The following is a 56,650-nucleotide window of genomic DNA, read 5'->3' as shown; positions in this document are numbered from 1 at the left end:
GCCCAGCGCACTGCTGGTGATTGCACTGATGTTTTTAGGACGGGTAGGAATCCTGTCCTTCTCCATTGCCTTCTTGACCCGGGGACGGGGGGAGAACAAGATCCTCTATCCTTCTACAGAGGTTATGATAGGCTGAGTATTAGGAGGAATATATGAAAAGCTTTCTGATTGTGGGACTGGGACGGTTTGGTGCCTCGCTGGCCCAGGAGTTGTGTGAGCAGGGCCATGAAGTACTGGCCCTTGATGTCCTTCCTGAGCGGGTACAGGCAGTGGCCGACCATGTGACCCATGCGGTGGTGGGTGATGCCCGGGACCCGGAGGTGCTCTCCGGCGTGGGAGCGCGGAACTTTGACTGTGCCGTGGTAGCTGCCGGCAGCGATGTGGGCACCAGCGCTCTGATTACTCTGAATCTGAAGGAGCTGAATGGGCCCCGGGTGGTTGGAAAGGCCAACAGCTCGGTTCACCGCAAGGTGCTGGAGAAGATCGGGGCGGATCTGGTGGTCTTCCCGGAGCAGGAGATGGCACTGAGTCTGGCCCGCCGTCTCATCAACGGCGACATCGTTAACTTTATTGAGCTGTCCAACGAATACTCCATTGTGGAGCGTACTCTGCCTGAGAGCTGGGTGGGCAAATCCATCGTGGATCTGAACATCCGGGCAAAATGGAAGCTCACCGTCATTGCGGTGCGCCGCGGGGATGCAATGACCATCGCCCCGGGCGGAGATTTTGTCTTCCAGAGTCCGGAGGATTGCCTGGTGGTGCTGGGACGCAACAGCGATATTGAGCGATTGGAGCGGGCATGATGGAGATCATTACCAGCCGAAAGAATCCCCTGCTGCAAAAGATCCGGCAGCTCTCCTCAGGAGGACGAAGCGTGCGGGAGAAGGCGGGGGAGTACCTGGGCGACGGCATAAAGCTGCTGGAGGAGGCCCTGAAATGGGACGTGCCTCTGACCACGGTGGTGGTGACCCCGGAAGTGACGCCGCCGGCCCTGCCCGCCGGCGTCCGGCTCGTCCAGGTGCCCCGGGACGTGATGGAGACCATCTCCCCCATGAAGACGCCCCAGGGTGCACTGTTTTTGGCTCAGCTGCCCGCCACGACCCCGCCCCAGCGGCTGGAAGGGAAACATTACTTGGTGCTGGACGGAGTCCAGGATCCGGGTAATGTGGGGACCATCTGGCGCTCCGCCGATGCCTTGGGAGCGGACGGACTGTTTCTGGTCCATGGCTGTGCCGACCCGTACAGCGCCAAGGTAGTGCGGGCCACCATGGGGGCCTGCTTCCGCCTGCCGGTGTGGGAGACCTCGGTGGAGGGACTGGAGAAGCTGCTGAAGGCCTCTCAGATCCCTTTGTATGCCACGGCCCTGCGGGAGGACACGGTGGATGTGCGCCAGGCGGACCTTGGTCGGGCCGCCGTGGTCATCGGCAGCGAGGGCCGCGGGGTGTCCCAGGCTCTGTTAGACCGGGCTGAACAGACCGTAAAGATCCCGATGCGGGAGCGGTGTGAATCTCTCAACGCTGCCAGTGCGGCGGTGGTAGTTTTGTGGGAGATGGGGAAATAAAAAAGCGGGCCGGAATCCAGCCCGCAGATCAAGAACGATTATTGAGGACGCTTCCCCAGGTCCAGACGGCGATATACCCCCTGAACCAGTACAGCAGCGATCAAGAGCATCAGGGCAAAGAGCAGATAGGCGGGCACATAGCTGCCCAGCCGGTCAGCCGACAGCCCGGGCAGAGGTCCGGTGACCAGAGAGCCCAGCATATAGGCGCTGGTAAACCACTTTACCGTGCACTGATAGGTATCTGCGCCGCTGAGATCTCCCGCCCAAACGGACAGAGTCACAGAAGAGATGGGCATGCCCAGGGCGGTAAGGGTGATGGCGGCAAAGGCCAGGGGAACGCTGCCAAGAGGGGCCAGGGCGCACAGCAGGAAGCCTGCCAACATAACGGCAAAGACCAAAAAGTTGGCGGTACGGCTGCCCAGCTTGTCGCTGATTTGGCCATAGAGTACCTTGGCTGCCATGAGCACCACGCCCAAGTAGGACATAAGAAAGGCCACCAGCAGGGAGTCATAGCCGCAGCTGGTATACAGCACCGTCAGATGCGAGAAACCCGGACCGGAGGGTGCGCCGATGAGAAAGGCGGCCACCGCTGCTGCCCACCAGTGGATGGGGCGCAGTCCGGCAGGGGGGAGGCGGACTGCCTGCGGCTGAGCGGCTGGCGCGGCTTTTGTTCCGGCGTAGGGGGCAAGCCCTACCTGGGAAGGGTGGCTGCGTACCAGAAGAAAGACGCCCAGGGTGAGCAGAACACCCAGCACGGCCTCTCCGTACAGGGCGGTTTTCGGCCCCCAGAGTTTGATGACTTGGGTGACCAGAGGGGGAAACAAAATGGTGGGCAGGCCGCTGCCTGCGGCCGCCAGACCCAAGGCCAGACCCCGCCGGGAATCAAACCAGTTGGAGATGACCAGGGTAAGGGGGATCATTCCGCCGTAGCCATAGGCCAGTCCGGAGAGGGCGGCGGCGGCACAGTAGACCGGAAAGGTGCTGGCGGCTCCAAACAGGGCGTAGGAGGCGGCAAAGCAGGCCATCCCCACGGTCATGGTGTACCGCAGTCCCAGTCGGCGGCACAGGGTATCCACCGAGAGCATGGCCAGCAGGGCAAACAGACTGCGCACGGTGGTGATCCAGGAGCCCTGGGCATTGGAAAACTGGTGGACCTGGATGATCCAGGGCTGATAGATGGTAAAGACGTTGACTCCCAGGCCCATCACCGTGAACAGGGCCAGGGAGCAGCCCAGGCAGACGGCCCAGGCCCGGTGAGGCCGGGTACGAAGCTGAGTCATGACCATTCCCCGTTTCCAAGATTATTACCGCGGGCCTGAGCCCGCTGGTTTGTAAAAATACTGTAACACAGCCCGGATGGGCTTGTAAAGAAAATCCCCTGGGGAGAAAGGAGAAGGCCCATGGCGGCGCTGAACTACTGGCTCTGGCTGACCACCCGGAAAGGGGTGGGGCAGCGAGGCGTGCTGCGGGTGCTGGAGTACTTCGGCACGCCGGAGCGGGTATACTTTGCGCAGCAGGAGGATCTGGAGATGATTCCAGGTCTTGCTCCCCAGGCGATCCGAGGCCTTCTGGACAAAAATATGGAGGAGAGCGAGGCCATCCTGGGGCGGTGTGACCGGCTGGGCGTGCAGATCATGACCATCCAGGATGCCGACTACCCCGAGCGTCTGCGCCAGCTCAGCGATCCACCGGCAGTTCTGTATATCCTGGGCCGCCGCATCCGCTTTGACGAAGAGGCGGCCATTGGCGTGGTGGGCAGCCGCAAGCCCTCCGCTTACGGCCAGCAGGTGGCTCCCAGGCTGGGGCTGGAGCTGGCCCGATGTGGAGCGCTGCTGGTGTCCGGGATTGCCCAGGGAATTGACAGTCTGGCCCTGCGGGGCGCCCTGAAGGGCGGCGGCAGCGTGGTATCTGTGCTGGCAGGCGGGGTGGATGTGCCCTATCCCAAAGAAAACCGCTTCCTCTATCAGGATGTGGCGGCGGTGGGAGCCCTGATCAGCGAGTATCCGCCGGGGACACCCCACCGGGCTGAGCAGTTTCCCATCCGAAACCGCCTGATCAGCGGACTGTCTCTGGGAGTAGTCGCAGTGGAGTGCGCCCGGTTCAGCGGGACCATGCGCACCATTGACCACGCACTGGATCAGAACCGGGACGTGTTTGCCGTACCGGGAAACATTGACGCGCCTATGAGCCAGGGGCCTAACTGGCTCATCCAGCAGGGAGCCCGTCCGGTGACCTGCGGAGAGGATATTTTAGCCGACTACTGGGACCAGTTTCCCCAGAAACTGGCCCATGCCAAAGCCCTGGAGCCCGAGCATCTGCGGCAGCGGCTGGAACCGCCTGCCAAGGCGCAAAAGGAAGAGCCAAAGCCGGAGCCTCAGCAGGAGGAGCCCAAGGAGAAGCCTGGCCGTCCTAAGATCTCCCTGTCACAGCAGCGGGAGCGCTTCACTGATGATCAGTTGGTGGTACTTCATGCTATGCTGGAGGGGGCAGACACCGCCGACGTGCTGGTGGACCGCACGCAGATTCCGGCCCGGCGGGTGCTGTCGGCGCTGACCATGCTCCAGGTGGACGGCGCAGCCGAGCAGCGCCCGGGAGGCCGCTACACGCCCCTGGTGGAACTAGAACAGGAATAATTCAGGCACCCTTCGTGCCTGTTACCATATCAAGCGAATTGGAGGTTGTCACATGGCAACAAAGACAGATCTGGTCATTGTAGAGTCCCCGTCCAAGGCCAAGACCATCGGCAAGTACCTTGGACCGGGTTATGAGGTGGTGGCGTCCATGGGCCACGTCCGGGACCTGCCCAAGAGCAAACTGGGCGTGGACGTGGAACACGGATTCCAGCCCGACTACCAGCCCATCAAGGGAAAGGAGGAGACCATCACCGCCCTGAAAAAAGCGGCCAAGAAGAGCGGAAAGGTGTATCTGGCTACCGACCCGGACCGTGAGGGCGAGGCCATCTCCTGGCACTTGAAGGAGCTTCTGAACATCCCCGATGAAAAGACCTACCGGGTCACCTTCAACGAGATCACCAAAAAGGTGGTCAACGAGTCCATTGCCGCCCCCCGGGCCATCGACCAGAACCTGGTGGATGCTCAGCAGGCCCGGCGTATTCTGGACCGCATCGTGGGCTATGAGCTGTCTCCTCTGCTGTGGAAGAAGATCCGCCGGGGACTGTCGGCCGGCCGTGTGCAGTCGGTGGCAACCCGCCTGGTGGTGGAGCGGGAGGAGGAGATCCGTGCCTTCCAGCCCCAGGAGTACTGGTCCATCCAGGTGGACCTGGAGCGGGTACGCCCTAATCTGGGCGGCTTCCAGGCCATGTTCTACGGCCGGGAGAAGAAAATGGAGCTGCACAGCCAGGAGGAGGCCGAGGCTATCGTGGCCGAAGTGTCCGCCGCTCCCTTCTCCGTGTCCAAGGTGAAACGCCAGGAGAAGCTTCGCAATCCCGCGCCTCCCTTCACCACCTCCACCCTCCAGCAGGAGGCCAGCCGCAAGCTGAACATGACCCCCGCCCGCACTATGTCTATCGCCCAGCAGCTCTATGAGGGCGTAGACATCACCGGCGAGGGCACCGTGGGTCTTATCACCTATATGCGTACCGACTCCCTGCGCCTCTCCGAAGAGGCCATTGCCGCTGCCAAGGGTTTTATTGAGACCCGCTACGGCAAGCAGTACTATCCACCCCAGGCCAGGCACTACAAGACCAAGGGAAGCGCTCAGGACGCCCACGAGGCCATTCGTCCCTCCGACGTGAACCTGGTGCCCGACGAGATCAAGAAGGATCTGACCAGCGAGCAGTATAAGCTCTACAAGCTCATTTGGAGCCGTTTCCTGGCCTGCCAGATGGCTTCTGCCGTCTACGACAGCGTATCCATTGAGGCCCAGTCGGCGGGCTATACCTTCCGGGCCAGCCACTCGGAGCTGAAATTCTCCGGCTTTACCGCTGTCTACGAGGAGGGTAAGGACGATGAGGATGAGGCTCCCCAGTCCCCTCTGCCCGATTTGAAGGAGGGGGAGGACCTGGACCTCAAGAAGGCGGACAAGCAGCAGCACTTCACCCAGCCTCCTGCCCGCTATTCCGAGGCCACCCTCATCCGGGCGCTGGAAGAGAAGGGCATTGGCCGCCCCTCCACCTACGCCCCCACCATCTCCACCATCCTCAACCGGGAGTATGTGGTGAAGGAGGGCCGTGCCCTCCGTCCTACCCCCCTGGGCGAGGTGGTCACCGGCCTGATGAAGGACAAGTTCCAGGACATCGTGGACCCCACCTTCACCGCCCAGATGGAGGAAGAGCTGGACAAGGTGGAAGAGGGCAGCGTGGACTGGAAGAAGGTGCTCTCTGCATTCTATGATGACTTTGAGGCGGAGCTTCACAAAGCTGAGCAGGAGTTGGACGGCGAGCGCATCAAGGTGCCTGACGAGGTTTCCGAGGAGATCTGCCCCCAGTGCGGCCGGAACCTGGTCATCAAGTCTGGACGGTTTGGGCGCTTCCTGGCCTGCCCCGGCTGGCCGGAGTGCGATTTCACCATGCCTCTGGTGGTGGAGATGCCCGGCAAGTGTCCCAAGTGCGGCGGCCGCCTGCTCAAGCGTACCGGCAAGAGCAAGAAGACAGGCAAGCAGTATACCTACTACTGCTGTGAGCATTTGAACAGCAAGGACGAGAGCCGCCGCTGCGATTTTATGACCTGGGATGTGCCCGTAAAGGACAATTGTCCTGTCTGCGGCTGGACCATGTTCAAGAAGTCGGGCCGTGGCTTCAAGAAGCCATTCTGTATCAATGAACAGTGTTCTAACTTTACACCTGAGGAAAAGCGCGGCGGCTGGAAAAAGAAGACTGAGGAGGCCGACGCTCCCGCTCAGGAAGGGGAGGAGAGCACCAAGAAGCCGGCAGCCAAGAAGAGCACTGTTGCCAAGAAAACGACCAAAAAGGCGGATTCTGCGAAGAAATCCGCAAAAACTACCACAAAGAAGACGACCACCAAGAAAACCACTAAGACCGCGGCCAAGAAGGCCAAGTCGGAGGAAACAGAGGTGTAAGGCAAAAACGCCTTACAGAATAAGACGGACACACGAGACTCTCAGGAGGTACTATGGAACCTGTTATTGTCATTGGAGCCGGCCTCGCAGGAAGCGAGGCGGCCTGGCAGCTGGCCAACCGGGGCATCCCGGTGCGCCTGCATGAGATGAAACCCAACAAAATGACTCCTGCCCACCACAGCACCGATTTTGGAGAGCTGGTGTGCTCCAACTCCCTGCGCTCCGACCAGCTGGAGAACGCGGTGGGACTTTTGAAGGAGGAACTGCGCCGCTGCAACTCCCTCATCATGGCCTGCGCCGATGAGCACCGGGTGGAGGCGGGCGGCGCCCTGGCGGTGGACCGCCACACCTTCTCCGCCGCTATTACCGAGAAGATCAAGACCCACCCCAACATCACTGTGGTGGAGGAGGAGGTACTGGACATCCCCGAGGAGGGACAGGTCATTGTGGCTTCCGGTCCCTTGACGGCTGAGCCGCTGGCCGAGGCCATTGGCCGCCGCTACCCCCAGAACGGCTACCTCCACTTCTTTGACGCTGCCGCCCCTCTGGTGACCTTTGAGAGCGTGGACATGGAAAGCGCCTGGTTTGCCTCCCGGTATGACCGGGGTACCCCCGACTATATCAACTGTCCCATGACCGAGGAGGAGTACGACGCCTTCTGGAAGGAGCTCACCACCGCCCAGGAGGCGGAGGTCCACGGCTTTGAGGACTCAGGGGTGTTTGAGGGCTGTATGCCGGTGGAGGTCATGGCCCGCCGTGGCCGGGATACCCTGTGCTATGGTCCCCTCAAGCCGGTGGGGCTCCGGGACCCCAAGACGGGCAAGGAGCCCTTTGCTGTGGTGCAGCTGCGCAAGGACAACGCCCAGGGCAGCATTTATAACATCGTAGGCTTCCAGACCCACCTGAAATGGCCGGAGCAGAAGCGAGTGTTCTCTATGATCCCCGCCCTGAAAAATGCGGAGTTTGTCCGCTACGGCGTGATGCACCGCAACACCTTCCTGGACTCGCCCCGGCTGCTGGACCGCTACTACCGGGTGCGCACCGAGCCCCGGGTCCGCTTTGCCGGACAGATCACTGGCGTGGAGGGGTATGTGGAGTCCACCGCCTCGGGCTGTCTGGCCGCCATGGAACTGGCCCGGGAGCTGGAGGGCAAGGAGCCCATCAACTTCCCACGGGAGACCGCCATGGGCGCGCTGGCTCTTTACATCAGCGACGAATCTGTGGTACACTTTCAACCGATGAATATCAACTTCGGCCTCATTCCTGCCCTGGGCTACCGGGTGAAGGGAAAGCGGAACAAAAATGCGGAGCTGTCCAAACGAGCGCTGGAAGCACTGGACGGGCTGGATCTCACTTAACTGCATCCTCAGCAACTGTGACCGCTGCTGAGACAGACGAGCCTGAGACTCTCTGAGGAAGAAAGAAGGATGTTTTATGAAGATCATCGTTGACGCCATGGGAGGGGACAATGCCCCTCAGGCTCCTGTAATGGGAGCTATCCAAGCCAACAAGGAGTACGGTGTGGACATCGTGCTGGTAGGCCGGGGGGAGGAGATCCTCAAGGTGCTGGAGAGCAACGGCATCCAGGAGCTGCCCGCCGGGGTGGAGATCGCCCACGCCTCTGAGGTGGTGGAGATCTGCGACAATCCTGCCAATGCCTTCCGGGAGAAGAAGGACTCCTCTCTGACGGTGGGACTGAACCTGCTCAAATCCGGAGCCGGGGACGCCTTTGTCTCCGCTGGTTCTACCGGAGCTCTGCTCTCTGCGGCCACCCTGCTGGTCAAGCGCATCAAGGGCATCCGCCGGGCCGCTCTGGCTCCTGTGGTGCCTACGGGCAACGGGGGCGCGGTGCTCATCGACTGCGGCGCCAACGCCGAGTGTCCCCCGGAGTATCTGCTGCAGTTTGCCTACATGGGCTCCTACTACGCCGAGCACGTGCTGGGCCGTCCCGAGCCTAAGGTGGGTCTGCTGAACATCGGCGCGGAGCCCTCCAAGGGTACCACCCTCCAGACTACCGTCTACCCCATGCTCCAGGAGGCCGCCAAGGCCGGCCGCATCAACTTTGTGGGCAATGTGGAGGCCCGGGAAGCGGTTGAGGGCTCGGTGGACGTGATCGTCAGTGACGGCTACTCGGGCAACATCTTCCTGAAAACCATGGAGGGCACCGGACTGTTCCTGGCCCGGGAGATCAAGAAGATGTTTATGAAGAGCCTGCTGACCAAGCTGGCTGCTGTGATGGTCTCCGGCGGACTCAAGCAGTTCAAGAAAATGATGGACTCCAGCGAGGTGGGCGGCACCGCGCTGCTGGGTATCTCCAAGCCGGTGATCAAGGCCCACGGCTCCTCCGATGCCTACGCCATCAAGAACGCCGTGCGGCAGGCCAAACAGTTTGCCTCCTCCGGCATTATCGAGAGCATTACCGACAATGTGGACGTGATGCGTCTGGAGGTCACTCAGCTGTAAGGGAGACATGCTCGCTTGGGCACTTTTGCCCACCTGCATAAAAATTTCCAATTCCCTATTGACAGGCAGAGGGAATGTGCATATAGTAAGGAAAGAAAAACGTGCCTGGGGCACAGCAAAAGGAGCAGGCTACTATGATTTTTGAAAAGGTATGCGCACTGATCGCGGAGCAGTTCAATGTGGATGCGGATTCCATCACCATGGAAACCTCCTTTGAAGATGATCTGAACGCGGACTCTGTGGATATTGTGGACTTGTCTATGGCGCTGGAAGAGGAATTTGATATCGACGAGATGTCCGAGGAAGAAGCTTCTGCTATCAAGACCGTGGGCGATCTGGTCCGCTTCCTGCAGAATAAGATCGACTAATTTCCCAGACATTATAAGCAGAAACTCCGCCTTGGGGCGGAGTTTTGCTTATCTTACCTTGAAAAAAGTGAGGAACGACCAATGACCACCTTAGAAGAAAAGCTGGGCTACCAGTTTCAAAACCGGGAGCTGCTGGAAAACGCTCTGACCCACAGCTCCTGCGCCAATGAGAGCCGGGGCAAGCTGCAGAGCAATGAGCGGCTGGAATTTTTGGGAGACTCCATCCTGGGCATGGTAGTGGCCGACCACCTGTACCGGGGCCATCCCGATCTGCCCGAGGGAGAGCTGACCCGGGTGCGGGCCGCCCTGGTGTGTGAGGAGAGCCTGGTAGAGGTGGCGCAGGCCCTGGATCTGGGTTCCTACCTGCTGCTGGGCAAGGGGGAGGAGGCCGGCGGCGGCCGTACCCGTCCCTCCATTCAGGCGGATGCAGTGGAGGCCGTGCTGGCAGCGGTCTATCTGGACGGGGGTATTGGCTCGGCCCGGAAGATCATCCAGAAGTATATCCTCTGCCGGGAGATCGAGGGCATCACCAGTCCCCGGGACTACAAGACTGCCCTCCAGGAGCTGGTCCAGCGGGAGAGCGGACAGGTGCTCAAGTACCGGCTGGTGGGCTCTCAGGGGCCCGACCACGCCAAGCGCTTCTTCGTGGACGTGGATCTGAACGGGGAGCCTGTGGGCTCCGGCGAGGGACACAGTAAAAAAGAGGCCGAGCAGATGGCCGCCAAGGCGGCCATGGCGAAGCTGTCGAAGCCGAAGGCGTGACAGCAGGGCCTCTTGCGAACGAAAGTGAGCCGCGCCTTGGGCGCGTCCAAGCAAAATTCCCGGCCAGAGGCCGGGAATTTTCTTGCCGGAGGGCGGATTGATTCCGCCCGAGGATTTAAAATGATGGGGTTCCCGGAAAAGCACAGCTTTTCTGGGAGTGGCCGAGCAGATGGCCGCCAAGGCGGCGCTGAACCGGCTGGGCAAAAAATAAGCGATTATTGGGGCCCGCTCCTGGTGGAGACGGGCCCTTTTTATATGCCTGTTTGGCCAGATTAAAAAAGTGTTGACAAAATGGTTAGCATATGCTAATCTATGGGTGGTTAGAGATGAGAGAACAAAAGCCTCCCCTCCTCACACCTCCCTGCTTTCTTCCCCACACTCAGGCTTTTCAGATCTCTCTGGCCACCAGAATACCCAAAGGGACAGGCATCACCCTTGGGGAACCCCCAGCCGTGGGCATACACGCGGCTGGGGATTTTTTTGCCTGGGGAGAAACGGAAGGGTATGTTGACGGCAAAGGGCGGGCATGGTATAGTGGTATCGCGTTTTGCATGTGCCTGGGTATTATCCCGGGGAAAGGGGTTTTCTATGCCAATTAAATGGATGCGCAGCGTGATGCTGATTATTACCTATGCGGTATTTCTAGTGCTGGCGGTGATCAAATTTGATGTGATCCTGGATCTGGCAGGACAGGTCCTGACCAGCTGCCGACCGCTGTTTCTGGGCTTTGCCATCGCCTTTGTGCTCAACCGGCCCTGTGCCTTCTTCTGCCGCCACTATGAACGCAATCTGGGGGAGCGGTTCAAGAAACTGGGCCGTCCGTTGGCGGTGCTTACCTCCTATGTGGCCATGATTGCGATCATTGTGGCTCTGTTTTCCTTTGTACTGCCTCAGGTGGTGGACAGTATTCAGCTGTTTGCTGCCAGTGTCAGCGGCTATATGGTCAATCTGCAGGCCATTATCAATAAGATCGCTGAGTATCTGGATCTGTCTTCTCTGGACCTGAGTTCCCTGAGCAGCTATCTGCGCAGCTTCTTGGAGGGGGTGCTCTCCAGTGTCACCACGGCTGCCTCCCAGGTGATGGTGGTCACCAGCAGTATTTTGTCCATGTTCGTTACCCTGGTACTGGCCATCGTGTTCTCTATCTACATGCTGGCCGGACGGGAAAAGCTGCTGGACCAGGGCCGCAGACTGCTGCGGGCCTATCTGCCCGACCGGCATGTGACCTGGGTCAGCGATGTGATCCGCCTTACTGCCGAGACCTTTACCAACTTTGTCTCCGGTCAGGCCATTGAGGCCTGTATTCTGGGCGGACTGTGTGCGTTGGGTACCTTCTTTATCCAACCTGACTACGCCGCTCTCATTGGCGTTATTGTAGGTGTGTCCGCTCTGATTCCAGTGGCTGGTGCTTATATCGGGGCAATCCTTTCTGCCTTCCTGCTGGTGATGGTGTCCCCGGTGCGGGCCATCATCTTCCTGATCTTTTTGTCCATTCTCCAGCAGATCGAGGGCAATGTGATCTATCCCCGTGTAGTGGGTACCTCCATCGGCCTGCCGGGCATCTGGGTGCTGACGGCGGTGACGGTGGGCGGCGGCCTGTTCGGCCTGCTGGGTGTGCTGCTCAGCGTGCCGGTGGCCTCGGTGCTGTATGCCCTGCTGAAGCAGGATGTGGTGCGGCGGCTGCGAAAGAAAGAGCCAGCAAAACCGGAATCCAAAGAAGAATAACAAATAAAACGGCGCGCCGAAGAAAACTTCGGCGCGCCGTTTTTCTATGTTTACAATCAGAAGAGACCGGTGATTTTGCCGTTCTCGTCCACATCGATTTTCTCGGCGGCGGGAACCTTGGGCAGACCAGGCATGGTCATGATGTCGCCCGTCAGGGCCACCAGGAAGCCGGCGCCGGCGGACACCTTGATGTTGCGTACGGTGACGGTGAAGCCATCGGGAGCGCCCAGCAGCTTCTGGTCGTCGGAGAAGGAGTACTGGGTCTTGGCCATGCAGATGGGGAGGTTGCCGTAGCCCAGGTCGGTGAGCTGGGCCATCTGCTTGCGGGCGTTGGGGGTGAGGACCACGCCGTCGCCGTGGTACACCTTGGTGACAATGGCGTTGAGCTTTTCCTCAATGGAGGCCTCAGCGTTGTAGGCAAAGTGGAAGTCGTTGGGCTGCTCACACAGACGCACCACTTCCTCGGCCAGAGCAAGGCCGCCCTCGCCGCCCTTGCCCCAGACCTCGCTGAGGGCCACGTTGACACCCAAAGCCCGGCACTTGTCCTCCACCAGCTTCAGCTCGGCCTCCGTGTCAGTGGGGAAGCGGTTGATGGCCACCACACAGGGCAGACCGTAGACCTTGGTGATGTTCTCCACGTGGCGCAGCAGGTTGGGCAGGCCGCGCTCCAGAGCCTCCAGATTCTCGGCATTCAGGTCGGCCTTGGCCACACCGCCGTGGTGCTTCAGGGCGCGGACCGTGGCTACCACAACCACCGCATCGGGGGTGAGGCCCGCCATGCGGCACTTGATGTCCAGGAACTTCTCCGCACCCAGGTCAGCGCCGAAGCCGGCCTCGGTGATGGCGTAGTCGCCCAGCTTCAGAGCCATACGAGTGGCCATAATGGAGTTGCAGCCGTGGGCGATGTTGGCGAAAGGACCGCCGTGGATAAAGGCGGGAGTGCCCTCCAGGGTCTGGACCAGGTTGGGCTTGAGGGCGTCCTTCAGAAGAGCGGCCATGGCACCGGCGGCCTTCAGATCGCCGGCGGTGACGGGCTTCTCGTCGTAGGTATAGCCAACAATAATGCGGCTCAGACGCTCCTTCAGATCGGTGATGGAGGTGGCCAGGCAGAGAACTGCCATGACCTCGCTGGCTACGGTGATGTCAAAGCCGTCCTCCCGGGGAACGCCCTGCATCCGTCCGCCCAGACCGTCCACCACGTTGCGCAGCTGGCGGTCGTTCATGTCCACGCACCGCTTCCAGGTGATGCGCTTGACGTCGATCCCCAGGGCGTTGCCCTGCTGGATGTGGTTGTCCAGCATAGCGGCCAGCAGGTTGTTGGCCGCACCGATGGCGTGGAAGTCGCCGGTAAAGTGGAGATTGATATCCTCCATAGGTACCACCTGAGCGTATCCGCCGCCGGCAGCGCCGCCCTTGACGCCGAAGACCGGGCCCAGAGAGGGCTCACGCAGAGCCACCAGAGCGTTCTTGCCCATACGGCGCAGAGCATCGGCCAGACCCACCGTGGTGGTGGTCTTACCCTCGCCGGCGGGGGTGGGGTTGATGGCGGTGACCAGGATCAGCTTGCCGTTGGGAGCCTGCGTCTCATTGAGCAGGCGGTAGTCGATCTTAGCCTTGTAGCGGCCGTAGTACTCCAGGTACTCCTCGGCCACGCCGGCAGTCTTGGCGATGTCGCCAATGGGCTTCATAGGGGTGCTCTGCGCAATTTCAATATCGGTCAACATAACACAATTTCTCCTTTGTCCGCGCCCTTTTCACAAAAAAAGGGCGCACCGGTTTTTTACTCCGTGCGCCCAGACGGTCGGCATTAAGACGCTGAACGCGTCCGCTATACTTCATGTGGTACTCCACTTCCGTCAGTTGTATAGCTTATGTAGTGAGTGTATCACACCTCTTTCGGCACGTCAAGTGTCCGAAAGAGCAGAGCCCCGGTCAAACTGCCGGTAAAAGTCCTTGATGAGGGCGATAAAGGCCCGGGTGGCGGGGGAGAGGAAGCTGTTTTTCTTATAAACCACTGCCATCGGACAGGTGAGAGGGGGATCACCCACGGTGAAGAAGGACAGACGGTCCATATAGGGGGTGCGGTGGATGCCGCTCTCCGGCAGGAAAGTGAAGCCCATGTTCTCCGCCACCAGATTGATGGCGGTGGTGTTGTTGGTGGTGGTGAGGATATTCACCGGCTCCACGTTCTGAACGTTGAAGGTGTTATAGAGCAGGCGGGACAGACGCCAGTCCTCGGGCAGCATCATCAGGCGCTCGTGCTCCAGCTGCCGCAGGTCCCCGAAGGGGAGGGGAGCAGAGCAGGGGCTGTCCAGACCCTTGACCAGGGGATGGTCCTTGTGGGAGATGAGGAGGATGCGCTCGTGCATCACCAGTTCATAGCTCAGGTCGGTGAGGTTGCCCGGTGTGTGCATCAGACAGAAGTCTGTGACGCTGCTGGCGGCCAGATTGCCCAGCTGAGGCACCGGCGCCTCGTGGAGGACCACCTGTACGTCGGGGTACTTGGCGGCAAAGCGGGGCAGGATATCGGGCAGCAGGGTGGAGCCTCGCCAGGTGGACACGCCGATGTGCAGCTGCTGGCGCTTCTTCTCCTGCAGCTGCTGCAGGTCGCTCTCCAGCTGCCGGTCCAGATAGCCCTGGCGTTCCAGATAGGCGTGGAAAAGCTCTCCAGCGGCGGTCAGACGCAGAGGGGTGTGGGAGCGGTCCAGCAGGGTGACACCCAGATTGGCCTCCAGCTTAGCGAGATACTGGCTGAGGTAGGGCTGGGAGAGATAGAGACGGTCCGCCGCCTTGGAGATGCTGCGCTCCTTGACGATGGCCAAAAAGTATTCCGGATTTTTGACAAACATAACGGGCCTCCTGTTGGGCTGCGAAAGGGAACGGGCCGCTTAGCGCCGCCTTTTTAAGGATATCATATCATAAAATGGGGAAAAAGGGAATGTCTTGGGACAAAAGAAGGGGCATATGGCGGATTTTGGGAAAAAAGAAAATGCCCTGCGCCAAGCGACGCAGGACATTTTATCTTGCCATATACCAATTACACAGCGCGGGTGACCTTACCGGAACGGAGGCATCTGGTGCAGACGTACACGTGAGTGGGAGTCCCATTCACAATCGCCTTCACGCGCTTCACGTTGGGCTTCCAGGTGCGGTTGGAGCGGCGGTGGGAGTGGGAGACCTTGATACCGAAGGTGACGCCCTTGTCGCAGAATTCACATTTGGCCATGTTGCTTACCTCCTCGCTATGAGAGTACGCTTTCGATGAAGCATCGACTGGTATTTTACCAGATAATTTTCGGGAATGCAAGAGGTTTTTAAAAAAACTTGAATTTTTTTCTGAGAGGGTTCTAAATGGAAAAAAGTGTGAAACGGAAGGAAGAAATTAAACCCTGTGCTTGCGCCGGAAAGACAAATAAGCTATACTAAAACCAAATCGGCATGACAGCCTGGAACGCAAGGAGGAGACGCTATGGCAGAGCGTGGAAAAAGCGTAAAACTGGGAGAGATCATCCGGGAGTTCCAACTGGAGATTTTAAATAAAGGTCCCAATTACGAGGATATGCCTCTGACCACTTTGGACGTGAACCGGCCCGGCCTGCCCCTGAGCGGTTTTTTTGAGCATTTTGATGCCCGCCGCCTGCTGGTCATCGGCCTGACCGAGCACACCTATCTCTCCGGCATGGAGCCTCAGGCCCGCCGGGAGAGTTTTGACCGGCTACTGGCCCATCCGGTGCCCGCGCTGATCATCACCCGGGAGCTGGAGCCCTTCCCCGAGTGTATGGAGATGGCCATTAAGCATGAGCGCACTGTGCTGCGCACACAAGAACATACTTCTGCCTTTATGAGCCGCCTCATCGGCAGCCTCTTTAATCACCTGGCGCCTCAGATTACCCGCTCCGGCGTGATGATGGAGATCTACGGCGAGGGCGTGCTCATTCAGGGTGAGTCTGGCGTGGGCAAGAGTGAGGTTGCCATTGAGCTCATTCAGCGGGGACACCGCATCATTGCCGATGACGCGGTGGAGATCAAGGAGACCAACCACGGTACCCTTATGGCCACAGCCCCGGAACTCATCCGCCACTATATGGAGCTTCGCGGCATCGGCGTGGTGGACGTGCGGCGGCTGTTTGGTATGAGCGCCATCAAGACGGAGCAGGAGATCGATATGGTCATCAAGCTGGAGCCCTGGGACGACAGCGCGGTCTATGACCGCCTGGGCCTGGAGGGAGCGGTGACTCAGATCCTGGGCGTCTCGGTGCCCTGTCTGACCATCCCGGTCAAGCCCGGACGGAATCTGGCCAGCATCGTGGAGGTGGCGGCCATCAACAACCGTAACCGGAAGATGGGCCATAACGCGGCTCTGGAGCTGACCCGGAAAATGGATGAACACTTTAAAAAACTCATGGAAGAGGGAGAGCGGTAAACCATGTATATCGGAATTGACGTAGGCGGCACCAACCTGGTGGCCGGACTGGTAGATGAGAACGGTAAGATCCTGCACAAGGCGTCCTGCCCGGTGGATAAGAGCATGACGGCGGAGGAGCTGACCCGCCAGCTGGCCAAGCTGTCTCTCCAGGCGGCCAAAGAGGCCGACTGTCCGCTCTCTGAGATCCAGGCGGCGGGCGTGGGCCTGCCCGGTCTGGTGAGCAATAAGACAGGCATGGTGATCAAGACCACCAATATGCCCTTCTACAACACCCCCTTCCGGGAAATTTTCCAGGAGGACCTGAAGATCCCCGTCTACCTGGGCAACGACGCCGACTGTGCCGCGGTGGGCGAGTACTGGGCGGGCTCTGCCAAGGGCTTTGACCCTGCTCTGGTCATCACTTTGGGTACCGGTATCGGCAGCGGCATGGTCCGGGGCGGAAAGCTCTACATCGGCCACGGCGGCGCCGGTATGGAGGCTGGCCACATGATCATCCATCCCAACGGGGTGCGCTGCGGCTGCGGCAACCTGGGCTGCTGGGAGCAGTACGGCTCCGCCACCGCTCTGGTTCGTCTGACCCGGGAGGAGATGGAGTACAACCGGGACAGCATGCTGTGGCAGCTGTGCGACGGGGATACCCGCAAGCTGGAGGGCCGTACCACCTTCCAGGCGGTGCGTGAGGGCGACGCCACGGCCCGCAAGGCGCTGGACCGTTACCTGGAGGGCCTGTCCATGGGCCTTATTAACCTGGTGAACGTGCTGTTCCCCGAGATCGTCTGTCTGGGCGGCGGTATCAGCAATGCCGACGACGACCTGCTGCTCAACCCCCTGCGTGAGCTGGTCCACCGGGGCAGCTTCGACAAGGACCACCTGCCCCGCATTGAGCGGGCCAGCCTGGGCAACGACGCAGGTGTGGTGGGTGCCGCCATGCTGTGCAATATGTTCTGATTTTTCCGCGTGAACCAAATGGGATTCCCCCGGCCAGAGGAAGCGCTCCGGCCGGGGGAATTTATATTGGGTAAAGTTGCGGGTGTACTATTTTATTTGACGGTGAAATTTGCTATAATATAATGTCTACTGAATAAACTGCAAATCAGCTTGTTCTCGCGGCAGCGGCCGCATAATTCCACTTGTTATATTTGAAATCCGCAAGGAATTTGGAGGTCACAATGGATCAATTTGACCAGTTGTTTGATCAATTACAAAAGTGCTGCCCCGACATGGAGCTGCTGAAACAGGAGCCCATGGCCCGCCACACCACCTTCCGTATCGGCGGCCCGGTGCCCCTCATGGCCCGGCCCACAAACGAGGAGCAGGTGCTGGCGTGCGTCCGGCTTACCCGGGAGAATCAGATTCCTCTGGTGGTGCTGGGCAACGGCTCCAACCTGCTGGTGGCCGATGAAGGCGTGCAGGCTTTTGTGCTGGATATGACAGGACTGAGCCGTCTGGAGCGCACCGGAGAGCGGGAGATCACCGTCGGGGCAGGCGTTACCCTGGCCCGGCTGGCCTCTTTTGCCGCCGGAGAGGGACTGACCGGCCTGGAGTTTGCCGGTGGAATTCCCGGCACTCTGGGAGGCGCCGTCATGATGAATGCCGGAGCCTATGGAGGCGAGATGGTGCAGGTCGTGCGCCGTACCCGGTGCCTCACCCCCGAGGGGACCGTGAAGGAGATCATAGGGGAGGAGCATGACTTCTCCTACCGCCACAGTGTCTTTTCTCAGGGGAAGGACGTGATCCTCTCCTCGGTGCTGGAGCTGGAGCCGGGACAGGAGGAGAATATCCGCGCCCAGATGGCGGAGCTGGCTCAGAAGAGAAGGTCCAAGCAGCCTCTGGAGTACCCCAGCGCCGGGTCCATGTTCAAGCGGCCCCAGGGCTACTTCGCTGCCGCCCTCATCGACCAGTGCGGCCTGAAGGGCTTCACGGTGGGAGGTGCCCAGGTGTCGGAGAAGCACGCGGGCTTTGTCATCAACCGGGGAGGAGCCACCTGTGCCGACGTGCTGGCCCTGGTGAGGGAGGTCCAGCGCCGCGTACGGGAACAGACCGGCGTGGAGCTGGAGATGGAGGTGCGTCGGCTGGGGTGAGAGCCGGGCGGCGCAGGGGAGAGCGTCCCTAGAGAGAAAACTTGAGGTGTGTGTTTGTGGAGTTTTTGATTATTTCCGGTCTGTCCGGGGCAGGGAAGAGCCGGGCGGCCTCGGTGATGGAGGACCTGGGCTACTTTTGTGTGGATAACCTGCCTGTCCCGCTGATCCCCAAATTTGCCGAGTTGGGCATGGGGGGAAACGGGGAGTACGACCGGGTGGTACTGGTGACCGATATCCGGGGCGGCACCAATTTTGAGGGGCTATTCCAGGCCCTGGACCGTCTGAGGGCCATGAAGTGCAGCTACCGGATTCTGTTCATGGACGCCTCGGACGGGACGATTATCAAGCGCTATAAGGAGACCAGGCGGGTCCATCCCCTGGGGGAGGAATATGCCTCCCTGGAGCAGGCCATCCAGATGGAGCGGAAGGTTCTGGCTCCCCTGCGGGAGCGGGCGGACTGGATCGTGGATACCACCGGTCTGACCCTGGGCCAGCTGCGCAGCAAGCTGCTGTCCCTCTTTTCCAAGGAGAAAGAGGAGGGGAAGATGGAGGTGCATGTCCTTTCCTTCGGCTTCAAGCACGGGGTGCCTATGGAGGCCGACCTGGTCTTTGACGTGCGCTTTCTGCCCAATCCTTACTACGTTCCTGAGCTGCGGGGGCTGACCGGCCTGGACCAGGGGGTCCGGGACTATGTGTTTTCCCACCCGCAGAGCAATGAATTTCTTAAGCGCCTCAACGATTTTGTCAGCTACCTGCTGCCCCGGTATGCAGAGGAGGGGAAGACCTCCCTGGTCATTGCCGTGGGCTGCACCGGAGGACACCACCGCTCGGTGGCGGTGGCCCACGCACTGGCCCAGTTTGTTGCCGGGCAGGGCTTCCCGGTGACCGAGAGCCATCGGGACATGGGGCGCAACTGATCTTGTCCTAGAAGGAGGCATTTATTATGCTGGACGCCATCCCCAACACCCAGCTGTGGGAGCGGGGGCCCAAGATCGTCGCCATCGGCGGCGGTACCGGCCTTTCCACCATGCTGCGGGGACTGAAAAAATACAGCAAAAACCTCACCGCCGTGGTCACGGTGGCCGACGACGGGGGAGGCTCCGGCATGCTCCGGCGGGATATTGGTATGCCTCCGCCGGGGGACATCCGCCACTGCATGGAGTCCCTGGCCAACACGGAGCCCATCATGCAGCGCCTGCTCACCTACCGCTTTTCCGAGGGCGTGCTGGCAGGGCAGTCCTTCGGCAACCTGATTCTGGCCGCGCTGAACGGGGTGACCGGCTCTTTCGAGGAGGCGGTACGCCAGATGAGCCAGGTTCTGGCCATCACCGGCCAGGTCATCCCCGTCACCAGCGCCGACGTGCAGCTGGAGGCGGTGTTTGAAAACGGGACCCAAGTGGTGGGAGAGTCCAAGATCTGCGACTTTAAAAAACAGCAGGACTGCCGTATCCACCATGTGAACCTGATCCCTGCAAAGCCCGAGCCCCTGCCCTCCGCCCTGGAGGCTATCCGGGATGCCGACCTCATTTTGCTGGGGCCGGGAAGTCTGTACACCAGCGTCATCCCCAACCTGCTGGTGGAAGGGGTGCCCCAGGCCATCGCGGAGACCGATGCCCTGAAAATTTACATCTGCAATATCATGACCCAGGACGGCGAGACGGAGGGGTACACCGCCGCCGACCACGTTCAGGCCCTCATGGAGCACGGCGCGCCGGGGATGGTGGACCTGTGTCTTGCCAACTGCGCCCCCGTGCCCGAAAATCTGCTGGGCCGCTATGAAGAAGAAGGATCGGTGCCCCTGGTTGTGGACCGGGAGCGCATTGCCGCCATGGGCCTGGAGCTGGTGGAGCGCCCGGTGGCCCGGGAGAAGGGCGATTTCGCCCGCCATGACCCGGATAAGCTGGCCGAGGCGGTGCTGGATATCTACCGCCAGCGGGCCATGCGCATTTTCCGGGGGAAGAACCGCTATATCATCGAGGAGTGAACACCATGACCTTTGGAGGCGAGGTAAAAAACGAGCTGTGCCGGGGGGAGCTGCACCGCAAGTGCTGCGCCCAGGCGGAGGCCTACGGGGTGCTGCTGTACTGCAACACCTTTACCGGCGGGGAGGTGCGGATCGTCACCGAACACGACGCCTTTGCCCAGCGACTGCCCCTGCTGTTCAAAAAGGCCTTTAAAATCACCTTTGACCGCCTTCCCCAGGGGGAGGGAAAGCATATTTTCTCCATTCAGGACCCGAAGAAGCTGCAGACCATCCGCCAGACCTACGGAGCGGAGGGAGAGGCTGTGGCCCTGCACATCAACTTTGCTGTCCTGGAGGAGCCCTGCTGCCGCATGTCCTTCTTCCGTGGGGCCTTCCTGGCGGGGGGCTCGGTGACCGACCCGAAAAAGGGGTACCACCTGGAGCTGACCACCTCCCATCAGAATGTGAGCCGGGAGATGCTGGCCCTCATGCGGGAGTGCGACTTTACCCCCAAGGCCGCCGCGCGGAAGGGAAACAGCGTCATCTACTTTAAACAGAGCGAGTACATTGAGGATTTCCTTACTGCTGTGGGGGCACCGGTGGCCGCCATGGAGATCATGAACACCAAGCTGGAGAAAAACCTGCGGGGGAGCGTCAACCGCCGGGTCAACTGCGACGCGGCCAACCTGGACAAGGCGGTGGAGGCCGCCCAGAGCCAGCTGGAGGCCATCCGGAATCTGGAGCGTCAGGGGCTGCTGGATAAGCTGCCCGACAAGCTCCAGGAGACGGCCCGCCTGCGCATGGCCAACCCGGAGGACACCCTGTCCCAGCTGGCCCAGCTGTGTGACCCCCCCATCACCAAGTCCGCCCTGAACCACCGGTTGCGCAAGCTGGTGGAGCTGGGCGGAAAAGAGAAGGCCGAGCCATGATCCATTTGATCTGCTACGGCGTTGCCGTGGCCCTGAACCTGGTCTGGCTGCTGCTGGGCGACCACCTGACGTTATGGACCCAGGTGTCGGTGCCGGTGATCACCGTACTGGTAGCGGGGATCGGGGTGGCCCTGCGCCTGTGGGAACTGCCCCGGGGCGAGGCCCGGCGGCGCTATCTGCGGGGAGCGCTGTGGGTATTTTTGATTTACTACCTGGCCATTTTGTCGGTACTGCTGTTTTTCGGCGGCCTGTTCCATATGGACCGTGGCTGGGGAGGCAATATCAACCTGGAGCCCTTTCACACCATCCGCAACTATATCCGCTACTACCGTAACACCGGCAGCCATGTGAGTATCTTTAATCTCCTGGGCAACGTGGTCATTATGGCGCCTATGGGGGTGCTGCTGCCCGCCCTGTTCCGGCCTCTGCGCCGGTTCTGGCTGACCATTCCGCTGCTGGCGGTTATCCCTGTGGCGGTGGAGTATCTTCAGTGGCGCACAGCCACTGGGGCTGCCGACGTGGACGACGCCATTTTAAACTTTATCGGCGGCGTGCTGGGCTATATCTTTGTCCGCACCTGCCAGATCATCCATGCCCATTGGGAGAAAAAGCGCACGCAATAGAGAAAGAGAGGATCCTATGTCCTTTGTCCACCTGCATCTTCATACGGAATTTTCCCTGCTGGACGGAGCCTGCCGCATTCAAAAGCTGGTGCAGCGGGTCAAAGACCTGGGTCAGGAGGCGGTAGCCATCACCGACCACGGCGTCATGTACGGTGTCATTGACTTCTATCGGGCCTGCAAGGGAGCTGGTATCAAGCCCATCATCGGCTGTGAGGTCTACGTGGCGCCCCGTGGCCGCACCCGCTTTCAGAAGGTCCACGAGTACGACGCCGCCTTCTCCCACCTGGTGCTGCTGTGCCGCAACGAGGAGGGCTACCGGAACCTGTCCTACATGGTCTCCCAGGGATTTCTGGAGGGCTTTTACATCAAGCCCCGCATCGACCTGGACCTGCTGCGGGAGCACTGCGGTGGGCTGATCGCCCTGTCTGCATGCCTGGGCGGCGAGATTCCCAAGCTGCTGATGGCCGGGGACTACGACAAGGCCAAAGAAGTTGCGTTGGAAATGCGGGAGCTCTTTGGGGAGGACGGCTACTACCTGGAACTCCAGGACCACAACATCCCCGCCCAGAAGAAGGTAAATGAGGGCATCCTGCGCCTGCATGAGGAGACCGGCATCCCGTTGGTGTGCACCAACGACGCCCACTACCTGCGCCGGGAGGACGCGGAGATGCAGGACATCCTCATGTGCATCCAGATGGGCAAGACGGTGGATGACCCGGGACGCATGAAGTTTGAGACCCAGGAATTCTACGTCAAGAGCGAGGAGGAGATGGCCACCCTCTTCCCCCGGGAGGCCCTGGACAACACGGCAAAGATCGCGGAGTTGTGCAACGTGGACTTTACCTTCGGCAAGTACCACCTGCCCCACTTCCAGCTGCCCGAGGGGTGGAGCGACGGCTACGCCTACTTTGAAAAGCTCTGTTTGGACGGATTTCGCTGGCGCTATCCCGATGAGCCGTCGGAGTACCGCAAGCAGCTGGACTATGAGATGGCCATGATCCAAAAGATGGGCTTTGTGGATTACTTCCTCATCGTCTCCGACTTTATTGCCTACGCCAAGGGCCACGGCATCCCGGTGGGACCGGGGCGCGGCTCGGCGGCGGGCTCCATGGTGTCCTACTGTCTGAACATCACCGACCTGGACCCCATGAAATATAACCTGTACTTCGAGCGCTTCCTCAACCCCGAGCGTGTCACCATGCCCGATATCGACATCGACTTCTGTATCCGCCGCCGCCAGGAGGTCATTGACTACGTGGCCCGAAAGTATGGCGCGGACCACGTGGCTCAGATCGTCACCTTTGGTACCATGGCCGCCCGGGCAGCGGTGCGGGATGTAGGCCGGGTGCTGAACATGCCCTACGCCGATGTGGACGTCATCGCCAAGCAGATCCCCAGCGGCCCGGGAGCCCTGCACATCACCCTGGAGGAGGCTCTGAAGCTCTCCAAACCACTGAAGGAGTCCTACGACAGCGACTACAAGGTGAAAAAGCTCATCGATACCGCCATGGCTATCGAGGGCATGCCCCGGAACACCTCCACCCACGCCGCCGGCGTGGTCATCACTAGCCGCCCGGTGAGCGACTATGTGCCTCTGGCCAAGAACGACGACCTGGTGGTCACCCAGTATATTATGACCACTCTGGAAGAGTTGGGCCTCTTAAAGATGGACTTCCTGGGCCTGCGCAACCTCACCGTGCTGGATGACGCAGTGAAGCTGGTGCGGCGCAAGGAGCCGGACTTTGACATCCACAACATCCCCGAGGACGATGAAGCCACCTTCCGGATGATCTCGGAGGGGCGCACCTCCGGCGTGTTCCAGATGGAGTCCTCCGGTATGACGGGGGTGTGCGTGGGTTTAAAACCCCACAGCATTGAGGACCTTACCGCCATCGTGGCCCTCTACCGTCCCGGCCCTATGGAATCGATTCCCCGGTTCATCTCCTGCAAGAACAACCCGGAGAAGGTGACCTACAAGCACCCCTCTCTGGTGCCCATCCTGTCCAATACCTACGGCTGCATCGTCTACCAGGAGCAGGTCATCCAGATTTTCCAGCAGTTGGGCGGCTACTCCCTGGGTCAGGCCGATATGGTGCGCCGGGCCATGTCCAAAAAGAAGGTCAAGGACATTGAAAAGGAGCGGGAGACCTTCCTCCACGGCGACCCGGAGCGAAATATCGCCGGCTGTGCCGCCAACGGGATTCCCGAAAATGTAGCCCAGAGCATCTACGACGAAATCTACGACTTCGCTAACTACGCCTTTAACAAGGCACACGCAGTGTGCTATGCCTTGGTGGCCTACCAGACGGCGTGGTTCAAATGCCACCATCCCAAGGAGTATATGGCCGCTCTGCTCACCTCGGTGCTGGACTCCAGCGAGAAGGTGGCCGAGTACATTGCCGAGTGTAAAGAGTGGGATATCCAGCTTCTGCCCCCCGATGTGAACGAGTCGGAGACCAACTTCACCGTTTCACCCCAGGGCATCCGCTTTGGCCTGGCTGCCCTGAAGGGAGTGGGCCGGAATGTGATGAACGCCATGCTGGAAGAGCGTGTCAAGCATGGTCCCTTTACAGACTTTATGGACTTCTGTGACCGCATGTTTGACCACGATCTGAACCGGCGGGTGCTGGAGAGTCTCATTAAGGCGGGGGCCTTTGACCGCATGGGGTGCCGCCGCGCCCAGCTGATGCAGGTGTTCGGCCAGGTGCTGGACGGCATCGCTGCCAGCCGCAAGCGGAACGTGGAGGGCCAGATGGACCTGTTCGGCTTCGGCGGGGGAGAGGGGGAGAGTACACCTCTGCCTACCCTCCATCTGCCTGACATTCCGGAGTACACCCCCCAGGAGCTGATGACCATGGAGAAGGAGGTCACTGGCCTCTACCTCACCGGCCATCCCATGGACGCATACCGGGAGATCGCCCGGAAGCGGGGTGCGGTGACCATCGGTTCCATCCTCAACGACTTTGACGGGGAGGAGGGCCCCCAGCGTTTTCGGGATGGGGAACGGGTGACGGTGGCCGGTGTGATCGCCACCTACAAAACCCGCACCACCCGAAACAACACCCTCATGGCCTATGTGAACCTGGAGGACGACACGGCCTCCATGGAGCTGCTGTGCTTTTCCCGGGTGCTGGGGGAGAGCGGAGGCTATATCCGGGAAAACAGTGCAGTGCTGGTCACCGGGCGGATCTCGGTACGGGATGAAAAGGAGCCCCAGATCATGGTGGACACCATTTCTCCCCTGAATCAGGGTGAGGTCCAGCAGCAAGAAAAGGAGCCGCGGCTCTACATCCGCATGCCCAGCCGTCAGGACCCCAGAATGCGGAAGGTGGAGCTGGTGCTGTCCTTTTTCCCTGGAGAGGGGCAGGCGGTGCTGTATTTTGAGGACACAAAAAAGCGCTACGGCGCCCGGTGCCTCATCCATCCGGCGCTCATTCAGGACCTGAAGGAGCGGCTGGGGGAGGAAAACGTGGTGGTAAAATAACACCACACTACCTTATAATATAGAATGTTTGGATATAAGATAGGATAAAGATAAATAAAAGGCTCCTCTGACGGTGAGTCAGAGGAGCCTTTTTGCTTAAAAATTTACGAAACAAATACCGCCTGCACCAGGACCATGTACAAAATGGTGCCGCCAAAGATGGACAGCAGGTTGTTGTGCTTCCAGATGTGGAGGATCACCACCACCGCTACCGCCAGCAGGGCGGACAGCCACTGGCTGAGCACCGCCGGGTCCAGCAGAGAGGTGAGGTTGGCCTCCACCGCCAGGATGTTGCTCTTCAGGCAGTAGATAATGAGCATGGCGATCACGGCGGGGGGGAGGACCCGGCCCAGATACAGCACCAGCTTGGGGGGATGGTCGCCATGGTCAAAGAGCAGGAAGGGGAGGGCGCGGGTCAAAAAGGTGACAATGGACATGACCGCGATGGCGGCGATGGCCTGGGTAGTAGTCAGCATACCGATTCCTCCTCCTCATGTTTTTTCTCTTCCGGGGTGTCGTCCAGACGGTCCCGCAGCAGAAGCAGAACCCCTACAATCACAGCCAGGGCGGGCAGCAGCATGTTGTCCGCGCCCACCAGGGTGAGGCTCACCAGAGTGACGGCGGCACCCAGCAGAGCGGGCAGATGTTTTTCATAAGCCTTCCACTGGTCTACGGCGATGACCACAAACAGGGCGGTCATGGCAAAATCGATGCCGGTGGTGTCGATGGGCAGCAGCGCTCCGGCCACCGCACCGATCACAGAACCCAGGATCCAGTAGGAGTGGTCCAGCAGGGCGATGGAGAAGTAGAAGCTGCGGGGCTCCACACCCGCAGGCACCTGCACCGAGCTGAGCAGGGCGTAGGTCTCATCGGTCAGGGAGAAGATCATGTAGAATTTTCGCAGTCCCATGCCCCGGAATTTCTCCAGCATAGACAATCCATACACCAGATGGCGGAAGTTGATAAGCAGAGTCATCAGGGCCACGGTACCAAGTGCGGCATGGGTGTTGAGCAGCTGCACACCAAGATACTGGCCCGAGCCTGCATAAATAGTCAAACTCATGAAAAAGGCCCAGATGTAGTTATATCCGATGGCCTGGAGCATAAAACCAAAGGCCATGCCGATGGCCAGGTATCCCATCAGCACAGGCACAGTCACCGGAAAGGCGGCAGAAAGAGCGTTACGATTCACACACAGTCACTTCCAAATTATACAGAGTCCGGTTCCCCATTTTACTAAAACTTTTTCGAAAATGCAAGGCCGGGATTGGGGATGGATGGTGCAAAAAAGGAAAAGTATTGTTGCATTTTTACAGGAAAGGGTGTATGATATGCTCTGTAAAGTGAGCCGCTTTGGTGTGAATTTTATGTCGTACCAAGGGCGCAGCTTATGTGCGGCCGCTGCTGTACCGCCGTTTTGCCTGGATTTTCTTGGGCAGTTTGCGGATATTTTGGGTACGGCGCGCGTCCCGGAAATGGCAATTTGCCATCCCCGCGGAAAAGTACGGGAAGTTTTTCCCGGCGGAGCGGTTTGCTCCCTGGCGGGGGAGGACATTGCAGGCCGGAGGGGACGTCGGATGCGTTTGCAGATGATTTTGACACAGGACCGGCGGTTTCTTTTTGAAACAGAAAAGGGACCGGCGGGTTTTGTCGTGTCAAGTGATGCAAAACTATGGGCCGCAAAAATATCGTGAGGAGATTTAGGGAGGGCTGCATAACGTCGGCGCAGGGCGCCGGCACCAGAGAAGATCGTTGAATAATCCCCAGCAACTGCAGTATAGGGAGGTTGAAATCCGAATGAGTAAATTTCTCAAACGCTCTGCGCAAGGTGCGGGAGTTCCCCACGACAAGAGAACTTCCAACCTTGAGACGGTAGCGATGCCGCTTCCGTCAAAGATCGTCCTGTCCATGAACCAGCACATCGGCGCCCCCGCGGCGCCTGCGGTGGCCAAGGGCGATCAGGTGTACGTAGGCACCATCGTGGGTAAGGCCGGCGGCTTTGTTTCCGCCGATATCCACTCCGGTGTGTCCGGTACGGTCTCTGAGATCACCACCATCACCGGCTCCAACGGTTCCATCCAGACCGCCGTGGTCATCGTGCCCGACGGCGAGCAGAAGGTGGACCCCTCCATTGCCCCCCCTCAGGTCACTGACCTGAAGTCCTTCCAGGATGCCGTTCGTGCCAGCGGCCTGGTGGGTCTGGGCGGCGCCGGCTTCCCCACCGCGGTGAAGCTCGCACCCAAGAATCTGGACGAGATCGATACCCTGCTGATCAACGGTGCTGAGTGTGAGCCCTATATCACCTCGGATAACCGCTGCTTCATCGAGGATACCCACTTCATTCTCAGCGGTATCAAGGCTGTGATGAAGTACCTGAATATCCCCAAGTGCATTATCGGTATCGAGGCCAACAAGCCCGAGGCCATCGCCAAGATGAAGGCCGCCATCGACGTGGCCGGCATCGAGGTTAAGGAGCTGCCCTGCCGTTACCCCCAGGGCGCTGAGAAGGTGCTCATCGAGAACTGCACCGGCCGCGAGGTTCCCTTCCCCGGCCTGCCCTCCGATGTGGGCGTGATCGTGATGAACGTCACCTCCACCGCCTTCGTGGGCAAGTACTTAGAGACTGGTATGCCTCTGACCACCAAGCGCCTCACCGTGGACGGCGATATCGTCAAGGAGCCCAAGAATGTGGAAGTCATCATCGGCACTCCCATCCAGGAGCTGTTTGACTTCTGCGGCGGCCTGACCGAGGAGCCCGGCAAGGTGCTCTACGGCGGCCCCATGATGGGCACCTGTGTGGCCAGCCTGGACCAGCCCATCCTGAAGAACAACAACGCGGTGCTGGCCTTCTCCAAGAAGTTTGCCCACATGCCTAAGGCCACCAACTGCATCCACTGCGGCCGGTGCGTCAACGCCTGCCCCCTGGGTCTGGCGGCCAAGGACATCGTCAAGGCCTATGAGAAGGGCGATGTGGAGCAGCTTCAGGCGCTCAATGCCGATCTGTGCATGAGCTGCGGCACCTGTTCCTTCGTCTGCCCCGCCAAGCGGCCTCTGGCCCCCTCCATTGCCCTGGCGAAGATCATGATGAAGAATGGAGGTAAGAAGTAATGGGCAACAAACTGATCGTGACTGCCGCGCCCCACATTACCAGCGCGGACAGCACCCAGAAGATCATGCAGCGGGTGTGCATCGCCCTGCTGCCCGCTCTGGTAGCCTCCGTGATCATTTTCGGCATCAACGCCCTGATCATCACCGTTGTGACGGTGGCTGCCTGTGTGATTTTTGAATACCTGTACTGCAAGCTGGTGGGCCGTGAGGTATCCATCGGCGACTTCTCCGCTGTGGTCACCGGCCTGCTGCTGGCCTTCAACCTGCCCTCCACGCTGCCCTGGTGGATGCCCATTGTGGGCGCCTTCATCGCCATCGTGGTTGTGAAGCAGCTCTTCGGCGGCCTGGGTTACAACTTTGCCAACCCCGCTATCGTGGGCCGTATCGCCATGGCCATGGGCTTTGCCGGCCGCATGTCCACCTACGGCTTCCCCCAGGGCGTGGACGCCACCTCTGCTGCTACCCCCCTGTCCTCCGCGGCTGAAGGCATTGACTATGTCACTTTGCTGCTGGGCACTCACGGCGGCGTGCTGGGTGAGACCTGCGCCATCGCTCTGATCATCGGTGGTGTCTACCTCATCGTCACCAAGGTCATCAGCCCCACCATTCCTGTGACCTACCTGGCCACTGTGGCTGTGCTGAGCCTGATCGCCGGCAAGGATCCCATCTATCAGCTGCTCTCCGGCGGTCTGCTGCTGGGCGCCTTCTTCATGGCTACCGACTATGTCACCTCCCCCACCACCACCAAGGGCAAGCTGGTTTTTGGTATCGGTCTGGGTATCATCACCTGCGCCATCCGTTTCCTGGGCCGGATGAACGAGGGCGTTTCCTTCGCTATCCTGCTGATGAACCTGATGGTTCCCTACATTGAGGTCCTGACCCGTCAGGATCGTCTGGGCATCGCCAAGGTGAAGAAGAGCAAGGAGGGTGCCGCGAAATGAGTAACTGGAACAAGATCTTTAAGCCCATTGTGGTGCTGGTAATCATCTGCATTGTGATCACCGGTGCCCTGGCTGCCACCAACAGTGTGACCGCCCCCATTATTGATGAGGCTACCCGTGTCGCTCAGCAGAAGGCTCGTACCGAGCTGCTGCCGGAGGCCGAGGACTTTGAGCCTGTCACCGGTGTGGAGGTGGAGAACGTCTCCGATATCTATGCCTCCACCAACGATGTGGGTGTGATTATCACCAGCTCCGCCAAGGGTTACGGCGGCGATGTGGTGGTTATGACCGCTTTCAATCCTGACGGTACCATCAAGCAGATCAAGGTTACCGAGCAGGCTGAGACCAAGGGCATTGGCAGCAAGGTCGTGGCCACTCCCTCCTATTGGGAGAACTATATGGGCCTGGACGCCTCCGACGCTCTGGTTCTGAACGAGGACGTGGATGCGGTGACCTCCGCCACCATCTCCAGCACGGCTTTGATCAACGCGGTGAACTCCGCCATCGAAGCCTACAACGCGATTCCTTGAAAGGCAGGTGTATAAGATGAGTAAGAATCCCAGTAAACTTAAGATACTGACCAACGGTATCTTAAATGAAAACCCGGTACTGCGGCTCGTTTTGGGCACCTGTCCCACCCTGGCTGTCACCACCATGGCCTCCAACGGCATTGGCATGGGCCTGGCCGCCACCTTCGTGCTGCTGTGTTCCAACATCGTTATTTCCGCCCTGCGGAAGATCATCCCTGATCAGGTCCGCATTCCCTGCTACATCACCGTCATCGCCGGCTTCGTGTCGGTGGTTCAGATGCTGGTCAAGGCCTTCGTGCCCGCCCTGGACTCCGCTCTGGGCGTGTACCTGCCTCTGATCGTAGTTAACTGCATCATCCTGGGCCGTGCTGAGATGTTCGCTTCCAAGAACGGTGTCATCGACTCCGCTCTGGACGGCATCGGCATGGGCATCGGCTTCACCATCACCCTGACCATCATGGGCACCATCCGTGAGATCCTGGGCTCCGGCACCTGGATGTCCGGTCTGGACGGCCTGATCACCTCTCTGCCCGAGGGCTTTGCCATTCAGGTCCTGCCCGAGTCCATCGACCCCTTCACCATCATGACCAGCGCCCCCGGCGGCTTCTTTGTCTTCGGTGTGATGATGGCTGCTGCTACCTGGCTGACCACCCGCCCCAAGAAGGAGAAGGCCTCCGCTCCTGCTGAGACTGCGGAAGGAGGGAACGCGTAATGAACGCTATGCATCTTGCAAGCATCTTCTTCACCATGATCCTGGTGGATAACTACGTTCTGGTGAAGTTCCTTGGTATCTGCCCCTTCCTGGGCGTGTCCAAAAAGCTGGACAGCGCCGTAGGTATGTCCCTGGCCGTTACCTTCGTCATGGTGCTGGCTACTGCCGCTACCTGGCCCATCCAGACCTTCCTGCTGACTCCTGAGAGCGGCGCTTGGGATCTGGGCTATCTGCAGACCATCGTCTTCATTCTGATCATCGCCATCCTGGTGCAGCTGCTGGAGAACATCCTGAAGAAGTTCATCCCCGCTCTGTACAAGGCTCTGGGCGTGTATCTGCCCCTGATCACCACCAACTGCACCATCTTGGGCGTGACCGTGCTGAACATCGACAACGGTTATGACTTTATGGAGAGCATCGTGTGTGCTGCCGGCGCCGGCCTGGGCTTCCTGGTGGCCATGGTTCTGTTCTCCGGCGTGCGCCGCAAGGTGGAAGAGGCTGTGACCCCCAAGTGCTTTGAGGGCCTGCCCATCACCCTGGTGGCCGCTGCGGTGACCTCCCTGTCCTTCATGGGCTTCGGCGGTATCATCGAGTCCATCTTCGGTGCTTGATTAGGAGGGAGAGAAGAGTATGAATCCGATTATCATGGCAATCGTCCTGGTTGCCGTCATTGGCCTGATCGGCGCGATCATCCTGGTGGCTGCCTCCATCTTCATGTATGTGCCCGTGGATGAGCGGGTGGAGAAGATCACCGGCGTGCTGGCCGGCGCCAACTGCGGCGCCTGCGGCTGCGCGGGCTGCGCCGACTATGCCAAGAGCATTGTCGAGGACGGCAACGCCATCAACAAGTGTACCCCCGGCGGCGCCACCACCGTGGCCGCCATTGCCGAGATCATGGGTGTGGCTGCCGAGGCTACCGTGCCTATGAAGGCGGTCGTGGCTTGCTCCGGCACCTGCGACAAGACCTCCAAGAAGTATGAGTTTGAGGGCATCCAGAGCTGCCAGGCCGTCAAGGGCCTGTACGGCGGCGACGGTATGTGCCAGTACGGCTGCCTAGGCTACGGCGATTGTACCCGCGCCTGCGCCTTCGACGCCATCCACATCGTGGACGGTATCGCCAAGGTGGACCGGGAGAAGTGCACCGGCTGCGGCGCCTGTGCGGCTGCCTGCCCCAACCACGTGATCAGCGTGATTCCCGAGCACAAGCGTAAGCCTGTGGTTGCCTGCCAGAACAAGGATAAGGGCGCTCAGACCCGCAAGGCCTGTACCGCTGGTTGTATTGGCTGCATGAAGTGCACCAAGGTGTGTCATTTTGACGCCATCAAGGTGGAGAACAATGTGGCCTACATCGACCAGGAGAAGTGTAAGGGCTGCCAGCTGTGCGTCAAGGAATGCCCCATGGGCGTTATCCACATTCCCTCTGCTCTGTAAGAAAAGGGAAAAAGTCTTTAAAAAAACAGATCGCTCCCCGTTTCGGGGAGCGATCTGTTTTTTCTTTCTATAAACGGAGCAAAACCAATCCACGAGGCATCTCCTTAACTTTGTGGAGGCAAAACGAAGTTTCGCAGAAAGTTCTTTGCCACGCTTTCTTTCAAGAAAGCGTGGAATCGTCCGCAGAGCCGAGAATCTGGTGACAGTGGGCAAGAGCATCTTGCAGCTCCTGGTAGGCGGAGGCGCTGACGATGGACGAGGTACCGGCCTCATATTCGGCCATGGCCTCGTGGATGTTGACCAAGTAGCGCCGCTGGCCCACCGGAGCACCGTCCCGATGGATCATATAGTAGGGAGTGTAGCTTACCCCGGTGACGGTGGTCTCACCCTGAGCATCTTTGGTCAGCTCCAGGTCCAGAATGGCTGTGGTCTTGGTCTCCAGCTCCTGCTGGTTGGAGAGAAAATTACCCAGAGAATAGCACACAAAGCCCTGGCGCTCCGTTCCATCCCAGCCGATGGCGGTAACCGTCTCATAGGGCTGGAGCACATGGGGATGCCCGCCCAGCACCAGATCAGCGCCCTGTCCCACCAAAAACTCCGCCAGAGTCTCCTGATAGCTGTTCTGCGTGTTCTGATATTCCACGCCCCAGTGGATCATCACCGCAATCAAATCGGTGTCCAACGCCCGGGCGGCGGCCAGGTCGGCCTCCATCAGGGCCTTGTTAGGCTGAGAGAGGGTGGTGTAGTAGTCCAGATTGAACAGATTGGCGGCATACATGGTATCTGAGCTGAGCTGGAAGCCGTTGAGCCCATAAGTATAGGAGAGGAAGGCCACCGAAATACCGCCTACATCGGCTACGTAGATGCCGCTGTTCTCATCCCGCTCCACTTGGGAGCGGTAGGTGCCCACATGGGCCAGTCCGGCCTCGTCCAGCACGGCCAGCAGCTTGGCCATATCCCGGGCGCTGATGGTCAGACCACCGGCATAGTAGGTGGCGCCCATACCGGTCTCGGTGGGAACAGGCTGGCTGATTTGGGTCTGGATGCTGCGGCACAGCACTCTTTTGGGCTCATACAGATTGGCTAGCTGCTCCGGGCTTAAACGGGCGGCATGGAAGGAGGCGTTGATATCCAGGGAGTCAAAAAACTGGGCCTAGAGATAGTCATCCAGCAGTTGTCCGCTGGCCAGCTCCAGGGTAGTGCCGAAGATGCACATACCGAAATTACTGTATGCCCAGCTGTCGGCACGGTCCGGCTCACGATCACGCCAGGCGGAGGAGCGGCTGAGGATGCTTGTCAGCCTGTCCAGCCCACGGGTCATCTCCAGGTCCTTCAAGGTGGAGCTGTGGGTCATGAGGGAGCGGGGAGAGGGCAGCCGGAGGGAATAGGGGTTTTGAACGCGTTCTCCCCAGTAGCTGCTGAGAGGAGCGTCCAGATCCAAAACTCCATCCTGGGCGAGCTTCATGGCGGCCATTCCCTCAACCACTTTGCTGATGGAGGCGATGCGCACCGCAGTATCGGCGGTCATAGGGCGCTGATCCTGCACGGCCCAGCCCCACGCGCCGCACTGTGTCACTTCGCCGCGCTCCACCACGGCCACGGAGAGGGCGGTGGCGGAGTAGTTTTCAATGACCTGCTGGATGGCCTGGTCCATATCTTCCTGGGTCAGCCTGGGAGCAGGCGCGAGAGTCTCCGATGAGTTCAGGGCGCTGTCGGGGGTGTTGGAGGAAGTGTCCGCGGGGGGGTGCTGGGGATCCGATGAGGATTGAACCGGGGATGGAGCGCAGGCGGACAGAAGGGTGAGCAGCAGGACGCAGAAAGGAAGAAACGTTCGCTTCATCATAGGTAACTCCTGTCGAGAAATGGAAGAAACCGTCGGGTTTTATCCATTATATCGAAGAAACAGAAGGAAAACAAGCATAAAAAAGCCCCGCCGAAGCGGGGCTGAGGAATCAGGGGAGAGGGAGGCGGTAGAGCATGCAGGGACGGCCGCCGGTGTCGTAGTTGACCTGGGTGACTGCCTCTCCTTGGCTGACCAGATAGGTGAGGTAGCGCCGTACTGTGACAGTGGAAAAGCCGGAGCAGTCGGCAATGGTCTCACAGGTGGCGCCAGCTTGAGGAATCTGGCGCAGACAGGCGCGGATGCGGTCCAGGGTGCGGGTCTGCAGGCCCTTGGGGATGGAAGCGGCGGGGGCTGCGGAGGGGAAGAGAGCGTCCAGTTCCTGCTGGCTCACATTGTCGTGGGAGACCGCTTCCCGGTGCTGACAGAAGGTATCCAGGGCCTGCTGAAAGCGGCTGGCGGCAAAGGGTTTGACCAGATAGTCGGTGACTCCCAGCTTCAGCAGAGCGTCTACCGTTTTGCTGTCGTTGGCAGCGGTGACCATGATCACATCGATGCCGATCCCCTCCATACGGAGAGTGCGCAGCAGTTCCAGACCGGTCATGCGGGGCATATAGACGTCCAGAATGATGAGATCCGCCGTATGATGGAGTAGCCACTCCAGGGCCTCGTGGCCGTTGGAAAAGGCGCGGACCAATGCAAAGCGGTTATCCCGGGCCAGAAAGGTCCGGTGGAGCAGAGAAATCGTGGGGTCATCCTCCACAATCACAGTTTGGTACATAGAGGCCTCCAGTTAATTGAGAGGGAATTAGTTCCGTCTCCCTTGAGTAAAAAAGGTGAGGAAGAAAGACGTACCGGATTTCGGCTCGCTCTCCACCCGGATCTCGCCCTGGTACAGGTTCACCAGTTCCTTGATCCTGGCCAGGCCGATGCCATGGCCGTTCCCCTTGGTGGAAACATTGGGCTCAAAGATGTAGGGCAGCAGCTCGGGTACGATGCCGGGACCGGTATCTTCCACGCACAGGAGCAGATGGTCCTCCTTTTCCCGGATGCTGACGTTGATCTCCCGAAGCTTCCAGGAGGAGCGGTTGAGACACTCGGTGGCGTTTTCGATGAGGTTCCCCAGAATGGTCACCAGCACGCCGGAGGGGAGGAACCGCTCGTCGCCGGACAGCGAGCTCTTGGGATCCAGATGAAGATGAATGCCCAGTTCGGAGGCTCGGCTGGTTTTGCCCACCAGAAGGGCGGCTACGGCGGTGTCCTGGATCTGGTTCATCACCCGGCTCACCGACTGATGGTGGACCTGAGAGATATCCAGGATGTACTGCTCTGCTTTTTCCGTTTGTCCCAGCTGGATCATGCCCAGGATGGTATGCAGCTTGTTGACAAACTCGTGGGTGTAGGCCCGCATGGCCTCCACCAGATGGCGCACGCCGGTGAGCTCCTCCGCCAGGGAGGTAGCTTCGCTGCGGTCCCGGAAGATGGCCACCGCGCCCATGATCTTGCCGTTTTCCCAAATGGGCATCCGGTCAGAGATGGCCGAGCGCAGGCCGGGGATATGGGAGAGATGCACGTTGTATTCCGACTTGCCGGTGGTGAGCAGCCGGGAGAGGTGGGAGTCGGGGTAGATGTCATGCAGAGGTTTACCTAACACATCGTCCAGGTTTTTGGCATTGACCATGCGCAGGCCGGCCTGATTCATATAGACGATGCGGGAGTCGGTATCAATGGCCAGAATGCCTTCTTCCAGGGCGTCCAAAACGCCCTCGCGCTGGTGGAACATCCGCAGGAAGGTATCCGGTTCATAGCCCATGAGCGACTCCTTAATGGAGTAGGAGAGGTGGCGGGAGAGGACCAGACCCACGCTGGCGGCGATAAACGAGAGAATCAAAAAGCAGGCTACGGTATCGATCACCGTCCGGTTGACGCTGCGCACCCCGATGCCGACGGACACAAAGCCAAGCAGGGTGCCGTCCGTGTCGTGGACGGCGGCCTGAGCCCGGTGCTCTACGCCGGAAATACCCGCGCCGGTATCGACCTCGCTGTCCTGGCCATGGAGAACCGTCAGATTATCCAGATCGGGATATGTAGTACCCACATAAGAGGGGTCCGGGCTGTACACGATGGTACCGGAGGTATCGGCCACCACAATGGCGTCGATGTCCTGAACCCGGGAGATGGTGCCGTTGAGGTAATCGGTGAGCACCTCGCCGTCGGAGCGGCCGGCCAGCACATCGGCTACATCGGGGGACTGGGCCAGCACCAGGGCGGAGTTCATCAGATTCCGGTCCAGGTTGTCATACTCCATGCGCAGAGAGAAGGCCAGAGTGGTGGTCATCCCCAGCACGGCAGTCGTCAGAACCAGGAACAGACTCAGGGACTGGATCTTCTGGCGTATGGTCTTCGAGCTATAAAATTTCATTCCGATACCCCTCCAAAAAATGCAATGTCCGCACGCAAGGCAGGCAGAGTGCAGACCGGTTGAATGTGAAATGGACCTGGCAGGGTTTCTTTAAAATTTATTATAAGGATTTATCACAGTAATGTCAAATATGGAGACAAAAATAAACAAAAATAGACAGTAAGCGCGAGAAAAAATAGATAGTACGACGAAAAAACGGGGCGGTGAGCGGGAAGAGTCATTTTTTTTACTTTAAAAAGACTTCTCAAAAAAGACCGGCAGGATTTACAATAGGGACGGTGTTTTGTAACGCGCGGTACGCCGCGCCGGATCATCCGGGAGGTGGTTATTTGGAACAGATCAAAGAAAAGCTGCTGGAGGAGCTGCAAACGCCCACGGCGTTTACCATTCCCATAGGAAAAGGGATCCCCATTACCGAATCTGTGGTGGTGTCCTGGATCGTGATGGGTGTGCTGATTCTGGCGGCTCTGCTGCTGACCAGTAACCTGAAGGTGGAAAACCCCAGCAAGCTTCAGGTGGGCCTGGAAGAGGCGGTGAAGTTTTTAAATAACTTTGCTGACAGCAGCATCGGAAAGCATGGAGCGGTCTTTGCTTCCTATTTGGGAACCATTGCGCTCTACATCCTGCTGAGCAACATCATCGGCATCTTCGGTCTGGTGCCCCCCACCAAGGACATCAACGTCACCGCGGCGCTGGCAGTCATGAGTGCGTTTTTGATCTACGGAGCCCAGTTCCGGTACCGGGGACTTCGGGGAGGTCTCAAACAGTTTGCCAAGCCCATGCCCCTGCTGCTCCCCATCAACCTGATGGAGATCATCATCCGGCCCCTGGCCCTGTGTATGCGACTGTTCGGCAACATTTTGGGTGCTTTTATTATCATGGAGCTCATCAAGCTCATTTGCCCGGCGGTGGTGCCTGTGCCCTTCAGCATCTACTTTGACCTGTTTGACGGCACCATCCAGGCAGTTGTCTTTGTATTTTTGACCGCGCTGTTTACCGGCGAAGGAATTCAGGACGAGGAGTGAACGGTTCCGTGCCGCCGCTCCCAATTTAAGGAGGAAATTGTACCATGGAAATCGGAATGCTTGCGATCGGAATGTCTGTTATGACCGGCATCGGCGCCGGTATCGGTATCGGAATTGCTACCGGTAAGGCCAGCGAGGCCATCGCCCGCCAGCCTGAGGCCTCCGGTAAGATCAACAGCGCCCTGCTGCTGGGCTGCGCTCTGGCGGAAGGTACCGCCATCTTTGGTTTCATCACTGCTCTGCTGATTTTGTTCATGGGCTGAGACCGGAAGGAGGAAAGCTGCCATGTTGGAATTTCAAATTTCCACCATTGCGCTCACCGTTCTCAATCTGCTGATCCTGTACGTGATCCTGCGCAAGCTGCTGTTTGGGCGGGTCAATAAGGTGCTGGATGACCGGGCCGCCCTGATCCAGCAGACTCTGGATGAGGCTAAGGGGGAGAAGCGGAAGGCCGATGAGCTCAAGCAAGAATATGAGGACCGGCTGGCCCAGGCCCGCAGCGAGGCCAACGGTATTCTGGCCCAGGCCAAGACCCGTGGTGAGAAGGAGTACCAGGCCATTCTGGCCCAGGCTCAGGAGGATGCGACCCGGACCCGGGAGCAGTCCAAGGCCCGTGCCCAGGCGGAGCGGGACGAGATGCTGCGCACTGCCCGGCGTGAGGTGGCCCAGCTGGCCATGGAGGCGGCCTCCAAGGTGACCCGGAAGGCCCTGGATTCCGATTCGGATCGGGCAATTCTGGATGATTTCCTGGCGGAGGCAGGTGAAAAGAAATGACAGAACTGATTCAGCGTTATGCCGCCGCCCTGTATGATCTGGCCCAGACCGACAATATGGGACTGACCGGCGCAGCTCAGGAGCTGCTGGAACAGGAGCAACTGTGGAAGGTGCTCACCAGCTCCGCGGTACAGGTGGAGGAGAAGAAGGAGCTCATTCGCTCCGCTGCCCCGCTGGCCGGACTGGAGCCTCTCAAGGCATTTCTCTGCCTGCTGGCGGAGGAGGGCCATCTGGACCTGTTCCCCGACATTCTGGAGGAGGTCCATCAGCTGGAGCTGGCGGCCGACGGCGGCGCCGTTTGTGTGATGACCTGCGCCCACAAGCCGGACCAGGCGGCGCTGGACGATGTGCGCCGGGCGGTGTGCCGCCTGCGCAATCTGGACCGGGTGGTTCTCCAGGTGAAGATCGACCCGGAACTGCTGGGCGGCTTTGTGCTGGAGGTCCAGGGTGTGACCTACGACCGCAGTGTCAAGGGCCGTTTGGAGCGGCTGGCCAAGGGGCTGGAGAAGGGCGCCTCGGTCAGCGAGAGTATGGAAGAGCTGATGGGAAGTCTGCGGGATACCGTGAAGGGCTTCCAGATCGGCCAGGACACCAGCGAGACCGGACGGGTGCTGGAGGTGGGCGATGGTATCGCCACGGTACGGGGTCTGGACCGGGCGGTATATGGCGAGCTGGTGGAATTTGACACCGGAGTCAAGGGTATGGTCATGGACCTGTCCCGGGAGACTGTGGGCTGTGTGCTGCTGGGCCGGGAAGAGGGCCTGGGCGAGGGAAGCCGGGTCACCCGTACCGGACACCCCGCTGACGTGCCGGTAGGCCGGGCTCTGCTGGGGCGGGTGGTGGACGCCATGGGCCGTCCCATCGACGGCTTAGGTCCCATCCATGCTGCCGATACCCGCCCCATCGAGCGGGAGGCCAGCGGCGTTATTTCCCGCCAGGCGGTCAATGTCCCTCTGCAGACCGGTATTCTGGCCATCGACTCCATGATCCCCATCGGACGGGGCCAGCGTGAGCTGCTCATCGGCGACCGCCAGACCGGCAAGACCGCCATCGCGGTGGATACCATCCTGAACCAAAAGGACCAGGATGTGATCTGCATCTACGTGGCTATCGGCCAGAAGGCCTCCTCGGTGGCCCATGTGCGGGACACCCTGCAAAAGCACGGGGCTATGGAATACTCCATCATTGTCTCGGCCACCGCCAGCGATCCCGCTCCTTTGCAGTATATCGCCCCCTACGCCGGCGCGGCTATGGGAGAGTATTTTATGGAACAGGGACGGGACGTGCTCATCGTCTACGATGACCTGAGCAAGCACGCCGTGGCCTACCGGGCCCTGTCTCTGCTGCTCAAGCGCTCCCCCGGACGTGAGGCCTACCCCGGCGACGTGTTCTACCTCCACTCCCGCCTGCTGGAGCGGGCCTGCCGCCTGACAGAGGAGTATGGAGGCGGTTCCATGACCGCCATCCCCATCATTGAGACCCAGGCGGGCGACGTGTCCGCCTATATCCCCACCAACGTCATCTCCATCACCGACGGCCAGATCTACCTGGAGACCGACCTGTTCTTCTCCGGACAGCGGCCGGCAGTGAACGTGGGACTGTCCGTGTCCCGTGTGGGCGGCGCGGCCCAGACCCGGGCCATCAAGCGTACCGCGGGCACCATGCGTATCGACCTGGCCCGGTTCCGGGAGCTGGAAGTGTTTACCCAGTTCTCCTCCGACCTGGATCAGGCAACCCAGAAGACCCTGGACCACGGCAAACGGCTGCTGGAGCTGCTCAAGCAGCCTCTCTACCAGCCCATGAAGGTGAGCCAGCAGGCGATTCTCCTTTACATTGCCACCAACGGCTTGCTGGACGAGGTGCCGTTGGATCAGGTGCGGGAGTTTGCCCTGGACTTCTCCAAGCGTATGGAGCTGGAGCACTGGGAGCTCACCGCTGAGGTGCAGCGCACCGGCAATCTGTCCGGCGTGGCGGTGGAGACCATCCGTGCCGCTCTGGCGGACTATAAGAAGGAAAAGCTGCCCCAGGCTCAGAGCTAAGGGGAGAAAGGAAGGCGAGGCCCGTTGGCTGGAATCAAAGAGATCCGCACCCGGATCAAAAGCGTGGAGCAGACCCTGAAGATCACCAACGCCATGTATTTGATCTCCTCGGCCAATCTGCGCAAAGCCAAGGGGCGGCTGGACAATACCGTCCCCTATTTTACCAAGATATTCAAAACTATTGCCCACATTCTCCACCACTCTCCGGAGCTGGAGCACGATTTCTTCGACCAGCGCCCCGATGTGGAGCCCCAGGCGCGGAAGGTGGGTTATATCGTGGTCACCGGTGACAAAGGACTGGCCGGCGCATACAGCCATAATGTGCTCAAATTGGCCCAGCAGAGGGTGGAGGGGGAAAAGAACCTCTCCCTGTTCCTGGTGGGCATTGTGGGCCGGGTCTACTGCCAGAACCGGGACATTCCCTTTGTAGAAGACTTTAACTATGTGGTCCAGAATCCCACCATGCGCCGGGCCGGCGAGATCACCGACGAGGTGGTGGCACGGTTCCTCAGCCGGGAGCTGGACGAGGTGTACATCATCTACACCGAGATGGTCTCCGCCCTGCGCCTGGAGGTGCGGGAGCAGAAGCTGCTGCCTCTGGTCCGGGAGGACTTCCCATGGGACAAGGAGGACGAGCCGGAATACCGGCAGGAGATCCGCTATATCCCCTCGGAGGAGGCGGTGCTGGACAACATCGTGCCCAATTACATCCAGGGCATGATCTTCGGCGCTCTGGTGGAGTCCTACTGCTCGGAGCAGAGCGCCCGGATGACCGCCATGGAGTCGGCCAGCGACAACGCCAAGGACATGCTGAAAAAGCTGTCCCTGACCTATCACCGGGCCCGCCAGGCAGCCATTACCCAGGAAATCACCGAGGTGGCCGGCGGAGCCAGGAACGCCCGCTGATGGGCAGACGGACACAGAGAAAGGTGTGTGGCGCAATTGCAGGAGCGTAAAGGAAAAATTGTTCAGGTCCAAGGACCTGTGGTTGACGTGGAATTTCCCGCCGACGCTCTGCCCTCCATCCAGGACGCCCTGTATGTGATGGTGGGGGAGGAGAAGCGGGTCATGGAAGTGGCCCAGCATATCGGGCATGAAACCGCCCGCTGCTTCATGCTGGCCCCCAGTGAAGGAATTGGCCGGGGCATGGAGGTCATCTCCACCGGTGGCCCCATTGCCGTTCCCGTGGGCAAGCCGGTGCTGGGCCGGATGTTTAACGTGTTGGGTGAGCCCATCGACGGCAAGGGAGCGGTCAAGACCTCCGAGCGGTGGTCCATCCACCGTCAGGCCCCGCCCTTTGCCGACCAGAGCCCCGTGGTGGACATCTTTGAGACGGGCATCAAGGTCATCGACCTGCTGGCTCCCTACGCCCGCGGCGGCAAGATCGGCCTGTTCGGCGGCGCCGGCGTAGGCAAAACGGTGCTCATTCAGGAGCTGATCCACAACATCGCCACCCAGCACGGCGGCTACTCCATCTTCACCGGTGTAGGCGAGCGTACCCGTGAGGGCAGCGACCTGTGGCGTGAGATGAATGAGTCGGGGGTCATTGAAAAGACTGCTCTGGTCTTTGGCCAGATGAATGAGTCCCCCGGCGCCCGTATGCGTGTGGCCCTCACCGGCCTGACCATGGCCGAGTATTTCCGGGACCAGCAGCACCAGGACGTGCTGCTGTTTATCGACAACATCTTCCGTTATGTCCAGGCAGGCAGCGAGGTGTCCGCCCTGATGGGCCGTATGCCCTCCGCCGTGGGCTACCAGCCTACCTTGGCTAACGAGATGGGCGCGCTCCAGGAGCGCATCACCTCTACAAAAAACGGAGCCGTTACCTCGGTGCAGGCGGTCTACGTCCCCGCCGACGACCTGACCGACCCCGCTCCGGCAACCACCTTCACCCACCTGGATGCCACCACGGTGCTTTCCCGTAAGATCGTGGAGCAGGGCATCTATCCGGCGGTGGACCCCCTGGAGTCCACCTCCCGTATCCTGGAGCCCGACGTGGTGGGCGAGCGGCACTATAAGACCGCCCGTGCGGTGCAGGAGCTGCTCCAGCGCTACCGGGAGCTGCAGGACATCATCGCCATCCTGGGTATGGAGGAACTGAGCGAGAACGACAAGCTGGCCGTAGAGCGTGCCCGCCGTATCCAGCAGTTCTTCTCCCAGCCCTTCTCGGTGGCTGAGCCCTTTACCGGCATGGAAGGCCGCTTCGTAAAGCTGGAGGACACCCTGCGCAGCTTCGAGGCTATCCTGGGCGGCGAGCTGGATAACCTGCCCGAGGCCGCCTTCAGCATGGTGGGCAGCGTGGACGAGGTGCGCAAGAAGGCTCAGGACATGGGGGTGTTGTAACATGGCCGAGGAGCGGCAGTTCCACCTGGAGATCGTGACCCCGGACCGGCAATTTTTTATCGGCGAGGCCCAGGAGCTGACGGTGCCCGCCATTGACGGTTCCCTTGGGGTGTTGGCCGGCCATGAGCCGGCGGTCACCGCCCTGGAGCCGGGCGAGTTGCGCTACCGCGCCGGCGGAGAGTGGCACGAGGCGGTAGTCAGCCAGGGCCTGGCGGAGATCATGCCCGACCGGGTGATGGTGCTGGTCTTTTCCGCTGAGCGACCGGAGGAGATCGACTGGGTCCGTGCCGAGGCTGCCAAGGAGCGGGCAGAGGAGCGCCTGCGCCAGAAGCTGAGCATGCGGGATTATTACAATTCCAAGGCCGCCCTAGCCCGTGCTCTGGCTCGACTGAAAGCGGCCAAGCGACACTGAAAACAGCATGAAAAAACCGCGGTTTCCAACGAAACCGCGGTTTTTTTCTATGTTCGGTTAGTCGACGGGCAGCTCCCGGACACAGGCCACGCCCAGCGCGCCCGGACCAGTGTGGCAGGCAATGCTCATGGGGAGCACGGTGGAGTAGACCTGGAACTGGGGGAAAGCCTGCTGGACGAATTCGTTCCACTCCGCACCCAGCTCGTCAGAGCCGGAGTAGGCGGTCTGGACGATGAGCTTGCCCTCTCCCTCTAGGCAGGGGAGTTTGGCCTCCAGTGCATGGACCAGCTCGGTCTTGGCGGCCTTGGTGCCCCGCACCTTCTTGTAGGCGTCCAGCTTGCCGGCCTGGAGCTGAAGAATAGGCTTGAGGTTCAATGCGCTGCCCAGCAGAGCAGCGGTGGGAGTGATCCGGCCGCCTTTTTTCAGATAGTGGAGGGTGTCTACCATGATGTAGATCTGGGAGTGGAGAGAGGCCTCCTCCAGGCGCTGCTTGATCTCTGCGCCGGACTTGCCCCGCTCCCGCAGAGCCAGCGCGTCCAGCACCGACTGGCGCTGGGGGGCGGAGATGCGCTTGTTGTCGGCCACAAACACCCGGCCCTCATAGGGATCGTCGCAGGCCAGGCTGGCGGCGGTGGCGGCGGTGCCGCTCAGACCGCTTGTCATGGGGATGTAGACCAGCTGGTCATACTCCTCCAACAGCTTGTCCCACAGCTCCATAGTATCAGCAGGGGAGGGCTGGGAGGTGGACACATCGGCCCCCTGGGCCAGGCGGGCGTAGAACTCAGAAGGGAACAGGTCGATTCCCTCCAGGTACATCTGACCGTCGATCTGAATGGGCATGGGCAGAAGGGCAACGCCCAGCTGCTGAGCCTCCTGGGCGGTGATGCCGCTGTTGCTGTCTGTCATAATGGCGATCTTCATTCCAAATTTCTCCTACTTTGCAGAAGATAAAGGGCACGCCGATGCTGCCGGGTGGACGGTGCACCTGGACATGCCTTAAGATATATTAAGATTATTTTATGGTTCTTGTTCGAACTTGAGTAGATACAAAATCAGACAAATGCGCAAAAATAGGACAGATTTAATAATCTGTCCTAAAAAGAGGAGGCGGAATGAGACTTGGGCTGGGTGGATAAGATCTGGTGGACTGTGTCGCTGGAGAGAAGCTTTTCCAGCATAGTGACGGCGGGTTCCGGGTCGGCGGTCATGCCGTTGTGTGCCCAGTCCAGCAGCACGCCGGTGATGCCGTGGGCGTAAAAGCGGGAGACCATCCGGATCTGCTCCTGGGACAGGGCGGGCTGGCTGTCAGCATGGAAGAGCAGGTGGGCCACCAGGCCCTGGTAGAAGTCCATCAGACACTCGGAAAAGCTGTTCTGCCCCTGAAACTCAAGGACGTTGAGATAGAAATCCCGGTTTTCCTGCATGTACTTACACAGCGAAAGCAGGCTGTCCCGCCAGTGGCCCAGGGAGATGTCATCGCTGAGGATGGAGGTGATCTCGGTATAAAAGATCCAGGAGATGAGATCATACTTATCTTTGAAGTGATAGTAGAAGGTGTTGCGGCTGATTTTGCACTCCCGGGCGATGTCCCCCACGGAGACGTTGACAAAGGATGTGGTTTTCAGCAGCCGCTTGAGCCCCTGGGCGATCATCAGTTTGGTAAATGCAGCGTTCGACACCGGTCGCTACCTCCTTTGCTTGTCTTGGAGACCTATATTTTACCATTGTTTTTGGTGAGGAGCAAATCTTTTTCCGGGAAAGATATGGGGACGCCGGAACAGTGAGTGCCAAAAGAAACCGGCACTGCGCACAAAAAACAATGTATATAATTGTTTATTTGGGCGAAAATGTTTAGGGGTAGATTGACAGGCAGGAAGGGGTGTGCTATACTCCCGCCAGAATCCATGTTAAATAGGTGTGTTACTGTACTGTCAGGCACTAACCTTAGCTATTACATAGACAAAATGTAATAGTTGTCGGTTAGTGCTTTTTTCATCTGAGCAACTGGCCGGCGAGCTTGAATAAGGAGGTTGCACGATGAAGGAAAAGTTTTTTGGCGTGCTGCAGCGGGTGGGCAGATCCTTTATGCTCCCCATCGCCATCCTGCCGGTGGCAGGACTGCTGCTGGGCCTGGGAAGCTCGTTTACTAACGAGACCACCCTGGCCACCTATAACCTGCTGGGCCTGATGGGGCCCGGCACGGTCCCGTACTTTATTTTCTCCGTTTTGAGCAAGTGCGGTGGCGTGATCTTTGATAACCTGCCCTTGATCTTCGCCATCGGCGTAGCCATCGGTATGGCCCGCCAGGAGAAGGAAGTGGCCGCCCTGGCCGCTGCCGTCTCCTTCTTGGTGATGCACTCCAGCATCTCCGCCATGATCAGCCTGACCGGCGGGGTGGAAAACCTGCTGGAGGGCTCCACCGCTACCGTGCTGGGCATCACATCCCTGCAGATGGGCGCCTTCGGCGGCATCATCGTAGGTCTGGGAGTCGCTGCCCTGCACAACCGCTTTTATAAGATCCAGCTGCCCCAGGTGCTCTCCTTCTTCGGCGGCACCCGGTTTGTGCCCATCATCAGCACCCTGGTCTTTGCCCTGGTAGGCATTCTGATGTTTTTTGTCTGGCAGCCCATTCAGGAGGGCATCAACGCCCTGGGTATGGTGGTGTACAGCTCGGGTTACTTCGGCACCTTCCTGTTCGGCATGATCAAGCGCCTGCTCATTCCCTTCGGCCTGCACCACGTGTTCTATCTGCCCTTCTGGCAGACCGCTGTGGGCGGCACCATGGAGGTGGCGGGCACCATGGTGGCCGGAGCCCAGAACATTTTCTTTGCCCAGCTGGCTGATCCCACCGTGACTCACTTCTCCACGGCCGGCACCTGGTGCTTCACCGGTGAATTTGTGCTGTATATCTTCGGTTTCCCCGGAGCGGCTCTGGCCATGTACCGCTGTGCCAAGCCGGAACGGAAAAAGCAGGTGGGCGGCCTGCTCCTGTCTGCCGCTCTCACCTCCATCCTCACCGGCATCACCGAGCCTCTGGAGTTCTCCTTCCTGTTTGTGGCCCCGGTGCTGTTTATCATCAGCTCCGTGTTTGCGGGCCTTGCCTATATGCTCTGCCACATCCTCAACATCACCGTAGGCCTGACCTTCTCCGGCGGCTTTATTGACCTGGCCCTGTTCGGCATCCTCCAGGGCAATGAAAAAACCAGCTGGCTGCTGATTATCCCCCTGGGCATTGTGTTCTTCCTGGTCTACTACTTCGTGTTCTCCTTCCTCATTAAGAAGTTTAACTTCAAGACTCCCGGCCGGGAGGAGGGCGACCAGGAGACCAAGCTGTACACCAAGGCCGACTACAACGCCCGCAAGGAGCAGGGCGGGGAGGACCAGGTGTCCGCCGCCATTGCCCAGGGCTTGGGCGGCGCGGCCAACATCTCCGATGTGGACTGCTGCGCCACCCGCCTGCGCTGCACTGTCCATGACGCATCCAAGGTGAACCAGCAGGTGCTCAAATCCACCGGTGCGGCCGGTGTGATCCAGAAGGGTCAGGGCGTCCAGGTGGTCTATGGTCCTCAGGTCAATATCATCAAGGCCAACCTGGAGGACTACCTGCGTTCCGGCGCTGCCGGAGCGGAGCAAGCCGCCATCCAGACTGAGCCCGAGAGCCAGGAGGAGGCCAAGCCAGAGCACGGCGCTCTGCTGCGCACCATCGTCATCGGCAGCCCCTTCCACGGGGAGTCCGCCCCCATCACCGCATCCCCTGACGAGGCCTTTGCGGAGAAGATGATGGGCGACGGCGCTACTGTGGTGCCCTGTGAGGGTGTGGTCACCGCTCCCTGTGATGCTACCATCAGCTTTGTTTTTGACACCAACCACGCCATCGGCCTGGAGCTGGAGGACGGGGTGGAGATGCTCATCCACGTGGGCATCAATACCGTGGCCCTGAAGGGCCAGGGCTTCAAGGCCCTGGTGCAGGAGGGTGACCAGGTGAAGAAGGGCGATAAGCTCCTGGAGTTCGATCTGGATTATATCCGGGAAAACGCCTCTTCCACCTCCTCGCCGGTGCTGTTTACCACTATGGAGGATAACCAGCAGCTGCGCCTCATTAAGGCTGGCCACGTCAAGCCGGGAGAGGACCTGCTGGCCCTGGATATCTACGAATCTTGACCTGGACGGGGGGATGAGAGAAGCATGTATCGAATTACAAAAGTGCTCAACCATAACGCGGTGCTGGCCCAGAACCTGGACGACCGCCAGGAAAACCTGGTGGTAGGGAAGGGCGCCGGCTTCGGAAGAAAGCCCGGAGAGCGGGTGGACTTCTCCGGAGAGGTGACGGTGTACCAGCTCTCCCAGAAATGCGACCGGGGTAACCCCCGGGAGCTGGTCAAGCGCATCGATCCCATCTACCTGAGCATCGCCAACAGCATCATTCTGGACGCCCGGAAGACCTTTGGTCAGGTGGACACCAGCATCCTGGTACCCATGGCCGACCACATTGCCTTTGCCGCCCGGCGCATCTCAAAAAATGCCCCCCTCAGCAACCCTCTCACCCCCGACATCAAGGCTCTGTTCCCCCAGGAGTACGAAGTAGCTGCCCGGGGCGGTGAACTCATTCGCCAACAGACCGGCGTGGTCTTCAGCGACGACGAGCTGGGCTATATCGCCCTGCACGTTCACTCCTCGCTGGAGTCCATGCAGGTCTCACAGGCCATGCAGACCGCCGCTATCATCCGGGAGTGCGTAGACCTGGTGCAGCAGGAGACAGGTGTGGTCATCGATGTGTCCTCCCTGTCCTATAACCGCCTGATGAGCCACATCAAATATATGGCCGCCCGCCTTATCAAAGGGGAGAAACTGAGCATGGATGTCAATACCATCATGCGCCAGTCCTGCCCCAAGGCCTTCGACATTGCCCAGGAGATCTGCCGCCAGCTGGAGCGCAGCCTGGGACGGCAGGTGGACGAGGCAGAGGTGGGATACCTGGCCATGCACGTGCAGCGGGTATTTTCCACCGAGCCCAGCGTGTGCTGATCGCCGCAGGGACTGGCCCTCGCCGGTCTGAGCGGTTTCAAAATCCATTGTATATGATAGAAAGGAAGTTTTACCCATGAAGCAGTTTGCCTATGTGATTCAGGATCCCCTGGGCATCCACGCCCGTCCCGCCGGAGCGCTGGTCAAGGCCGCAAAGCCCTTTGCTGACACCGCTATCCAGGTGATCAAGGGCGACAAGAGCGTAAAGGCCACCCAGCTGATGAAGCTGATGGGCCTGGGCGTCAAGACCGGAGACGAGATCACCGTCACCGCCGAGGGCCCCTCTGAGGAGGCCGCCATCGCCGCCATGGAGCAGTTCTTCAAGGAGAACCTGTAAGAAATATACGAAAAGAGGCGCCCGCTGCCGGAGAAAGACAGCGGGCGCCTCTGAGAAGATATGGAAAGGGATCGAGACATGAAGATCATTCAGGGGCAAGGGGTCTCCAAGGGAATTGAGCAGGGGACCATCTATTTCTATCATCGCGCCGCCGCCCAGGTGGAGATGCGTACCGGCGCTGACGAGCAGGAGGAGCGCGCCCGGCTGGAGCGGGCCAAAGAGCGCACGGCCCAGCAGCTGAGCGATATGGCGGAGAAGGCCAGAGAAGAGGCCGGGGACGAGGCGGCCGTGCTCTTTGAGACCCACGCCATGTTTTTGGAAGATGAGGACTACACCGGGGCCATGGATGAGCTGCTGGCCCAGGGATTCAACGCCGAGTACGCCGTGGACCAGGCGGGGCAGGAGTTTGCCGCCATGCTGGCATCCATGGACGACCCATACATGCAGGCTCGTGCCGCCGACATCAAGGACGTGACCGGCCGCATTTTAAATAACCTCATGGGGGTGGTGGCGGGAGGCATCGACTCCGATGTGCCCGTCATCCTGTGTGCCGACGATCTGGCACCCTCCGAGACCATCCAGCTGGATAAGAAAAAGATCCTGGCCATTGCCACCCAAAAGGGCTCGGGCAACAGCCACACCGCCATCCTGGCCCGCACCATGGGCATCCCCGCCGTGTGTGGCCTGGGAGAGGACTTCAACGAGGATTTTCATGGCAAGCAGGCCTATATTGTAGGGGAGACCGGCCAGCTCATCCTGGAGCCCGATGAGGAGACGCTGCTCTCTCTGAAAGCCCGCCACGCCAAGCAGGAGGAGACCCGGGAGCTGATGCGCAGTATGGTGGGCCAGAAGGATGTGACTCTGGACGGCAAGCAGGTCAACGTGTACTGCAACATCGGCTCTCCCGAGGACGTGGCCTCCGTCCTGGCCAACGACGGCCAGGGCATCGGCCTGTTCCGCTCGGAATTTCTCTATCTGGCCAGCGAGGATTATCCCACCGAGGAGGAGCAGTTCCGGGCCTATAAAGAGGTCGCCGCCGCCATGAACGGCAAGCGGGTGATCATCCGCACCCTGGACATCGGTGCGGACAAGCAGGTGGACTACTTCCATCTCCACAAGGAGGAGAACCCTGCCATGGGTCTGCGGGCCATCCGCATTTGCCTCAACCGCCCTGAGGTGTTCCGTACCCAGCTGCGCGCCCTCTACCGGGCCAGCGCTTACGGAAAGATCGCCATCATGTTCCCCATGATTGCCAGCGTGTGGGAGGTAAAGGAGTGCCGCCGGGCCTGCCAGCGGGTGATGGACGAGCTTACCGCCGAGGGAATCCCCTTCAACCCGGATACCGAGATCGGCATTATGATTGAGACTCCCGCCGCGGTATTTATCGCCGATGAGCTGGCCCAGCTGGTAGACTTTTTCTCCGTGGGCACCAACGATCTGACCCAGTACACCCTGGCCTGCGACCGGCAGTGCAACGACCTGGGCAAGTTCTTTGACCCCCACCATCCCGCCCTGCTCCGGGCCTTGAAGATGACCGCGGATGCCGCCCATCAGGCCGGGATCTGGATCGGAATCTGCGGAGAGCTAGGCGCTGATCTGAGCCTGCTGCCCACCTTCCTGGCCATGGGCATCGACGAGCTGAGCGTTACCCCTACGGCAGTGCTGCCTCTGCGCGCCGCCATCCGCAAGAGCATCGCCAAGACCTGTACTCTGGAGCTGCTCAACAGCTGAATCGTTCATGAAATAAAAGCCGCCTGACCCTTTGCAGGGTCGGGCGGCTTGATTTTACTCTTGCGGGAAGGAAAGGATGGGTGTAAAATGTTAAAATCGTGTTAAAAAAGGGATAACTGGAAGGAGGCCCGGGAGGATGGCGCAGACCCACGACTTTTCCCAAGGCAAGATTTCAAAAAACATTATGTCGCTGGCGCTGCCCATGACGGCCGCACAGCTCATCAATGTGCTGTACAGCGTGGTGGACCGGATGTATCTGGGGCGGCTGCCCGGCCATCTGGCCCTCACAGGACTGGGTCTGACGATACCGATTATCTCCATTATCATGGGATTTGCCAATCTCTGTGGGACCGGCGGCGCGCCTTTGTGCTCCATCCACCGGGGCAGGGGTGACAATGAAGAGGCGGAGTGTGTGATGGGAAGTGCCTTTACACTGCTTTTGATCTTCGGTACGGCGGTGACGGTGTTTTTCCTGGCTCTGCGCCGCCCTGTTCTTTACCTCTTCGGCGCCAGTGACGCCACCTACCCCTACGCCAGCGCTTACATGACCATCTATCTGCTGGGTACTCTCTTTGTCATGATTGGTCTGGGGATGAATCCCTTTATCAACTCCCAGGGCTTTGGCCGGGTAGGGATGATGACGGTAGGTCTGGGAGCAGTAGTCAACATCGTACTGGACCCGATCTTTATCTTTGGGTTGAATCTGGGTGTAAAGGGAGCTGCCTTGGCAACTGTCATTGCCCAGGGGTGCTCGGCGGTATGGGTGCTGCGTTTTCTCACCGGCCCAAAGGCCATTTTAAAACTTCGTCTGGGGTGCATGAAACTGAAGGCCAGCCGGGTGAAGCGGATTATTACCCTGGGTCTGTCTGGTTTCTTCATGAATCTCACCAACAGTCTGGTGCAGGTGGTGTGCAACGCCACCCTCCAGGCCTACGGCGGCGACCTGTACGTGGGTATCATGACCATCATCAACTCCCTGCGGGAGGTGTGCACCATGCCGGTACAGGGCCTGTCCAACGGAGCACAGCCGGTGACCGGCTTCAACTACGGGGCGAAGAAATATGAGCGGGTACGTCAGTCCATCCGGTTCAGCGTGACAGGTACCGTGCTGTATGCCGCCGCCTTCTGGGCCATTGCCATGCTGTTCCCTGGATTTTTGATCCGGATTTTCAACAACGAACCCGATGTGATTCAGCACGGCATCCCGGCCCTGCGTATCTACTTCTGCTTGTTTATTCCCATGTCTTTGCAGATGGCAGGCCAGGGTGTGTTCGTCAGCCTGGGCCGCTCCAAGCAGGCAGTATTTTTCTCCCTGCTGCGCAAGGCCATTATCAACGCGCCGCTCACGGTCATTCTGCCTATCTGGATGGGGACCACCGGCGTATTCACCGCCGAGGCGGTATCCCAGCTGCTGGGAGGTATGGCCTGTATCCTCACCATGTACTTTATCGTCTACCGGAAATTGGGCACCGAGGCCGCCCGCACCGTCTGAAGCAAGCGCGCTGCAAGTTTGCAGCGCGCTTTTTCTTGACTTCGAAGGTTTACCATGATAAACTTCAAATGGGAAAGAGGTTTATCTAGATAAACCCATAATCTGTAAGGAGGTGACATTATGGAAAGATTGACCGATGGCGAGCTGCGGCTGATGGAAGTGCTGTGGGATCTGGCCCCCATCAACTCCACCCAGCTGGTGGCTGCCTGCAAAGAGCGGCTGAGCTGGAGCAAGAGTACCACCTACACCGTCCTGCGCCGCCTGGTGCACAAGGGGGCGGCGGAGAACCACGAGGCCACCGTGACCCCCCAGTACACCCGGGAGGAGGTGCTCCAGGACCAGGGCAGCGAGCTGCTTAGCCAGGCGGGAGGAATGCTCAGCCTCTTCAACGCCTTTTTCAGCGGGCGGCGGCTCACCCCCAAGGAGGCGGAGGAACTGAAGGAACTCATCGACCGGCACACCTGGGAGGAGTGAGACCATGGAATGGTTTTTTATCAATGTGGCTTTGAATGTGTGGAACATGGGGCTGGCGGCAGGATTGATTCTGGGCTGTATGCTGGTGCTGAGGCCTGTATTGGTAAAGGTTCTGACGGCCCAGCAGCGGGCTTGGTTTGGCGTGATGGGGTGGTATGGAGCCTCACTGGGGTTTCTGTATTCTCTGATGAACTGGCTGCATGTTTTGCCTGTCACATTCCAGGACCTGATCACGCCTCGGACAGAGATGGGCAGCAGTACCCCGGCCTATCTGCCGGTGAGCTATGATGGAGCAGGGGAGTACGCCCTGACCCTGCCGGGAGGTAAGGCCTTTTGGGTGGAGCTGACGGACGAGAGGATGCTGGCGCTGGTATTGGTCTGGCTGGCCGGAGCCGCCGCACTGGGATTTGTGCTGTGGCGGAGGACCCGGAGACTGAAAACCTTGGGGCGGCAGGGACAGCTGTTGGCAGACGATGACCCCCTGCTGCTGCGCAGCCTGTCCCGGCAGCCGGATGACGAGCCGGTGGGAGTACGGCTGTGCCGGGGCCTGCCCACCAGCTTTGTGTACCAGAACGGAGAACGAATCGACGGGAAAAAGCACAATATGATCTACCTCCAGGAGGAGCTGCCGCCCCAGCGGCGGGAGCTGGTGCTGCGCCACGAGTGGAACCACATCCGCCTGTATCACGGCTGGATGAAGGGGTGGGCCAATATAGCGCTGATTTTATACTGGTGGAACCCCATCTTGTGGGTGGCTTACTACTACTTCTGCCGGGATCTGGAGCTGGCCTGCGACGAGAGGACCCTTTGTGATCTGGCGGGGCCGGAGGAGCGGAAACAGTACGCCCAAACCCTGGTGGAGCTGGCAGCTGGAAAGATGCTGTGGGATGTTCCCCTGGCTTTTGGGGAGTGTGACGCGGTGCCCCGGGTGAAGGCGGCGGTGGCCTGGCATAAGCCCACCGGGTGGGAAAAGGCGGGTAAGTGGTGCGCCTGTGTGCTGGTATTCCTGTTCTTTGTGGGAGGCCCCCGGGACATCCCCTATCTGTCCCAGGAGCTGGTCCGGTACTGGCAGCAGGAGGCTGTTGAGGTTACGGTGCCAAGCGGCTGGGCGCCTGAGGAGCGCTGGTTGCGGGCGGATGGACGCGGTTTGGTGATTCTGCTGGCCAAGGACATTCAGGGGACCTGGCATAAAAGCAGCTATCTTTGGGACGAACAGGACAAAGATTTTAAGGCCAGCGACCGATGGATGACCCTGGACGAGGCCCCCGACCTCACCGGCTTTCAGCAGGGGCTGTGGTAACTGGGAGGAAACTCCATGGGAGCACCCAGGAGGTGTAAGAGTATGAACGGTTGGATGAGCGGTATTTTAATGCTTTGGAACATGGGGATCGTTGCCGGGCTGATGCTGGGCGGGATGCTGGTGCTGCGCCCGGTGCTACTCCGGCTTCTGACCGCCCGGCAGCGGACGTGGCTGGGGATGCTGGGATGGTATGGTACGGGGATGCTCAACATCTTCGGTTTGCTGGCATGGGTCCATATCCTGCCGGTCACCTTCCGGGATCTTATCACCCCACGTACCACCAGCAGAACCGTATACCAGTGGCCTGCGTATCTCCCGTTCGCCTACCGGGGCACGGGGGAGTACGCGGTTGCTCTGCCAGGAGGCAAGGCAGTGTGGGTGGAACTCACCGAAGGGATGCTACTGGCTGCAGTTGTGGTGTGGCTGGCGGGCATCGCGGCTCTGAGTATTTGGATGTGGCGCAGAAGCCGGCGGCTGAAAGCCTTGGGACGGCAGGGGGAACTACTGGACCCCAAAGACTCCGGCCTGAAATGGCTCCAGGAGGACCGGGACACAGCGGTACGGCTGTGCCGGGGGCTGCCCACCAGCTTTGTGTACCAGGGCGGAGAAAAAATCGATGGGAAACGGTACGACATGATTTACCTCCAGGCGGAGCTGCCGCCCCAGCGGCGGGAGCTAGTGCTGCGCCATGAGTGGAACCACCTGCGGATGCGCCACAGCTGGATGAAGTCCTGGGCCAATATTGTTCTGGTATCTTGGTGGTGGAACCCCATTTTGTGGGTGGCTTACTACTACTTCTGTCGGGATATGGAGCTTGCCTGCGACGAGAGGACCCTGCAGGATCTGGAGATGGGAGAGAAGCGGAAACAGTATGCTCAGACCCTGGTAGAGCTGGCCTCGGGAAAGATGCTGTGGGGCGAGCCTCTGGCCTTTGGGGAGTGCGGTGCGGTGGCACGGGTGAAGGCGGCGTTGGCTTGGCACAGGCCAACGTGGTGGATCGCGCTGGGCAGGCGGTGTGTCTTTGCGCTGGTGTTCCTGTTCTTTTTGGGCGGGCCCAGAGACATTCCCTTCCTGCCTGTGGAAGTGGTCCAAAACTGGCAGCAGGCGGCAGTGGAGGTGGAGCTTTCGGGAGACTGGACGCCGGTAGAGCGCTGGATGCGGGTGGAACAGGACGGAGATATGGCCCTGCTGGCCAAGGATACCACAGGGAAGTGGCACAAAATGAGCTATTGGTGCAGTGCATGGGACGGAACTTTTTTGCGCATGAGTGACTGGGAGACCATGTTGGGCACTCCGGATCTGACCGGGGCCCAGGAGGGACTGTGGTGAGACGATTTTAACGCAAATAGGCCCGGGAACGCTGGTATCCCGGGCTTTTTTGCGTCCACTTGTCAAATGGCATGAAATGTGAGAAAATAAAGCATCCTTTGAATGTGAAACGGGAGGAAACCATGACCGACCTGTTTGAAAAATCCATGATCACACTGGAGCTGCCCCGGGTGCTGGAGCAGCTCTCTGCCTGTGCTGCCACCCAGGAGGGCAAGGAGAAGGCCCTCCAACTGCGGCCCATGACCGACCTGGACGATGTGCAGCGTGCCCAGGAGGAGACCTCGGCGGCGGTAAAGATGCTGGTGCTCCGGGGCAGTCCGGGCCTGTCCGGAGTTAAACCGGTGGGAGCCATCCTCCACCGGGCGGACATGGGGGGCAGCCTCAACACCCGGGAGCTGCTGGAGGTGGCAGCGGTGCTCCGCTGCGCCCGTACTGCCAAAGAGTACGGAGACAGCGAGGAGAAGACCCCCATCTCCCACCTCTTCCACGCCCTCACCCCCAACCGCTTTTTGGAGGACACCATCACCAACTCCATCGTGGGAGAGGACGAATTGGCCGACTCGGCCAGCAGCGAGCTGGCCTCGATCCGCCGCCACATGCGTGCCACTGAGGCCAAGGTGCGGGATATCCTGCAAAAGCTGATCTCTTCCAACCAGTCCAAGTATTTGCAGGAGTCCATCATCACCATCCGCTCCGACCGGTATGTGGTGCCGGTGAAGTCGGAGCACAAAAACGCCATTCCCGGCCTGGTCCACGATGTGTCGGCCTCCGGCTCCACTTTCTTTATTGAGCCCATGGGCGTGGTAAAGGCCAACAACGAACTGCGGGAACTGCTGGCCAAGGAGAAAAAGGAGATTGAGCGTATCCTGGCCGAACTATCCGCCCAGTGTGCTGCCCACAAAGAGGATATTCTGGAGGACTACCAGCTGCTGGTGTGGCTGGACGGTATCTTTGCCCGGGGCCAGCTGTCTTTGAAAATGGAGGGCTCCCAGCCCAAACTGTCTGACAAGTATTTACGCTTGCGCAAGGCCAGGCACCCGCTGCTGGATAAGAAAAAAGCAGTGCCCAACGACCTGGAGCTGGGTGACACCTTCGATACTCTGATGATCACCGGTCCCAACACCGGCGGTAAGACGGTCACCCTGAAAACCATCGGCCTCATTACTCTCATGGCCCAGTGCGGCCTGCACATCCCCGCCGGGGCCGACTCCACGGTGCGGATCTTTGACCGGGTACTCTCCGACATCGGTGACGAGCAGTCCATTGCCCAGTCCCTCTCCACCTTCTCCTCCCACATGACCAACATTGTGGGCATTCTGGAGGAGGCGGATGACCGCACCCTCATTCTGCTGGACGAGCTGGGCGCAGGCACCGACCCGGTGGAGGGCGCGGCTCTGGCTGCCGCCATCATCGAAAGCGCCCGGGGCATGGGGGCCGCCGTGGCCGCCACTACCCACTACGCCGAGCTGAAGGTGTACGCCATGACCACCCCTGGGGTGGAGAACGCCTCCTGCGAATTCAACGTGGAGACGCTGGCGCCCACCTACCGGCTGATTCTTGGCATTCCAGGCAAGTCCAACGCCTTTGCTATTTCCCGGCGGCTGGGATTGCCGGAGTATATCATCGAAAAGGCCGCTGCCCGGCTGGATGCGGAGAACGTCCGCTTTGAGGACGTGCTCACCCGGCTGGATCAGCAGCGCCAGGAGATGGAGGCCGAACGGGCCGAGGCCAAACGCCTGAAGCTGGAGATGGAGCAATCGGCCAGCAAGGCCCGGGAGTACCGGGAGAAGCTGGAGGCTGAGCGCGCCAAGGTGGTGGAGAAGGCCCAGGCCGAGGCTCGTGCCATCATCGAGGAGGCTCGGGCGGCCAGCGACCTGGCTCTGGCTGAGCTGAAAGAGATCAAAAAACGCCAGGATAAGCTGGACTGGCAGCAGGTGAACGACAGCCGGGCCGAGGCCCGCCG

Annotated in this window: 53 protein-coding genes and 1 riboswitch (2 of these 54 running past the window's edge); of the genes, 41 read left to right on the top strand and 12 right to left on the bottom strand. The window is 59.9% G+C overall.

The window, feature by feature from the left end:
- The 3 genes in view from ACEVJL_RS02980 to ACEVJL_RS02970 are tightly spaced (at most 16 nt apart) and all read left to right on the top strand, a layout consistent with a single transcriptional unit that may run on beyond the window.
- On the top strand, positions 1 to 136 hold the 3' portion of the coding sequence (locus tag ACEVJL_RS02980) for a TrkH family potassium uptake protein (protein ID WP_325207937.1). Its footprint begins 1,220 nt before the window's first position; the window shows 136 of its 1,356 coding nt (coding positions 1,221-1,356); its start codon lies off the left edge, out of view; it ends in the stop codon at positions 134 to 136.
- 16 nt (positions 137 to 152) lie between these two features.
- Positions 153 to 803, top strand: coding sequence for a potassium channel family protein (locus ACEVJL_RS02975; protein ID WP_008981071.1), 651 nt, complete (start codon positions 153 to 155; stop codon positions 801 to 803).
- On the top strand, positions 800 to 1,561 hold the full coding sequence (locus tag ACEVJL_RS02970) for a TrmH family RNA methyltransferase (protein ID WP_374736806.1): 762 nt from the start codon (positions 800 to 802) through the stop codon (positions 1,559 to 1,561). The genes ACEVJL_RS02975 and ACEVJL_RS02970 overlap by 4 nt, the downstream gene beginning before the upstream one ends.
- Before the next feature lie 38 nt (positions 1,562 to 1,599).
- Here ACEVJL_RS02970 and ACEVJL_RS02965 read toward each other — a convergent pair whose 3' ends face one another.
- A complete protein-coding gene (locus tag ACEVJL_RS02965) occupies positions 1,600 to 2,841 on the bottom strand; it encodes an MFS transporter (protein ID WP_374736805.1) in 1,242 nt (413 codons plus the stop codon).
- A gap of 120 nt (positions 2,842 to 2,961) precedes the next feature.
- Here ACEVJL_RS02965 and dprA point away from each other — a divergent pair, with 120 nt between their 5' ends.
- The 7 genes from dprA (at position 2,962) to ACEVJL_RS02930 (ending at position 11,916) form a co-directional block, all read left to right on the top strand.
- The gene (gene dprA / locus ACEVJL_RS02960) at positions 2,962 to 4,194 is read left to right on the top strand and encodes a DNA-processing protein DprA (RefSeq protein ID WP_374736804.1); all 1,233 of its coding nucleotides are present in this window, start codon (positions 2,962 to 2,964) and stop codon (positions 4,192 to 4,194) included.
- Positions 4,195 to 4,246: 52 nt separating this feature from the next.
- Positions 4,247 to 6,598 (top strand): type I DNA topoisomerase, encoded by a 2,352-nt coding sequence (topA, locus tag ACEVJL_RS02955; protein ID WP_374736803.1) that lies wholly within the window; start codon positions 4,247 to 4,249, stop codon positions 6,596 to 6,598.
- A 53-nt stretch (positions 6,599 to 6,651) separates the two neighbouring features.
- Positions 6,652 to 7,956 carry a methylenetetrahydrofolate--tRNA-(uracil(54)-C(5))-methyltransferase (FADH(2)-oxidizing) TrmFO gene (gene trmFO / locus ACEVJL_RS02950; protein ID WP_374736802.1) on the top strand — a complete coding sequence of 435 codons (1,305 nt, stop codon included), beginning with the start codon at positions 6,652 to 6,654 and terminating at the stop codon, positions 7,954 to 7,956.
- A 76-nt stretch (positions 7,957 to 8,032) separates the two neighbouring features.
- A complete protein-coding gene (gene plsX / locus ACEVJL_RS02945; RefSeq protein WP_008981064.1) occupies positions 8,033 to 9,061 on the top strand; it encodes a phosphate acyltransferase PlsX in 1,029 nt (342 codons plus the stop codon).
- A gap of 134 nt (positions 9,062 to 9,195) precedes the next feature.
- Positions 9,196 to 9,429, top strand: a complete 234-nt coding sequence (gene acpP / locus ACEVJL_RS02940) for an acyl carrier protein (protein WP_008981063.1) — start codon at positions 9,196 to 9,198, stop codon at positions 9,427 to 9,429.
- Between the two features lie 81 nt (positions 9,430 to 9,510).
- A complete protein-coding gene (rnc, locus tag ACEVJL_RS02935; protein WP_008981062.1) occupies positions 9,511 to 10,191 on the top strand; it encodes a ribonuclease III in 681 nt (226 codons plus the stop codon).
- A 588-nt stretch (positions 10,192 to 10,779) separates the two neighbouring features.
- Positions 10,780 to 11,916, top strand: a complete 1,137-nt coding sequence (locus tag ACEVJL_RS02930) for an AI-2E family transporter (RefSeq protein WP_374736801.1) — start codon at positions 10,780 to 10,782, stop codon at positions 11,914 to 11,916.
- A gap of 56 nt (positions 11,917 to 11,972) precedes the next feature.
- Here the strand turns inward: ACEVJL_RS02930 and ACEVJL_RS02925 are convergent, their stop codons facing one another.
- The 3 genes from ACEVJL_RS02925 to rpmB form a co-directional block, all read right to left on the bottom strand.
- Positions 11,973 to 13,640, bottom strand: coding sequence for a formate--tetrahydrofolate ligase (locus ACEVJL_RS02925; protein WP_302667329.1), 1,668 nt, complete (start codon positions 13,638 to 13,640; stop codon positions 11,973 to 11,975).
- Between the two features lie 60 nt (positions 13,641 to 13,700).
- Positions 13,701 to 13,790, bottom strand: a riboswitch (ZMP/ZTP riboswitch).
- Between the two features lie 30 nt (positions 13,791 to 13,820).
- Positions 13,821 to 14,765 carry a LysR family transcriptional regulator gene (locus ACEVJL_RS02920; protein WP_008981057.1) on the bottom strand — a complete coding sequence of 315 codons (945 nt, stop codon included), beginning with the start codon at positions 14,763 to 14,765 and terminating at the stop codon, positions 13,821 to 13,823.
- Between the two features lie 188 nt (positions 14,766 to 14,953).
- Entirely contained in the window at positions 14,954 to 15,142 is a 189-nt protein-coding gene (gene rpmB / locus ACEVJL_RS02915; RefSeq protein WP_008981056.1) for a 50S ribosomal protein L28, read from the bottom strand.
- 243 nt (positions 15,143 to 15,385) lie between these two features.
- Here rpmB and hprK point away from each other — a divergent pair, with 243 nt between their 5' ends.
- The 8 genes from hprK (at position 15,386) to ACEVJL_RS02875 (ending at position 25,422) form a co-directional block, all read left to right on the top strand.
- The gene (gene hprK, locus ACEVJL_RS02910; RefSeq protein ID WP_008981055.1) at positions 15,386 to 16,339 is read left to right on the top strand and encodes an HPr(Ser) kinase/phosphatase; all 954 of its coding nucleotides are present in this window, start codon (positions 15,386 to 15,388) and stop codon (positions 16,337 to 16,339) included.
- A 3-nt stretch (positions 16,340 to 16,342) separates the two neighbouring features.
- Positions 16,343 to 17,290 (top strand): ROK family protein, encoded by a 948-nt coding sequence (locus tag ACEVJL_RS02905; RefSeq protein WP_008981054.1) that lies wholly within the window; start codon positions 16,343 to 16,345, stop codon positions 17,288 to 17,290.
- Positions 17,291 to 17,511: 221 nt separating this feature from the next.
- Complete coding sequence (murB, locus tag ACEVJL_RS02900; RefSeq protein ID WP_374736800.1) at positions 17,512 to 18,423, top strand: UDP-N-acetylmuramate dehydrogenase; 912 nt, start codon at positions 17,512 to 17,514, stop codon at positions 18,421 to 18,423.
- A 56-nt stretch (positions 18,424 to 18,479) separates the two neighbouring features.
- On the top strand, positions 18,480 to 19,340 hold the full coding sequence (gene rapZ, locus ACEVJL_RS02895) for an RNase adapter RapZ (protein WP_374736799.1): 861 nt from the start codon (positions 18,480 to 18,482) through the stop codon (positions 19,338 to 19,340).
- Positions 19,341 to 19,366: 26 nt separating this feature from the next.
- Positions 19,367 to 20,407 carry a gluconeogenesis factor YvcK family protein gene (locus ACEVJL_RS02890; RefSeq protein WP_374736798.1) on the top strand — a complete coding sequence of 347 codons (1,041 nt, stop codon included), beginning with the start codon at positions 19,367 to 19,369 and terminating at the stop codon, positions 20,405 to 20,407.
- A 5-nt stretch (positions 20,408 to 20,412) separates the two neighbouring features.
- Positions 20,413 to 21,315: a DNA-binding protein WhiA gene (gene whiA, locus ACEVJL_RS02885; protein ID WP_020989722.1), complete on the top strand. Its 903-nt coding sequence runs from the start codon at positions 20,413 to 20,415 to the stop codon at positions 21,313 to 21,315.
- Positions 21,312 to 21,938, top strand: coding sequence for a VanZ family protein (locus ACEVJL_RS02880; protein ID WP_302667325.1), 627 nt, complete (start codon positions 21,312 to 21,314; stop codon positions 21,936 to 21,938). Before whiA ends, ACEVJL_RS02880 begins: the two co-directional genes overlap by 4 nt.
- Before the next feature lie 16 nt (positions 21,939 to 21,954).
- Positions 21,955 to 25,422, top strand: coding sequence for a DNA polymerase III subunit alpha (locus tag ACEVJL_RS02875; RefSeq protein WP_374736797.1), 3,468 nt, complete (start codon positions 21,955 to 21,957; stop codon positions 25,420 to 25,422).
- A gap of 104 nt (positions 25,423 to 25,526) precedes the next feature.
- Here ACEVJL_RS02875 and ACEVJL_RS02870 read toward each other — a convergent pair whose 3' ends face one another.
- The gene (locus ACEVJL_RS02870; protein WP_235396814.1) at positions 25,527 to 25,898 is read right to left on the bottom strand and encodes a branched-chain amino acid transporter permease; all 372 of its coding nucleotides are present in this window, start codon (positions 25,896 to 25,898) and stop codon (positions 25,527 to 25,529) included.
- On the bottom strand, positions 25,892 to 26,614 hold the full coding sequence (locus ACEVJL_RS02865) for an AzlC family ABC transporter permease (protein WP_374736796.1): 723 nt from the start codon (positions 26,612 to 26,614) through the stop codon (positions 25,892 to 25,894). The genes ACEVJL_RS02870 and ACEVJL_RS02865 overlap by 7 nt, the downstream gene beginning before the upstream one ends.
- Before the next feature lie 85 nt (positions 26,615 to 26,699).
- Here ACEVJL_RS02865 and ACEVJL_RS02860 point away from each other — a divergent pair, with 85 nt between their 5' ends.
- The 7 genes from ACEVJL_RS02860 (at position 26,700) to ACEVJL_RS02830 (ending at position 32,144) form a co-directional block, all read left to right on the top strand.
- Positions 26,700 to 27,116: a hypothetical protein gene (locus tag ACEVJL_RS02860; protein ID WP_374736795.1), complete on the top strand. Its 417-nt coding sequence runs from the start codon at positions 26,700 to 26,702 to the stop codon at positions 27,114 to 27,116.
- A gap of 103 nt (positions 27,117 to 27,219) precedes the next feature.
- Positions 27,220 to 28,530: an electron transport complex subunit RsxC gene (gene rsxC, locus ACEVJL_RS02855; protein ID WP_020989721.1), complete on the top strand. Its 1,311-nt coding sequence runs from the start codon at positions 27,220 to 27,222 to the stop codon at positions 28,528 to 28,530.
- Positions 28,530 to 29,471 carry an RnfABCDGE type electron transport complex subunit D gene (locus tag ACEVJL_RS02850; protein WP_008981044.1) on the top strand — a complete coding sequence of 314 codons (942 nt, stop codon included), beginning with the start codon at positions 28,530 to 28,532 and terminating at the stop codon, positions 29,469 to 29,471. Before rsxC ends, ACEVJL_RS02850 begins: the two co-directional genes overlap by 1 nt.
- The gene (locus tag ACEVJL_RS02845) at positions 29,468 to 30,001 is read left to right on the top strand and encodes an RnfABCDGE type electron transport complex subunit G (RefSeq protein ID WP_235396808.1); all 534 of its coding nucleotides are present in this window, start codon (positions 29,468 to 29,470) and stop codon (positions 29,999 to 30,001) included. The genes ACEVJL_RS02850 and ACEVJL_RS02845 overlap by 4 nt, the downstream gene beginning before the upstream one ends.
- A 16-nt stretch (positions 30,002 to 30,017) precedes the next feature.
- Positions 30,018 to 30,713, top strand: coding sequence for an electron transport complex subunit RsxE (rsxE, locus tag ACEVJL_RS02840; RefSeq protein WP_235396806.1), 696 nt, complete (start codon positions 30,018 to 30,020; stop codon positions 30,711 to 30,713).
- Positions 30,714 to 30,721: 8 nt separating this feature from the next.
- Positions 30,722 to 31,324, top strand: a complete 603-nt coding sequence (locus ACEVJL_RS02835) for an electron transport complex protein RnfA (RefSeq protein WP_235396958.1) — start codon at positions 30,722 to 30,724, stop codon at positions 31,322 to 31,324.
- Positions 31,325 to 31,343: 19 nt separating this feature from the next.
- Positions 31,344 to 32,144: an RnfABCDGE type electron transport complex subunit B gene (locus tag ACEVJL_RS02830; protein WP_325208055.1), complete on the top strand. Its 801-nt coding sequence runs from the start codon at positions 31,344 to 31,346 to the stop codon at positions 32,142 to 32,144.
- 160 nt (positions 32,145 to 32,304) lie between these two features.
- Here the strand turns inward: ACEVJL_RS02830 and ACEVJL_RS02825 are convergent, their stop codons facing one another.
- From ACEVJL_RS02825 to ACEVJL_RS02810, 4 genes are all read right to left on the bottom strand, one after another.
- Positions 32,305 to 33,204 (bottom strand): CapA family protein, encoded by a 900-nt coding sequence (locus ACEVJL_RS02825; protein ID WP_374736794.1) that lies wholly within the window; start codon positions 33,202 to 33,204, stop codon positions 32,305 to 32,307.
- Positions 33,205 to 33,297: 93 nt separating this feature from the next.
- Complete coding sequence (locus ACEVJL_RS02820; RefSeq protein ID WP_374736793.1) at positions 33,298 to 33,987, bottom strand: serine hydrolase; 690 nt, start codon at positions 33,985 to 33,987, stop codon at positions 33,298 to 33,300.
- Positions 33,988 to 34,096: 109 nt separating this feature from the next.
- Positions 34,097 to 34,765, bottom strand: coding sequence for a response regulator (locus ACEVJL_RS02815; protein ID WP_235396800.1), 669 nt, complete (start codon positions 34,763 to 34,765; stop codon positions 34,097 to 34,099).
- A 27-nt stretch (positions 34,766 to 34,792) separates the two neighbouring features.
- On the bottom strand, positions 34,793 to 36,406 hold the full coding sequence (locus tag ACEVJL_RS02810) for an ATP-binding protein (protein ID WP_151076067.1): 1,614 nt from the start codon (positions 36,404 to 36,406) through the stop codon (positions 34,793 to 34,795).
- 329 nt (positions 36,407 to 36,735) lie between these two features.
- Here ACEVJL_RS02810 and ACEVJL_RS02805 point away from each other — a divergent pair, with 329 nt between their 5' ends.
- From ACEVJL_RS02805 to ACEVJL_RS02775, 7 genes are read left to right on the top strand one after another with little or no spacing between them, the layout of a single operon-like run.
- Positions 36,736 to 37,431, top strand: a complete 696-nt coding sequence (locus ACEVJL_RS02805) for a F0F1 ATP synthase subunit A (protein WP_110440352.1) — start codon at positions 36,736 to 36,738, stop codon at positions 37,429 to 37,431.
- 44 nt (positions 37,432 to 37,475) lie between these two features.
- A complete protein-coding gene (gene atpE, locus ACEVJL_RS02800) occupies positions 37,476 to 37,694 on the top strand; it encodes an ATP synthase F0 subunit C (RefSeq protein ID WP_008981034.1) in 219 nt (72 codons plus the stop codon).
- A 22-nt stretch (positions 37,695 to 37,716) separates the two neighbouring features.
- Positions 37,717 to 38,205 carry a F0F1 ATP synthase subunit B gene (atpF, locus tag ACEVJL_RS02795; RefSeq protein ID WP_008981033.1) on the top strand — a complete coding sequence of 163 codons (489 nt, stop codon included), beginning with the start codon at positions 37,717 to 37,719 and terminating at the stop codon, positions 38,203 to 38,205.
- A complete protein-coding gene (gene atpA / locus ACEVJL_RS02790) occupies positions 38,202 to 40,244 on the top strand; it encodes a F0F1 ATP synthase subunit alpha (RefSeq protein WP_235396796.1) in 2,043 nt (680 codons plus the stop codon). The genes atpF and atpA overlap by 4 nt, the downstream gene beginning before the upstream one ends.
- A 24-nt stretch (positions 40,245 to 40,268) precedes the next feature.
- On the top strand, positions 40,269 to 41,150 hold the full coding sequence (atpG, locus tag ACEVJL_RS02785; protein ID WP_374736792.1) for an ATP synthase F1 subunit gamma: 882 nt from the start codon (positions 40,269 to 40,271) through the stop codon (positions 41,148 to 41,150).
- A gap of 27 nt (positions 41,151 to 41,177) precedes the next feature.
- Positions 41,178 to 42,587: a F0F1 ATP synthase subunit beta gene (gene atpD / locus ACEVJL_RS02780; protein ID WP_374736791.1), complete on the top strand. Its 1,410-nt coding sequence runs from the start codon at positions 41,178 to 41,180 to the stop codon at positions 42,585 to 42,587.
- Position 42,588: 1 nt separating this feature from the next.
- Positions 42,589 to 42,999, top strand: a complete 411-nt coding sequence (locus ACEVJL_RS02775) for a F0F1 ATP synthase subunit epsilon (RefSeq protein WP_302667314.1) — start codon at positions 42,589 to 42,591, stop codon at positions 42,997 to 42,999.
- A 57-nt stretch (positions 43,000 to 43,056) separates the two neighbouring features.
- On the opposite strand, the gene ACEVJL_RS02770 is transcribed toward ACEVJL_RS02775, so the two are convergent.
- Both ACEVJL_RS02770 and dhaS read right to left on the bottom strand, forming a co-directional pair.
- Complete coding sequence (locus tag ACEVJL_RS02770) at positions 43,057 to 43,920, bottom strand: DegV family protein (RefSeq protein ID WP_325207901.1); 864 nt, start codon at positions 43,918 to 43,920, stop codon at positions 43,057 to 43,059.
- A 173-nt stretch (positions 43,921 to 44,093) separates the two neighbouring features.
- The gene (gene dhaS / locus ACEVJL_RS02765; RefSeq protein ID WP_110440354.1) at positions 44,094 to 44,678 is read right to left on the bottom strand and encodes a dihydroxyacetone kinase transcriptional activator DhaS; all 585 of its coding nucleotides are present in this window, start codon (positions 44,676 to 44,678) and stop codon (positions 44,094 to 44,096) included.
- Between the two features lie 358 nt (positions 44,679 to 45,036).
- Between dhaS and ACEVJL_RS02760 the strand changes: the two genes are divergently transcribed.
- From ACEVJL_RS02760 to ACEVJL_RS02720, 9 genes are all read left to right on the top strand, one after another.
- Positions 45,037 to 47,160: a PTS sugar transporter subunit IIABC gene (locus ACEVJL_RS02760; protein ID WP_235396792.1), complete on the top strand. Its 2,124-nt coding sequence runs from the start codon at positions 45,037 to 45,039 to the stop codon at positions 47,158 to 47,160.
- Between the two features lie 24 nt (positions 47,161 to 47,184).
- Positions 47,185 to 48,024, top strand: a complete 840-nt coding sequence (locus ACEVJL_RS02755; RefSeq protein WP_374736790.1) for a PRD domain-containing protein — start codon at positions 47,185 to 47,187, stop codon at positions 48,022 to 48,024.
- Positions 48,025 to 48,100: 76 nt separating this feature from the next.
- The gene (locus ACEVJL_RS02750) at positions 48,101 to 48,361 is read left to right on the top strand and encodes an HPr family phosphocarrier protein (protein ID WP_235396787.1); all 261 of its coding nucleotides are present in this window, start codon (positions 48,101 to 48,103) and stop codon (positions 48,359 to 48,361) included.
- Between the two features lie 78 nt (positions 48,362 to 48,439).
- Positions 48,440 to 50,092: a phosphoenolpyruvate--protein phosphotransferase gene (gene ptsP / locus ACEVJL_RS02745; RefSeq protein ID WP_374736789.1), complete on the top strand. Its 1,653-nt coding sequence runs from the start codon at positions 48,440 to 48,442 to the stop codon at positions 50,090 to 50,092.
- A 136-nt stretch (positions 50,093 to 50,228) separates the two neighbouring features.
- Complete coding sequence (locus ACEVJL_RS02740) at positions 50,229 to 51,584, top strand: MATE family efflux transporter (protein WP_374736788.1); 1,356 nt, start codon at positions 50,229 to 50,231, stop codon at positions 51,582 to 51,584.
- Between the two features lie 120 nt (positions 51,585 to 51,704).
- Positions 51,705 to 52,058 carry a BlaI/MecI/CopY family transcriptional regulator gene (locus ACEVJL_RS02735; protein WP_235396783.1) on the top strand — a complete coding sequence of 118 codons (354 nt, stop codon included), beginning with the start codon at positions 51,705 to 51,707 and terminating at the stop codon, positions 52,056 to 52,058.
- Positions 52,059 to 52,062: 4 nt separating this feature from the next.
- Complete coding sequence (locus ACEVJL_RS02730; RefSeq protein ID WP_374736787.1) at positions 52,063 to 53,358, top strand: M56 family metallopeptidase; 1,296 nt, start codon at positions 52,063 to 52,065, stop codon at positions 53,356 to 53,358.
- Positions 53,359 to 53,400: 42 nt separating this feature from the next.
- A complete protein-coding gene (locus ACEVJL_RS02725; RefSeq protein WP_374736786.1) occupies positions 53,401 to 54,687 on the top strand; it encodes a M56 family metallopeptidase in 1,287 nt (428 codons plus the stop codon).
- 122 nt (positions 54,688 to 54,809) lie between these two features.
- On the top strand, positions 54,810 to 56,650 hold the 5' portion of the coding sequence (locus ACEVJL_RS02720; RefSeq protein WP_008981018.1) for an endonuclease MutS2. It continues 529 nt past the right edge of the window; only the first 1,841 of its 2,370 coding nucleotides appear in the window; its start codon is at positions 54,810 to 54,812; its stop codon lies beyond the right edge, outside the window.

This window comes from Flintibacter porci, assembly GCF_041925195.1.
In the GTDB taxonomy this organism is placed as follows: Bacteria; Bacillota; Clostridia; order Oscillospirales; family Oscillospiraceae; genus Lawsonibacter; species Lawsonibacter porci.
The sequence above is the reverse complement of the archived record's forward strand: the minus strand, read 5'-3'. Positions and strand labels throughout refer to the sequence as shown.

Excerpts from the sequence above, each read along its gene's own strand:
- ACEVJL_RS02975 (WP_008981071.1), top strand. The coding sequence starts at position 153 with ATGAAAAGCTTTCTGATTGTGGGACTGGGACGGTTTGGTGCCTCGCTG.
- ACEVJL_RS02970 (WP_374736806.1), top strand. The coding sequence starts at position 800 with ATGATGGAGATCATTACCAGCCGAAAGAATCCCCTGCTGCAAAAGATC.
- ACEVJL_RS02965 (WP_374736805.1), bottom strand. The coding sequence starts at position 2,841 with ATGACTCAGCTTCGTACCCGGCCTCACCGGGCCTGGGCCGTCTGCCTG.
- dprA (WP_374736804.1), top strand. The coding sequence starts at position 2,962 with ATGGCGGCGCTGAACTACTGGCTCTGGCTGACCACCCGGAAAGGGGTG.
- topA (WP_374736803.1), top strand. The coding sequence starts at position 4,247 with ATGGCAACAAAGACAGATCTGGTCATTGTAGAGTCCCCGTCCAAGGCC.
- trmFO (WP_374736802.1), top strand. The coding sequence starts at position 6,652 with ATGGAACCTGTTATTGTCATTGGAGCCGGCCTCGCAGGAAGCGAGGCG.
- plsX (WP_008981064.1), top strand. The coding sequence starts at position 8,033 with ATGAAGATCATCGTTGACGCCATGGGAGGGGACAATGCCCCTCAGGCT.
- acpP (WP_008981063.1), top strand. The coding sequence starts at position 9,196 with ATGATTTTTGAAAAGGTATGCGCACTGATCGCGGAGCAGTTCAATGTG.
- rnc (WP_008981062.1), top strand. The coding sequence starts at position 9,511 with ATGACCACCTTAGAAGAAAAGCTGGGCTACCAGTTTCAAAACCGGGAG.
- ACEVJL_RS02930 (WP_374736801.1), top strand. The coding sequence starts at position 10,780 with ATGCCAATTAAATGGATGCGCAGCGTGATGCTGATTATTACCTATGCG.
- ACEVJL_RS02925 (WP_302667329.1), bottom strand. The coding sequence starts at position 13,640 with ATGTTGACCGATATTGAAATTGCGCAGAGCACCCCTATGAAGCCCATT.
- ACEVJL_RS02920 (WP_008981057.1), bottom strand. The coding sequence starts at position 14,765 with ATGTTTGTCAAAAATCCGGAATACTTTTTGGCCATCGTCAAGGAGCGC.
- rpmB (WP_008981056.1), bottom strand. The coding sequence starts at position 15,142 with ATGGCCAAATGTGAATTCTGCGACAAGGGCGTCACCTTCGGTATCAAG.
- hprK (WP_008981055.1), top strand. The coding sequence starts at position 15,386 with ATGGCAGAGCGTGGAAAAAGCGTAAAACTGGGAGAGATCATCCGGGAG.
- ACEVJL_RS02905 (WP_008981054.1), top strand. The coding sequence starts at position 16,343 with ATGTATATCGGAATTGACGTAGGCGGCACCAACCTGGTGGCCGGACTG.
- murB (WP_374736800.1), top strand. The coding sequence starts at position 17,512 with ATGGATCAATTTGACCAGTTGTTTGATCAATTACAAAAGTGCTGCCCC.
- ACEVJL_RS02890 (WP_374736798.1), top strand. The coding sequence starts at position 19,367 with ATGCTGGACGCCATCCCCAACACCCAGCTGTGGGAGCGGGGGCCCAAG.
- whiA (WP_020989722.1), top strand. The coding sequence starts at position 20,413 with ATGACCTTTGGAGGCGAGGTAAAAAACGAGCTGTGCCGGGGGGAGCTG.
- ACEVJL_RS02880 (WP_302667325.1), top strand. The coding sequence starts at position 21,312 with ATGATCCATTTGATCTGCTACGGCGTTGCCGTGGCCCTGAACCTGGTC.
- ACEVJL_RS02875 (WP_374736797.1), top strand. The coding sequence starts at position 21,955 with ATGTCCTTTGTCCACCTGCATCTTCATACGGAATTTTCCCTGCTGGAC.
- ACEVJL_RS02870 (WP_235396814.1), bottom strand. The coding sequence starts at position 25,898 with ATGCTGACTACTACCCAGGCCATCGCCGCCATCGCGGTCATGTCCATT.
- ACEVJL_RS02860 (WP_374736795.1), top strand. The coding sequence starts at position 26,700 with ATGGTGCAAAAAAGGAAAAGTATTGTTGCATTTTTACAGGAAAGGGTG.
- rsxC (WP_020989721.1), top strand. The coding sequence starts at position 27,220 with ATGAGTAAATTTCTCAAACGCTCTGCGCAAGGTGCGGGAGTTCCCCAC.
- ACEVJL_RS02850 (WP_008981044.1), top strand. The coding sequence starts at position 28,530 with ATGGGCAACAAACTGATCGTGACTGCCGCGCCCCACATTACCAGCGCG.
- ACEVJL_RS02845 (WP_235396808.1), top strand. The coding sequence starts at position 29,468 with ATGAGTAACTGGAACAAGATCTTTAAGCCCATTGTGGTGCTGGTAATC.
- rsxE (WP_235396806.1), top strand. The coding sequence starts at position 30,018 with ATGAGTAAGAATCCCAGTAAACTTAAGATACTGACCAACGGTATCTTA.
- ACEVJL_RS02835 (WP_235396958.1), top strand. The coding sequence starts at position 30,722 with ATGCATCTTGCAAGCATCTTCTTCACCATGATCCTGGTGGATAACTAC.
- ACEVJL_RS02830 (WP_325208055.1), top strand. The coding sequence starts at position 31,344 with ATGAATCCGATTATCATGGCAATCGTCCTGGTTGCCGTCATTGGCCTG.
- ACEVJL_RS02820 (WP_374736793.1), bottom strand. The coding sequence starts at position 33,987 with ATGATGAAGCGAACGTTTCTTCCTTTCTGCGTCCTGCTGCTCACCCTT.
- ACEVJL_RS02815 (WP_235396800.1), bottom strand. The coding sequence starts at position 34,765 with ATGTACCAAACTGTGATTGTGGAGGATGACCCCACGATTTCTCTGCTC.
- ACEVJL_RS02810 (WP_151076067.1), bottom strand. The coding sequence starts at position 36,406 with ATGAAATTTTATAGCTCGAAGACCATACGCCAGAAGATCCAGTCCCTG.
- atpE (WP_008981034.1), top strand. The coding sequence starts at position 37,476 with ATGGAAATCGGAATGCTTGCGATCGGAATGTCTGTTATGACCGGCATC.
- atpF (WP_008981033.1), top strand. The coding sequence starts at position 37,717 with ATGTTGGAATTTCAAATTTCCACCATTGCGCTCACCGTTCTCAATCTG.
- atpA (WP_235396796.1), top strand. The coding sequence starts at position 38,202 with ATGACAGAACTGATTCAGCGTTATGCCGCCGCCCTGTATGATCTGGCC.
- ACEVJL_RS02775 (WP_302667314.1), top strand. The coding sequence starts at position 42,589 with ATGGCCGAGGAGCGGCAGTTCCACCTGGAGATCGTGACCCCGGACCGG.
- ACEVJL_RS02770 (WP_325207901.1), bottom strand. The coding sequence starts at position 43,920 with ATGAAGATCGCCATTATGACAGACAGCAACAGCGGCATCACCGCCCAG.
- ACEVJL_RS02760 (WP_235396792.1), top strand. The coding sequence starts at position 45,037 with ATGAAGGAAAAGTTTTTTGGCGTGCTGCAGCGGGTGGGCAGATCCTTT.
- ACEVJL_RS02755 (WP_374736790.1), top strand. The coding sequence starts at position 47,185 with ATGTATCGAATTACAAAAGTGCTCAACCATAACGCGGTGCTGGCCCAG.
- ACEVJL_RS02750 (WP_235396787.1), top strand. The coding sequence starts at position 48,101 with ATGAAGCAGTTTGCCTATGTGATTCAGGATCCCCTGGGCATCCACGCC.
- ptsP (WP_374736789.1), top strand. The coding sequence starts at position 48,440 with ATGAAGATCATTCAGGGGCAAGGGGTCTCCAAGGGAATTGAGCAGGGG.
- ACEVJL_RS02740 (WP_374736788.1), top strand. The coding sequence starts at position 50,229 with ATGGCGCAGACCCACGACTTTTCCCAAGGCAAGATTTCAAAAAACATT.
- ACEVJL_RS02735 (WP_235396783.1), top strand. The coding sequence starts at position 51,705 with ATGGAAAGATTGACCGATGGCGAGCTGCGGCTGATGGAAGTGCTGTGG.
- ACEVJL_RS02730 (WP_374736787.1), top strand. The coding sequence starts at position 52,063 with ATGGAATGGTTTTTTATCAATGTGGCTTTGAATGTGTGGAACATGGGG.
- ACEVJL_RS02725 (WP_374736786.1), top strand. The coding sequence starts at position 53,401 with ATGAACGGTTGGATGAGCGGTATTTTAATGCTTTGGAACATGGGGATC.